This window comes from Aquabacterium sp., from assembly GCF_029946005.1.
GTDB lineage: Bacteria > Pseudomonadota > Gammaproteobacteria > Burkholderiales > Burkholderiaceae_C > Aquabacterium.
Map to the genome: position 1 here is coordinate 55628 of NZ_JAQSDR010000012.1, position 57262 is coordinate 112889.

The following is a 57262-nucleotide window of genomic DNA, read 5'->3' on the forward strand; positions in this document are numbered from 1 at the left end:
AATCGACGCGATACAGGCCAGTGCGATCAAACGGTACTTACTCACCATATCTATCCTAAATTGCGTATTCATGTGCTCTGCGACAATGTCGAACTCATTAACCAAAATGTGAGTCAAGCTTAATTGGCAGAGCCAAATGAAGGCTATGAAGCATTGCACACTATGGAGAGGGGATACAGAGCGTTACAGCACTGGCATCTGGGCATATCTGCAGATTCTAAAGAATTGGAATCCACAGGTCTGTAGCGGTATCCACTAGCATTTCTTCGCGTTCCCCCTTGAGTGAGGGGGGCGCAGGCCCGTCAAACGCTACTTGTGTTACTTATAGATACACTTTCCCTGGGTTTGGTCAAGCGGTGTCCCCACTGATTGGCTGGAGCTTCGATCAGTCGGTAACTGGCCTCAGCGATCGCCAAGCAAAGTACGCTTCCGGCAAGCATGTAGTAGCCTACATGAAATCCATAGATTGCATGACTGTTGCTGGTGCCAATAATGACAGCCATTGCGATGGGGTGAAAAAGGTATATCGAATAACTTATTTTCCCCATCCAAATTAAGACGCGTGGTGGGCGCTGTAGATAGAAAAGACCCAGGCCGAAAATTAGCAGGCCTAGCAAATGTGATGAACCAAACCGAATAGGTGAATCGGTCAACCTGTGTCCGCTGGCTAGATATACCACCACCACCACCACGGGAACGCCAAAATTTAATACCGTGCCAATGACGGCAAAAAAATTGATCCGTTGGTCTTTCCAAGATGCATCAAAGGCTGTTCTGTAAACAGCGCCTAAAAACATGATGCCTAGCAAAAAAGGTGCGTAAGCTATTTCCTTGAGTGGCGTTAACTCATGGTGTCTGCTGAAGTAAATCTGAGATATGCCAAAAATCAGCAGTGAACCCAGGGAGGCCAGTAAAAGAGCACCTGGACGATGCAATACTTTGGCAACAAATAAAACTGCACAGCTAATATAAAAAATCAGTTCTATTTGTAAAGTCCAATAAAGGCCAAGTATGTGTTTTTCTCCCCAAATGCTTTGAAGCATTGTGGTGTTCGCCGCCACAGTGCTTAGGCTGTAAGTTTGATCGAGCATCCAATGGTGAACCACAATGGCGACCAGGATGGATACCCAATAAGCTGGATAAAGGCGGAATAAGCGCTTGATTGCAAAACCTCTGATCGGGTCCGTTTGTCCCAGCTTGAGGCTGCTTGGAATGATGAAGCCACTTATCAGGAAAAAACAGACGACACCAACTCTCCCGAAGTCAACCAACCAAGGGATGTCGTAGAAGCCCGTGCCATTTGCAGCAACACCTGGAATCCGCAAGAAAGATTCCGAAAAATGTTGCCAAACCACCAGAATCGCAGCTATCGCACGAAGAGCATCGAGTGGGGAAAACCTATTTTGCATTGAGATGACTGCTGGATACGGTAGGTTTAGTGCTTGTGTTCTCAATCTGGAGTGGCATGAGCCTCTTCCGGCTGAGAAAGCAAGCCCCATGCAAGCCCCATGGCGATGGGAGAGAAGGCATCGTCAGCGATGTTAGTCACGATGCCGTAGCCAAGGCCCATGACGGCCACGGTAAAGGCGGAATTAGAGACACCGCGCCGATTTTGGGCGTGTTTAAAGACCCGTATATAAAAAAACACAAACAAGGTCGTACCAATGAGGCCGAAATTCCCCATCAAAAATAGGTGCAAATTATCGACCACTGTGTAGTTGTTGGTTCTTCCCGAAAAAAGTGAAGGCAAACCAACGCCACCCAAGCCCTCGCCGATCAGCCAGTTATACCAGTGCTTGAAATTGTTCAAGGTGGCCGGCCATGTATTGGCGATGCGGTCGGCGAAAGATGAGAGTAAGTAAGGGCTGGATCTGAAGAAGCCGAAGCCTGGGTTAACCACCCAGGAAATCAAGGGGGCAAGAAGACCAACCAAAAAGAAAGTCGTGGCCAAGGATTTACCGGCCAAGGATCTGAGGCTGGATCCTATAGGCAACAGAGAAATGCTGGCCACACCGGTATAAGCCAAGACTAAACCTTTGCTGGTGGTGAGGTAAATGCCTGCGGCCCCGATGAACATCACGCACAAACGAAGCCAATAATTCTTCATGGTGATGAGCATTGCCACACCCGTGAGTCCCAGAATGCCTGCGGCCACGGGCGATGCACGCGTCAGTCCGGCCAAGCGACGCTCTCCGCCAGCGACCCACCAGACGCGGCTCATGTCAGTTGCACCGAAAGCACTTTCAAAAGAAGCGCCTTCCCAGGGGTATATGTAAAACTTGTTGACTAGCACCCCCGCAGCGGTAATAAAAAACAGAGAAACCGTGGCGTATTTGAAATGTTTTGGATAGGCTAAAATGGATGTGTAGGCGCTGAGTCCAAACAAGAATGTTGCAAATATCTTGATGGCGAATAAACCAGAAAAGAATGCATTGCCTAAGAAAATAGTGGCAAACAACGTGGTGATCATTAAATAAATCAACAGTTGTAGCTGTGTCTTTTGGCGTTCGAAATTTGTCCGTTTGAGCAACAGGCCGGTGAGAATGATTGAGGCGGATATCAGATCACGGGCGTACAGCAGGGTTGCTATTTTTAAATACGACAGCACGAACCGCACGGGGCCTTCAAACGCGACCGTAGTGATGTAAATAGCCAAACCCAAAAATATGAGTTTGTCGAGTTGACTGGGACTTGCGGCTGCCTTTGAGTTGGGAGGAAAGGCAGTGTAAGAAGTCCGTATCGGGATGGCGCTAGACATGGCATGCCTCCTTGAACAGCGATTCGTGCTCGCGCAGCATCGCTGAAAAATCCACGAAACGAGCCACCGAGGCCCGCGCTCTGGTGTGCATCTGTGAAATGATTTCGGGGTGGCGGGCCGCGTTCACAATGGCGGCCTTCAAGGCACCGGGCGCGTCGGGATCGAACAGTACGCCATTGACGCCGTCCTGAACGATTTCGGGAATGCCGCCACGCCGGGCGCCAATCACCGGCACGCCTTGGCTGATGGATTCATACACCACGCCTGGCAGGGGGTCGTTCCATTGCGAGGGCGCAATGCACACATCAATTTGCTGAAAGAAAGCCATGGCATCGGCCTTGCCCAAGAACTTCACCACGTTGGGTGGGGCCAGGGCCTTGAGCTGGGCTTCATAGCCGGGCTCGCCAGTGCCGGCCACCAACAGGGTGATGCCGGGCACCTCTTGGGCCGCCAGCACAAAGGCCTCGATCAAGGGCTGGATGCCTTTGACCTCGGTCAGTGCCCCGATGAAGCCAAACACCACAGGCCGCTGCTGGCTCGTCAGTGGTGCGCGGGGCGCGGGTTCTGGCAGATCGCGGGCGTTGTAGATCACGCGCTTGATGGGCGTGTTCTTGAAAATGCCTGCCGCCAGGTGCGTGTTCAGGATGGATTGGCTGACCGACAGCACGGCCGATACCTTGTCGGACAAGGCGGCATGCGGCCGCCTGAAAATCTGGCAGGTGCTGCAGGCCTGCTCGCAAATGCGCCCGTTCTTGTACATGGTGACGCTGGGGCAGATCAGGTAGTAGTCGTGCATCACATGCACGATGGGGATGCCCAGGCGCTGGGCCTGCTGCCACACCGCCACCGACAGGCCCGACAGGTTGTTGGACACCACCACATCGGGCTTGACCTGCTGCATCACTTCGCGGATGGGGCGGGCCATGAACAGGTTGTTGCTGTCAATGCCATGCCAGAGCATGCGCTTCCAGGTGGGGCGCGCCTCTTTGGGGAAGCTCCAGTACACATTGCGCTGCTTGAGCCGGTGCACCTCGATGCCATTGACGTTGTCACGCGCATCGGCATCGGCCGAGACGAGCGCCGACACCCGATGCCCGCGCGCGGCCATGCCTTCGGCCATGGCCCGCAACATGACCTCGGCCCCGCCACCCACGTGCGGGTGGTAGGAGGTGTTGGTGTACAGGATGTTCAAGCGAACTGTCGTTTCCACTGGTTGATTTGCTCAAACGGCATCTTGATGGACACGGGCTGGGGGTTGTTGATCCATTGCTCAATGCCGGCGATGTCGGCGCGGGGCAGGGTTTGCAGGCCGGTGTCGCGTCCGATCTCGGCGGCGCGGTTGTCCACCTCCAGGATCAGGGTGCGGCGGCCATGCTGCAGGGCCCGGATGCCGCCGTGCAGGCGGTTGCCCACGTAGTCGCAATCGGTGGTGGCCAAGAAATCATTGAAGGCGGCCAGCGTGGGCGCGATCACCTTGACCTTGTCGCCCACCTGCGATTTGGCGTACTCCAGGTCTTCAAACATTTGCGACCAGAAGTACACCTGCTCGTAGTTCTTGAGCACGGTGTCCATCCACTGGCGGTCAACCTCGATGTTCTTGAGGTATTCGGTCACCGTCATGACGGCGATCTTGGCCTTGTGCGTGGGCAGCTTGCTGCAGTGCTCGGGCGTCAGGCTCCACATGGTGGGGCAGCCGGTGTAGACCACGTTCTTGATGCCGATGGCGTGCAGGTGCTTCTCGGTGTAGCGATCGCGCACCGAGTGCAGGTGCTTTTTGGACAGCATGGAGCGCAGGATGAAGGCGGTGGCAAAGTCAGGCACCGATTGGTATTTGTGCCAGCCCACGCCGCACAGCACGGCATTCTTGACCTTGAAAACGTCTTGCAGGCGCAGCTTCCACTGGCGGTACCAGAGCCAGTGGCTGGTCAGCATGTTGGTGCCGCCCACGAACGAGAGGGGGCTTTTGGCGATCTGCTCCAGGCCGCCCTTGCCGGGGCAATCGTGCGTGGGCACGTGCAGCAGGTAGTCGTCCGGAAAGATCTCGTACAGGGCGGAGTTGACCGCATCCATGATGATGAAGTCGCCCAGGTTGTCGGTGACCTGGCTGGGGTCGAATACGACGATTTTCCGCATTTGCTTCTTTCTTGATCCGAGGGTCTATCGAGTTTTCTGGTGAACAATGGCCGCCATGCTCAAGGCCAGGAAGCATTGGCAGGCATAGGCCGAGATGACGGCGCCCATCCACGAGTAGTGCTGAATCAGCACAAAATTCAGCAGCACTGCCAGCACCGCCGCAAAGATCTGCACCATGCTCCTGGCCCGCTGATGGTTGGCAGCGGCCAGGGCATCAGACATGGCGCTTTGCATGAACAGGGGTATGGGCAAAAAGGCCAGAGCGCGCATGATGTCAACGGACAAAGCGTATTTCGGGCCAATGACCAGGGGTAGCAGCGGTGCCAGGGCATAAATCATAATGCCCACGGCCGTTCCGTAGAGGACGCCCACCACCATGGCACGTCTGGCAATGCGTGCTGTTTCTGCAAGACCATGCGTGCCGCCGGCCCGGTACATCTTGGCTTGCAAGGCCAGCAGGCCTGCGGTCAGTGGCGTGGTGGCCATGTAGACCAGCCTGAAGGCGGCCGTGTAGGCGCCGTTGATGCTCATGGGTTCGAAGCGCGGCAGGATGGCTTTGTCGATGTCGATGTAGACCCCGCGTGCGGCAAATCCCATCGAAAAGAACACGCCCTGCTTGATGTCAGTGCGCATTTTCGGGAAGTCGATGCTCATGCCCTTGGTGGTCTTGAGTGTGTAGCTCATGATCAGCACGGTGGCCAACCCACCACCCACGATGTGAGCCAGTGCCCAGTCACGGGCGGTTTGCAGGCCCAGCTGCATCAATACCAAGGCGCCCACAAACCGCAAGCTGCTTTGCAGCACCAGGAACTTGCTGGCCACGGCGTGGCGGTCCAGCCCGAAGAACACGTGCTGCGAGATGTCGACCGCTTTGGTGAAGACGAGTTCAGAGATGCAGAACAGGAAGGCGATCAGCAGAAAGCCAGGGTCATCATCCCAGATGTAGAAGCCGGCCAGCACCAGGGCCGTGAGCACGGACCCTGACAGCAGGCCCGCAGTCAGCGAGTTGCCATACAACCGAGCGATGGCCTGTTCGCCCCGGGCCAGCTGCATCACCATCATGTTGGCGGTGCCCAGCCCGGAAAAGGGCAGCAAGGCCGCCGTGATGGCCAGGATACCGGCCACCTTGCCAAATTCATGGGGGCCCAGGGTGCGTGCCACCACCAGCAGTTGAAACCCCTGCACGGCGGCCACGCCTAACTGACCCAGGATCAGCGGTAATACATTAGTTTTGAAAAATGCCAACCGCTGGTTCACACACAGGCCATTTCAGCGAACCAACAGGGTGCGTGCTTCAGCGGGGGAGGCGCTGACCATGGCTGCGGCAAACTTTTCCTGCCGTTGAAACAATTCATCGACATTGGTGCCGGGGACTACGCGTTGCGACACCCGCACCAGCACCCCATCGGTGATGCGCCCTGCCATGCCTTCCTTGAGGATGTGCAGGCGGGTTTCCCAGGCGTTGCCGCTGTAGGTGCCGCCCAGGCGAATCCAGTAGCTGACGGCTTCCAGGTTGCCGTTGCGGTCTTTGGCCATCAGCCGCTTGCCGGTGACCGGGTGGCCATCCGGGGTGCTCAGCGGGAAGGTGACGTCGGTGAGGGATTCCACCGTGAAACCTTGGGCGGGGTAGCAAAGCTCCGGCCGATGGATCTTGACTTCCTGGCGTTGGCGTTTGCCCCAGGCGAGCGCCACCTGGATCATGTGGCCGGTGTCATCGACGTAGCTGCGCATGACACTTTGATCGTAGGGCTGGTCGTAGGTGGTCTCGCCGGTGCTCAAGGACACTTGCACCCGGGGGTTGGGCAGCTCGCGCCATGGGCCGATCTGACGAGGCACTGAGCTCTCCAGGATGGATGCATTTTGGATTTCGTGCACGGTGGGGGTGGCCACCATGGCCAGGACCGCGGAGGCCCCCAAAATGACCGAGACGATGACGCTTCGCACGAGGGTGGATGACGACGATTTCATGACGTTTCAGCCTTGCCTTTACTCAGGCGTTGAACTCGTTGAGGATGACCCCAGCGAAGTCTTGTCCGCGTTTGCCGAGCGTTGCGACCAATTGCTTCATGGCCGGGACTGCGGTTTGGCCCTTGCGACCAAGGGCGACCGATGCACCGCATTTGGCCGCCACCACCCGTGCATCAGCGCCATGGCTGAAGGCAGGTGTGTCGACCAGCACATAGTCAAACTTGCTGACCAATTCATTGAGCAGGAGGTCGAACACGGGGCGCTGGATCAACTCAAGGGGGTTGGGAGGGACCACGCCCACTGGCAGCAAGAACAGGCTGGGCAATGCGTCAATTGGACGGATGACATTGGTTTCGTTGCGGCCGGAAAGAATGCCGCTCAGGCCCGTCTTGGGGTTCTCGATGCCAAAGATTTCGTGCAGGCGGGGTGTGCGCATGTCGGCGTCTACCAGCAAGGTGCGGCCGCCCAGTTGGCTGAAGGCTACGGCCAGATTGGCCGCGAAGAAGGACTTGCCATCTCCAACGTTGGGGCTGCAGATGGCCAGGGCCTTGCGAGGATCCTGGTCCGCGAACAGGTTGCTGATCAACTGGCTGCGCACGTCGCGGAAGAACTCTGAGGCGGCATCAAACGGCTTGGTGGCCACCACCAGTTCGGCGCAGACGGCGGTACCGCCTTCGGCCTGATAGGGGTAATGAAACTGTTGCGACAGGGCCCACAGCACGTCTTCGCGCTTGATGAAGCCCAGGGCCACGGCGGCCTCGCCAAATTTGAGGCCGGTTTTTTGCTGATGCGCCAGGATCTGAGAGACTTGGCTTGCTGACAAATTATTGGCCTCGGCGATGATGTCGCCGATGGATTTGTCGCCAGTACCTGATGTTTGAAAGTCGGTCATGCTGAATGTCTGGTGAGTTCAGGAAGATTGTCCGGGCGCGGACAATTCAGGCAAACCGCGTTGGGTGCCTAGGCGTGGAGAAGACCCCAATGGCAATTTGCGGCCCCGCTTGGCCTCTGATACGGCGGGCATCGAGCCTAACAATGAGGCGCCCAAGGTCTCTGTGACGTCCTCTTCCAGCCGAAGTTTGCGGTTCATGAGTTCTCGGAGGATGGCGGCCCCAATGCCGAGCAAGGTGCCCAGGATGACCGACACGATGGTGTTCAGGATCAGGCGTGGTGACGATGCCTTGGCGGGCGGGGTGGCCATCTTCAGCAACGAGACGTTGGTTTGGTTGGTGTTGCTTTCAAGGGTGGTTTGGGCCAGCCGCCCTTGCAGCGCGTCATAAGAGCGCTGGGCATTTTCAACGTCCCGCTGCAGGACGGCGGCATCGTCACGTTGCTTTTTGAGAGTCATCAGCTTTTCACGCTGGGCTTCCAGGGTGGTGCGGAACTGGCGCTCGCGCTGCAGATTGACGTTGCTGGAAATGCCCATGCTGGCCCGGGCCGCGCGGGTTTCCGACTCAAGCTTGACTTGCAGCTCGCTGATGTTGGCCTGCAGTTCCAGAACCTGGGGGTGGGCCGGACCAAACTTGGCGTTGAGTTCTTTCAGGCGAGCCTGTTGGCGTGACATGTCGGCGCGGAGGCCGGCCACCACGGGACTGCCCAGTACTTCGGGGCTGTTCGCGCCAGATTGCGCATTGCGGCTTTGTGCATCGGCAGTTTGGGATTGCATGGCGACCAATTGGGCGGACAACTCGCCGAGCCTGGCGGTTTCGACGTCCAGTCGTTCATCGGTGGCCAGAATGCCTTTGCTGCGTTGATATTCGGACAGCCGGGTTTGGGCTTCTTCCAACTGTTGGCGGGCTTGCTTGATCTGCTCGTCAAACATCTTGGAGAATTGCCGGGCGGGTTCGATGCGCATGTCCAGACTGGTCTGGATATAGGCCCGAATATAGGCATTGGCCATGGCCGACGCAAATGAGGGGTCCACGGCAGTGTATGAAATACTGATGATGCTGGATTCTTTGCCGGGCGAAACGTCCAGATTCTTTTGCAGGATGTCGGAGAGCCAGGATTGGAAAGACCCTTGGCCTTGGGTGTCGTCCATCCACTGCTGACGCAGGTCGGAGTTTTCGGCCAGCTTGAGTGACTCGATGACTTTCTGCGAGACGCGTTCGCTCTGGAGCACGTCAATCTGGGTGGCGACATACCCGGGCAGCAGGGCATTCTGCATCGCCATGCCACTGATGGGGTCTGAGGCACGGAAGTCGATCAGGACGACCCCGCTGGCGGTGTATTTTTTGGGCAGCAGCAAACTGAGCGCAATCGCCAAGGACACGGTGGCCACCAAGATGGTGACCAGAATGATCCATCTGGCTTTGAGTATGGAAATAAACTGATTGAAGCTCATGATTTTTGATTTGTGCTGATCGATTTAAGCGACCGAAGCTTCGTTCTTCGGCGGTTTTGGCTCAGTGATGAAAAGACCTAAAATGGAATCCGTACCGATGGTGAGTAAGGTCGCTACCATGAACAGCACAATACCTGCAAAGTCGTGAACAAAACCCTGCCCGACGGCATCGCCAAAATAGTAAGTGACCAAGACCAGTGTCACCACTCGGATGACGTTTGACGCAAAAGAGATTGGCAAAATCAACACGGCCAACAAACTGTTGCGCAGTTGATTGGTGTGTTGGGCAACACTCATGTAAAAAACGCCAATCGCTTCAAGTGCAAAAATGGAGTTTAGCCCGGCGCAGGCGTCGGCGACCAGCAATTGGTAGGGCCCGATGGTAAGAACCACGCCAGACCGCCCGATGGGATAGCCTGCCCAATACAGGACGTGCTCGGCAGTGTAGGACACGGCTTGTTTCAGTGGCGCTGTGACTTGGTCAACCACCGAGCCGGGCACCGGAATCATGAAGATGATGAAAAACAGCGGGAACCACATGACCCGCAGGCCAGCCCAGCCCCGGTACAGCAGGAATATCCCGGCCAGAACCAGCAGTTGGGAGCCGACATCAATGAACAGGATGTCTTGCGAATGGCCCAAGATGTACAGCAACAGGCCGACGGTCAAGGTGAACGCACCGGCCATGTTCGCCGGTGCGCTGCTCAAGGCCACGAATTTTGGCCACCGCTGCCAGATGAGCCAAAGCATGAGCGCCAGAATCACCGGGCCGTGCCCTTGCCCCACGACGTTCCAGATGGTCTTGTCCAGAATCACGTAGGTAGGAACGTACAGCGCCAGGAGACCTGCCAGCACAAGCCCCAGTTCAAACATGTTGAAGCTGGGCGCGTTTGCACTGGAGAGGCTGGAGGGTACGGTTGGGGTCACGGTGGCCTGTGTCATGCAAGAATAATTCCAAGTGTATAGGGCCGACTGTTGCTGTTCACGCGGCGGTGCGTTTGAGATAGTCCTGATAGGCCAGTGCAATGCCTGTCTGCAGGGTGGTCTTGGCCTGCCACCCCAGACCGGACAAGCGAGAAACATCCATCAGCTTGCGTGGGGTTCCGTCAGGCTTGGTGGTGTCAAAGCTCAGATTGCCTTCAAATCCAACGACCCTGACGACGGTTTGTGCCAGTTCGCGGATAGTGATGTCTTCACCAGTTCCAATGTTGAGCAGAGGGCCGTCGTAGCCTTGTTCCATGAGGTAAACGCAGGCGTCGGCCAAGTCATCGGCGTACAAGAACTCTCGCATTGGCGAGCCCGTGCCCCAAACGACCAGCGATTGGTCGCCCCGCAGTTTGGCCTCGTGGGCTTTGCGGATCAGTGCAGGGAGAACGTGGCTGTTGTTCAGGTCGTAATTGTCGTTGGGCCCGTAAAGATTGGTAGGCATGACGCTGATGTATTGCCGCTGGTACTGGTCGTTGTAGGCATCGCACAACTTGATGCCGGCGATTTTTGCAATGGCGTAGGGCTCGTTGGTGGGCTCAAGCTCACCCGTGAGCAGGGCAGTTTCCTGGAGGGGCTGTGGCGCCAGCTTTGGGTAGATGCAGCTGGAACCCAGGAACATGAGGCGCTGCACCCCCGCGACGTGGGCGGCGTGGATGAGGTTGGCCTCAATCATCAGATTTTGGTAGAGAAAGTCGGCCCGGTAGGTGTTGTTCGCCTGGATGCCACCTACTTTGGCTGCCGCGATGAATGTGTAGCTGGGCTGCTCGGCGTGCATGAAGGCTTGGACCGCACGTTGGTCGAGCAGGTCCAGTTCATGGCGTTGGCGTGTGACGATCTGGGTGTAGCCGGAGGATTGCAGGCGGCGCACGATGGCCGATCCCACCATGCCGCGATGACCAGCGACGAAGATTTTTGCAGCTTTGTTCATATGAATGCGTTGAGTCAGGGGCAGATCCCTGCAGTTAGGCAAAGGTTCAATGCAATCTGTCACTAAACGTGCCCAACCGGGTGGTGGGGTCTGTGTTAACCGAGAGTTTAATCAGGCAAAAAAAAGCCCCGCCTTTGAAGGTGGGGCTGTTGTTGGCGGGCCTCGCGGGTGGATTGGCTAGCCTTTTTGCTGTTTGGGATCTCGCCCAAACACTGCACGGGCTGCGAGCTTGGCCATGAAAACGCTGTTGGTTTCAAGGTAACGGCGTGCGAGGCGGCGGGGTTCGCAGACGAAGCGGTACAGCCATTCCAGGCCACGTTGCTGCATCCAGGCGGGGGCGCGGCGGAGCGTGCCAGCATGGTAGTCAAAAGCGGCGCCAACACCCACCATGACCGCCTTGACGGCGCCACGGTGCTCGGACATCCAGATTTCTTGTTTGGGGCAACCCAGGCCCACAAATACGACATGGGCGCCTGAAGCATTGATTTTTTGGGTGTATTCGGCGTCTTCCTGCTCGGTCAACTTGCGGAAGGGGGGCGAAACCATGCCAGCGATCTTCAACTTGGGGAACTTGGCCATCATCCGGCCGCGCAACTTGGCCAGGGTGTCGTCCACGCTGCCGTAGAAAAACACGGATTGGCCGCTGCGCTCGGCTTCTGCCAGGTAGCGCAGCATCAAGTCAGGGCCGCTGATGCGTTGTTGCTCGGTAAACCCTTCTTTGCGCATCATCCAGGCGATGGGGGCGCCATCGGGCAAGGCCATGTCCGCCTGGTTGATCACGTTGGCGAATTGCGCGCTTTGGCTCCCGGTCACCACGGAGTGCACATTGCACAAGGTGACATAGCGAGACTGATGCTCCGCTGCCCAGTCGGCGATGCGGCTGATGGCGTCATCCCAGGAAGTGGCGTCAATGAACGTGTCAAGGACGTACGCGCCGCTACGGATGATCTTCTTCTTCGCTTTTGGTTTCAAGCCGCCCAACACCTGTTCCCGCTCCAAGAACGACAGAGATGGGTAACCGAAATTTGGATCTGGATGTCTCATAGGACGCCCACCAGGGGTTGTTGTTGATGCCCGCAACTTCTTGGGCACATGGGATGAATTTTAAAGGAGGGGTCATGCGCGCTACTTCAGGGTTAGCGCGTGGTCTGGCAAAAAGCCGAGTCGGAAAGCGCTGGCATTTATCACGAAGTGGTTGAATGGAGTGCTTTTAATCCGGGAAGTTCCGGGGGTGGGGTCTGGGCGACAATGCGGCGGGGTTGACCCGGGCGGCAGGATGGTCGTGGATGAGAGTCTTGATGGTGCACAACGCCTACCAACAGCGGGGTGGCGAGGACAGTGTGGTTGAGTCGGAAGTGGCGCTCTTGCGCCAACATGGGCATGAAGTGCATGTCTATGAGCGTCACAACGACGAGGTCGGGCAAACGCCGAAATGGCAGTTGGCGGCGGGAACGGTATGGTCGTCGCGGACGGTGCGAGACGTCCAGGCCCTGATTGCGGGGTTCAAGCCTGACGTCATGCATGTGCACAACACCATGCCTTTGGTGTCGCCGTCGGTTTACTGGGCGGCCCAGAAGTTGGGCGTTCCTGTGGTGCAAACCTTGCACAATTTCCGACTTTTGTGCCCGCAGGCCATGTTCGTGCGGGAAGGGCGTGTGTGCGAGGACTGCCTGGGCAAGGTGCCCTGGCGAGGGGTGCTTCACAAGTGCTACCGGGGGTCGCGAATTCAGTCTGCAGTGATGGCGGGCATGTTGACCACGCACCGTGTTCTGGGGACTTTTGCGACCAAGGTGGACAAGTTCATTGCGCTGAACGAGTTTTGCCGCGCCAAGATGATTGAAGGTGGGCTGGATGGCGATCGCATCAGCGTCAAGCCCAATTTCGTGGATTGGCAGCCCGCGCCTCGGTGGGATCAGCGGGTTGGGGGTTTGTACCTTGGCCGCCTGACGCCTGAAAAGGGCATGGATGTTTTGTTGCGGGCTTTGGTGCGCCAGCCTGGTCTGCGGGTCAGGGTGGTGGGTGGCGGGCCCATGGCGGAGGTTGTGACGGGGGCTTCAGGGGTTGATTACCTGGGGTTTTTGCCTTTGACCGAGATTTGGGGTCATTTGTCCACGGCCAGTTACATGGTGGTGCCCAGTGTCTGGTATGAGGGTTTCCCCCGAACCATCGTGGAGGCTTTTGCCAGCGGTGTGCCGGTGATTGCCAGCCGCCTGGGCTCGCTGGCCGAGGTGGTGACCGATGGGAAAACCGGCTTGTTGTTCAACCCGGGTGACGATGAGGATCTGGCGGCCAAGTTGGCTTGGGCGGAATCACACCCACAGGCAATGATTCGAATGGGGCAGGCGGCACGCGAGGAGTACGAAGCGCGCTATACCCCGGAGCGCAATTGTGCTGAATTGATTGAAATTTATCGGTCGGCCATGGCTCAATCAGGGTAATCCGAGCGAACTTTTTGCGCGGATCGGTAACAATCACCGGTGCCGACCCCGGGTGGTTGGCTTCATTGCTTTTTTGTCTGTGGTCTATGGCTCAATCAGCACCAACTTCCGGGGCGTTTCCCAGCGCTCAATCGCCTGTCAAGTTTCCGGTGTGGTCGCTGGTCGTTTTTTGCCTGGCATTCGGGGTCATGTACGTTCCTACGTTCGCGACCCTGGCCAACACCACTTGGGCCACGGACGAGCAAGGACACGGTCCTTTGATCCTGGCGGCCTGTGCCTGGCTGCTTTGGGGAATGCGCAACGATTTGTTTGGCCGGCCCGCCAAGCCGGCGCTGGTGCCTGGCTTTTTGCTGTTGTCGCTTGGGCTGGCGATGTACGTTGTGGGGCGTTCGCAGCGGGTCATCGAGTTTGAAGCAAGTTCCCTGATCCTGATCCTGGTGGCCTGCCTGCTTTTGATTCAGGGTGTGGCGGCCGTTCGCCGGGCTTGGTTCCCGTTGCTGTTCCTGCTGTTCATGGTGCCTTTGCCGGGCGCGTTTGTGCAGGCCTTGACGTTGCCGCTGAAAAGCGTGGTGTCCATGGTGGCCGAGCAGGTGCTGTATTGGGCGGGTTATCCCATCGGTCGCAATGGCGTGACCTTGACGATCGGGCCTTATCAATTGCTGGTGGCCGACGCGTGCTCGGGGTTGAACTCGCTGTTCACGCTCGAAGCCTTGGGCTTGCTGTACATGAACATCATGAACTACAAGTCCAAGGCCCGGAACGTGATCCTGGCCGTGGGCATCATCCCCATTTCCTTCATCGCCAATGTGACGCGCGTGATCATCCTGGTGTTGATCACCTACTACCTGGGCGACGAGGTGGGCCAAGGTTTTGCGCACGAGTTCGCGGGCTTGGTGTTGTTCAGCGTGGCATTGGTGCTGACCTATGGGTTGGATCGTTTGCTCGCGGCTCGGTTTGACGACATGGGAGGTGCGCGCGATGGCCGCTGATGTGATGACAACCCCTGCGAGCGTGTCTAGACGCTTGCCTTTGGCGATTTTTCTGGCAGCCGGCCTGATGTTGGGCGGGGCAGCCGCTTCGGTCTGGCTGAAGCCCACCAAGATGATGGCCGATGGAAAGCCGCCCGTCGTGCTGCACACCGTGGTGCCCGAAAGCTTTGGTGATTGGCGCGTCGATCCAAGCATTATCCCGGTGCTGCCCGATCCCACCGTGCAAAACAAGCTGGATGCGCTTTATTCCGAGACGCTCAATCGCACTTACATCAATCCGAGCGGCCAGCGGATCATGTTGTCGATTGCCTATGGGCGAAATCAGAACTCGGAATCCACGGCGGCCCACCGTCCCGAGTTTTGCTACGTGTCGCAAGGTTTCACAATCAAGGGTTTTGGCAAGGAGCATGTGGCATTGCCTGCTCATTCCTTGAATGTGGTGCGGCTGGAGGCTCAGGCTGATCGCCGCATTGAGCCCATCACCTATTGGGTGACGCTCAACGAGGAGGCCTCAACGCCTGGCCTCGATCGTAAGTTGCAGCAATTGCGTTATGGCCTGCAGGGGTTCATTGTCGATGGGATGCTGATGCGCATCTCGTCGCTGACCGATCTGGCCGCTTCGTCGGGTGGCAAGCCTGACTACCGGCTGCATGACCAGTTCATCGCGGATCTGGAAAAGGCCATGACCCCCGGCTTCAGGCCTCGTTTCTTTGGTTCTTGATGGTGTCTGACATGACAAAAAAAATAGCGTTGATCACTGGGGTGACAGGGCAAGATGGTTCGTATCTGGCCGAGTTCCTGCTCAAAAAAGGCTACGAGGTGCATGGCATCAAACGCCGCTCCAGCCTGTTCAACACCGACCGGATCGACCACCTGTACCAGGATCCGCACGTTGACAACCGCAACTTCATCCTGCACTACGGCGATCTGACCGACTCGACCAGCCTGGTCCGCATCATGCAAAAGGTGCAGCCGGACGAGGTTTACAACCTGGCCGCGCAGTCGCACGTGGCCGTGAGCTTTGAAGAGCCCGAGTACACGGCCAACGCCGATGGCATTGGCGCCTTGCGCTTGCTGGAGGCCATTCGCATCCTGGGCCTGGAGAAGAAAACACGCTTTTACCAGGCATCAACCTCCGAGCTTTATGGCCTGGTGCAAGAGATCCCCCAGAAGGAAACCACGCCCTTCTACCCGCGCAGCCCTTACGCGGTGGCCAAGCTGTACGCCTACTGGATCACGGTGAACTACCGCGAGGCCTATGGCATGTACGCCTGCAATGGCGTGCTGTTCAACCACGAAAGCCCGGTGCGCGGCGAGACCTTCGTGACGCGCAAGATCACGCGCGCCATCAGCCGCATCGCGCTGGGCCTGCAAGAGTGCCTGTTCCTGGGCAACATGAGCGCGCTGCGCGACTGGGGCCACGCGCGCGACTATGTCGAGATGCAGTGGTTGATGCTGCAACAAGACGTGGCCGAGGACTTCGTCATCGCCACCGGCGTGCAGTACAGCGTGCGCCAGTTCGTGGAGTTTTCTGCGAAAGAGCTGGGTGTGACGCTGGCTTTCGAAGGTGAAGGCGAACAAGAGGTGGGCAAAGTGGTGGCCGTGGAGCCGGTCAATGGTGAGCTGCTGGCCCGGTGCAAGGTGGGTGATGTGGTGGTGCGGGTTGATCCGCGCTATTACCGTCCGACTGAGGTGGAAACCTTGTTGGGTGATCCGACCAAGGCCAAGACCAAGTTGGGCTGGACGCCGGTCATCACGCTGCAGCAGCTGGTGGCCGAAATGGTCTTGAGTGACTACACGGCTGCCAAGCGCGACAGTTTGGTCAAGCAGGCCGGTTACCAGGCCTATGACTATCACGAATGATTGGGAGCCCGAAGCGTTCGGATGGTGGGGGCCGCATGTCTGAGGGGGCGGATCAGCGCAAGTTGCCGTTCCAGGGGGTTTCGCATTCGTTGGTTGACCAGGCCTTGCTGAGCATCAGCAATTTTCTGATTGGTCTGGCATTCATCAAGTTCGCGACGAAGCATGACTATTACGCCTACAGCCAACTGATTGGTTATGTGGCACTGACCCTGGCCATTCAGGCGGCGTTGGTCAACACCACCGCATTGACGCTGTTGCCTCAAAAACGTGGGCGGGAACGTGCTGAAGCCACCCATGTTTTCTTTGGCTTGCAGTTGTTTCTCAGTTCGACCCTGGCGATGGTCGGTGGCCTCTTCCTGTGGTTGACGCCTGCGGCGATTTCCATGGATGTCATAGAAATGCCCTTGGCGTTGGCCATGGTCTTGATGGTGTTGTCATCTTGGTTGCGGGAGTTTCTGCGCAATGTGCAGTTCATCAACATGAGGGCCGACATGTGCTTGCAGCAGGACATGGCCTATGTTTTCTTGCTGGCCATTGCCATTGGCACCCTCGTGGTTTCCCAGAATGTTCAAGCCGATGAAATGCTTTTGCTCATTGGGACAGCCGGCATCCTCAGTGCTTTGCCCTGGCTTCATCGGGCGTCGATCAAGCCTGTATTCAATTGGGTTCAGTGGTCTCGGCTGTGGTCAGAAATCTGGCCTTTGGCACGGTGGTCCTTGCCGGCAGGATTGGTGTCCTGGGCTTCCGGCAACGGTTACCTTTTGATTGGTGCGGCCGTCCTGGGGCCCGAGACCACGGCTGAAATCGTGGCGGCCAAATTGTTCATGGCGCCTTTGGGCACCATATTTTTGTCATGGGGCAATATCTTCAGGCCAAAGGTGAGCCACTGGATTTCCGTTGGGGCCAGGTCCGAAGTGGCTCGTTTAACCCAACTTTCAATTCTGGGCGTGGCAGGCGTGGTGTTGATTTATTTTCTGGCCATGGTGTTCGCGTATCCATTCCTGGATGCTCACCTGTTGGGTGACAAATACAAAGGTTTGCAGTTTGACATCGCATGGTGGGGCGTGTTTTTTGTGGCCAGCGGCGTGTCTTCAATCTGCAATGGCGTGCTGTTCGCTGGCGGGCATTTCAGGCAATCCTTTTATGCGGCGGCCGTGAGTTGTGTTTTGAGCATCCCCGCCATGTATTTTTCTGGCCAGGTGTTCTCCAAGGACGGCCTCATGTTTGGTGCTGTGCTGGGTGAGGCAGCTTATGCCCTTGTTCTATTTTTGGGTGTGAGGCGCATGATGCGTGGCGTGGCGGTGGGAAGAAACCTGGAGGTGCTGAAATGACGACACGTTCACCCTGGATGATGCCGAAGTTTTATGCGGCACCGATCTTTGTTGCCATGTGCTTGAAGTCGGGGGTTGATGCGTTCTTCGAGGTCAACGCAGTCAAGTACCTGTATTTGTTCCTTCTTGTGTTTGGGGTTTTCTTCCTTCGGACCGGAAAAGGGTTTGCGGGGATCAAGTCAAAAGCTTCTGGCGACTTGCAGTCTGTTCTGTGGGGACATGTGATCATTTACTTCACCTTTCTGGTGATGCTGATGATTTTTCAGAATGGGTCTCCGCAGCTGATATTCAAGATCGTCAGTCCATTCATATTTTTTGGTTTGGTGGTGGCCGCAGCAGACGAGAGCCTTCCATTTGCCATCGCGATTGGCGCGACCTTGAATATTTTAGCCAATGCGGCTTTGCTACCCTTTGACTACGGCTGGATCTATTGGGGTGGGCCACGCACTTTCAAGGGCTTTTATCTTTTCAAGACGGACTTGTCTTACAGCGTGACCACGTCATTGCTGATTTTTGCAGCATGGAACCGCTTCAGGTTGAACCCCGCCTACGTGGTTTTGGCATTGGTGGTGGTGGTGGAGGTGGTGCTGGCCAATTCACGGATGAATTACCTGACATTGGCCATCGTGCTGGCTTTTGTGGCTTTCAAGAATGGCACCAGACCACTCACTTTGTTGGCGTATGGCGCATTCCTCATCATTTTGGGATCGGCGGCCCTTTTGCTCTACGACTCTAACAAGCTGCTGGGCTTCGATACCAGCAACATGGAGAGTTTTACCCAAGGGCGTGACAAGGTGTTCGCGTTGCTGCTCAAGTATGGCCTCGGGACTTACACCGCCTTGGAATGGTTGTTTGGACGTGGCTTGTATGCCGACATGATGATCTTCATGGAAAACGTGGGCAGCGGGGCCGTTTTTGGTGCGCACAATGAGTACTTGTATCTGCTCATTACGCAGGGCATCACGGGTTTGGCCTTGAATGTGACGGCATGGGTGCTTCTCTACAAAATTTCCAAGACGGCGGGGCCCAGGCCCTGGGCTTCCGGATTGGCCGGGGTGGCATTTTTGATTTACATGGTGCAAGGCGCCACGACCACGATGTCGGTTTTTGCACTTAAAACCTGGCCGTTGGCCACAGTGCTGGCGCTCATATTCTTGTCAGACGATCGGAATCAGGAATCAAAGCCTGCTCCGGTCAAGATTTCCTAAGGAATGGTGGAGTTGGGTGTGAATGCTTCACCGGTGATCATTGCGTCCCTCATGCGGCTGGAAGGCACGACGGGGCTTCAAACCCACATGAGGGAGTTTGAATCCTTTCTGAAGGATCGGCGGCTGCCTTATGAGGTGGCCACCCCGTTTTACTCGTCGGGCGCTCCCGCACTGCATGTTTTCGTGGCATTGCGTTGGGTGTTGGAGGTGATTTGCAAGCCTGCGGCGGTCTGGTTATACCGGGCAGGGCACGCTTTTTTGTTGCGCTTGCGCTTGGCCCGTTTGATGGCGAAATACCCGCGTTGCGTGGTGTATGCGCAGTGCCCTCTGTCGGCGTCAGTCGCCTTGCGGTGCGTCAGGTCGCCTGAGCAGTTGGTCAGCCTGGTGGTTCATTTCAACCTGTCTCAGGCCGACGAGTGGATCGACAAAGGCGTGATCGCCGCCGATGGGCCGATGGCCCGCAGCATTCGGCGCCTGGATCAGGCCGTTCTGCCGCGTTTGCACAGCCTGGTGTATGTGTCCAGATTCATGCAAGAGGAGCTACCGCTGCGCGTGTCCGGCTTGCAATCGGTTCGGTCGGCCGTGATTCCCAATTTCGTGAAAGCGTTGCCCTCGGATAACGTGATGCCCGCCTTGCGTGGGCGCGACTTGGTGTCGATCGGAACGCTGGAGCATCGCAAGAATCAGCAGTTTCTGTTGCGCGTGGTCGCGTTGGCCAAGTCGAGTGGTCGTGTCGTGACCTTGACGCTGGTTGGTGACGGACCCGATCGCAAAACCCTGGAAGCGTTGGCGGCTGAGTTGGGCATTGCGGAGCAGGTGTTTTTTGCCGGCTTTTGCGCAGGTGCCCGGGCCTACATCCCCGGGCACAAGTTGTACGTGCATGCGGCCATCATGGAGAACCAGGGCTTGGCACTGATCGAGGCCTTGTCCGCCGGTGTTCCCATCCTGGCAGGAGGGGTCGGAGGCATCGTCGAGGTGTTCGACGAGGGCGTTGAGGGGCGGTTCTGGCCGCTCGATGACGCCGCGCGCGCGCGTGACGTGCTCCTTGACGTGCTGGAGAGGCCGGGGGCGCTGGAGCAGATGGGCCAAGCGGCAACGCGGCGTTTCCAGGCGCGCTTCGAGGCCAGCGTGGTCGGCCAGAAGTTGTACGACTTCTTGCTCGGCAAATCCTAGCAGGGGCCTTGAGCTTGTCGAAGTTGAAAAGAAGCAGCGACCTGTTTCAGCGCGGGCTTGTTTTCATCAACAGCCCGATGGCCATGGGCATCGTGGCGCAAGCATCGAGCAGCGGCGTTTCTTTTTTGCTGAATCTGGTGCTGGTGGCCACCTTGAGCCCGGACAGGTTTGGTGAGTATTCGGCCGCCATCACGGTGGTGTATTTTTTGTCGGGCTTGGGCGCTGCCTTGTGGACCACGCAAGTCACGGTGTTTGACGAAGCCACTGACGAGGTGGGGCGGCGAGTCCATTTCAAGGGTCATTTGCCCCCGTTCAAATGGATGACCGTTCTGACCGTGATGGCCTTGTTGTGGCTGGGCTTGAGCCATGCGCCGACCGGTGGCGCCAAGGTGATTTCCGCGCCGGTGGTGCTGTCCATCCTATTGTGCGCCTACGGTTTTTTCTTAAAGGAATATCTGGTTCGGTTTACCTACAATTCAAGCAGTTTGACCAACACGGCTGTTGCGCAGGTTTTGTTTGCGGTGACGTCGTTGACATGTTTTTTCTTGGTCAAGATTTTGAAAGTGGATCAGATCTTTGAGGGTGTTTTCATTTCTTTGGCGGCTGGTAATTTCGCAGCTTTTTTGTACATCTATGTCAGATTTGATTTCTTTAAAACAGAGGCCACGCCTGGCCTAAGTTTTGAAAAATACCTTCGCCCTGGTATGTATGGTGCGTTTTCACATGTGCTTTCATGCCTCCGAAATTATGGGTATGTTTACATATCCCCCATGTTCATCGGGATGAGGGGCTTGGCCGAGATCAACGCGGCAAGAATCACTACTTCGATTTCCAGTATCACCACACCGCCATTGACGCAAATCCATCAGGCCAAAATGATTCGCAAGGAGCCGGATGGTGCCATTCAGCGCAGTCGGCGGCAGATTTTGTTGGTCACAGTGCTTTCGTCATTGCCGATCGCGGCGGCGTACCCATACTTGAGCCAGACGGTTCTCAGCAAGTATGATGATTTGTTCTTGCTGGTGATGCTGTGGTGTGTTCAGGCCCTGGCAGCAGCTTATCGATCCACGCTCGAAGTCGAAATTCTGGTCCAGCACATGTTTCGTGTTCTCAGCATCACCAATGCCATTGCCCTGGTTTGCACGGTGGTGCTGGTGGTGGTGTTGAGCTATATGTTTGGCGCCACCGGGGCATTGATCGCTCTGATCGCGGCCGAGGTGATTGCATCGATCGCCTTCAAAGTATTGCAAAAGTTTTATTGAAATAAAAAATCATGTCCAGATTTCAGAACCCTGCCTCGCGGCGGATATGTTTTGTGGCCCCTTATCTAGGAGGCAATGGCAAGGCGCTGTATTGGGGGGCTCTTTTTGAGGGGCTGGTTGCCGGGGGCATGGCCGTGGAGGTATTGACGGGCCCACGATTTGACCGTGGCGAATGCCCCAGCATTGTTCAGAATGACACCGTGTCGTTTCGCCGCATCCTGGGGGTCACCATCCCATCGCCTTATGTTGTGGTGTCACTTCTGAAACTAAAATGTGACGCCATGCTGATTCTGGAATTCAGCATTTTGGCTTTGGTGGCCACGGTGTTGGCCCGGTTAAAAGGGCAGACGCGGTCTATTCTTCTGGTTGAGAATGCTCCTCAATTCACTTCTGCGAAAAGAGGTGGTGTTTTTAAATGGTTGAGGAAAATACAGTGCCGCTTGTGCACCGGGATCCTCACCAACAATGCCAAGGGATTTGAATATCTGGTGAGTGAACTGGGAGTCGATCCTTCCAAGATCACGGCGGCGGTCTACCTGACCTCGTCTCTCGCGGGAGCGGCGTTGCCTTTGAAACCAGACGTCCGGGGACGCACCATCAAATTTGCCTGCATTGGCCGACTCATCCCCGAGAAGGGTTTCATGGAGTTGGTGGACGAAGTGGCCTTGCTGAGCGAAAGCGAAAAGGAGCGGTTGGAAATCGACGTGTTTGGTGCCGGTCCGCTGATGAGCGTGTTGCAGAACAAGATCAATGGCGAGCGGTTGTCCGATGTCATCCGGTTGAACGGGAACATTCCGTATGCCGAGCTCGGAACTCGTTTGGGACAGGCTGATGCCTTCATCATGCCGACCTTGGGCGACTATCGATCGCTGGCCTCTTTTGAGGCCCTGTCCCTTGGGCTACCGCTCTTGATATCCGTTCATGACGGCGCCCACAGTGAGGTGTTGGGCGATGGCGGAAGTGGGGTGCTGATTGATCCCCTGTTGAGGGGCAGCATGGCCGGAGCGATTCAAGACATCTTAAAGCACCCTGAAAAGCTGGAGGTGATGAGGCGCAACGCCCTGAACAGGGCTCAGGCCTTCACGGTGGAGAAGGCGGTGTCCAACATCGCGATGGCCGTGGAAAAGGCCACGCTCAGGGGGCAGGGCTCAGCGCGCTGATGCTTGTCAGTATTCGTTGACGATGGCACCCACGAGTCTGGCGGAGCTCATTTTCACGGTGCGCACCAACTCTTGAAGCGCGGGAATCCGGCTTTGATTCTGGCGCGCCACGACGAGCGCCGCACCACACTTGGCGGCGATCACGGGGCCGTCAGTGCCTAGGCTCATGGCCGGGGTGTCCACGATGATGCGGTCGAACTTGGTCTTGAGCTCGCGCAGCAGCAGGCCCAGAGCGGGGCGCTCCAGGAGTTCAAGCGGGTTGGGCGGTGTGGGGCCGACCGGCAGCACAAACAGGTTGGGCAATTCCTTGACCGACTGGATGACCTTGGAGGCTGCGCGGCCCGACAGAATGGAGGACAGGCCCCCACTGCGGCTGGGCAGATTGAACAACTCGTGGATGCGCGGGTTGCGCATGTCCGCGTCGATCAGCAGCGTGCGGCCCGGAAGTTGAGAGAAGGCCACGGCCAGATTGGCGGCGAAATAGGTTTTGCCATCGCCACTGTCGGGGCTGAGGATGGCCAGCGCGGGGCGTGGGCCCTCGTCACTGTAGACCTTCATGATCAGGTGGCTGCGGATGGTGCGGAAGGCTTCGGCTTGAACGGTGAAGGGGCTGGCGCCCACGACCAATTCTGGATTCAGGCTGTTTTTGCCTTCAGAAGCGTACGGGTAGTGGAACTGCTGGGCCAGCGCCCAAAGTACATCGTCGGCATTGGCCAGACCCAGAGCCACGGCGGCTTCACCGAAGCGAACGCCATTGTCCTTTTGGTAGACCAGGATCTGTTCGATCTGTTCGGTGGACAGCTTGTTGGCTTCACTGATGATTTCGCCAATGGAGCGTTCACTGGACAATTGCTGCGTTTCCTGGAAGTCCGACGAAGCGTTGTCCTGCACGGAGCTGAAGCGTGATGCGTGGAAATTCGTGTTCATGTTCGTTCAGCCTTGAGCAGGTTCAATGTTGCTGTTGCTCAACGAGGGCGGTTGGGCTGCTCCCGGCGGTTTGCGGTTCAAGCTGAGGGCCATTTTGTTCTTGGCTTGCGAAGACGGTGACGGCAGCACGCCGACCACGGTCAACTCCAGGGCCTGTGCAATGTCCAGAGCGCCGCGCACACGACGATCGAACAACTCGACAGTCATGGCGGTCATCAAAGCCAGCAAGGTGCCCAGCACGACTGCAACCAGGACGTTCAGCACAACCCGGGGCGATGTGGCCGTGGTGGGTTCGGTGGCAGTGCTGAGCAGATAGATGCCCGATTGGCTGGCATTGCTTTCCAGGCTGGTTTGGCTGAGGCGAGCCTGGATGGAGTCGTAGATGCGCTGTGCGCTTTCGACCTCACGTTCCAGCACCTGGAGTTCGTAACGGGCATCTTTGAGCTTGAGCACGCGCTGGCGCTGATCGTCAAAGGCGGCGACCGCTTGGGCTTCTCGGCTGCTGGCCATTGAGCTATTTATGCGAGTGCTGCCAGTCACGCGCGCTGTTTCAGCGCGCAGGCGGCTGCGCAATGTGTTGATGCTGGCGCGTGCTTCCTGAACGGTGGGATGAGCATCCCCATATCTTTCTGACAGCTCTTGCAGTCGGCCTTCCTGGCGAACGAGGTCAGACTTCATGGTTGAAATCACAGTGTTGTTGAGCACGTCCTGCATCTGATCTGGATTGCTGTTGGCTTGGCTGCTTCTTGTGCCTGTTTCGGCCTTCAGGGCACGCAAGCCGGTGACTTGTGCCGCAAGATCCGTCAGGCGAGCGGTTTCAACGTCCAAGCGTTCTTCGGTGGCCACGATGCCTTTTTCTCTTTGGGCGCTGGCCAATCGGCTTTGGGCTTTTTCCAGCTTCTCGCGTGCCAGTCGCGCGCGCTCTTCAAAGAATTCGGCATATTGACGGGCCGGGTCCACGCGGATCTGCACGGTGGAGTCGATGTAGGCCTTGGCGAAGGAGTTGGCCAAGGCGGCGGAGAAACCAGGCTCGGCACCTTCGTAAATGATTTCGATGACGTTGGATTCGCGCGATGGCTTGACTTCCAGGCCGCGGCCGATGACGGTGGCCAGCCAGGCGGTGTAGTCACCCTTGCTGTCGGTTTCTTTTTCCCAACGTTGGCGCATCACGGGGTTGTCGGTGAGCTTGAGGGTGCGCACCACTCGCTGCGCCACACTGGGGCTTTTGATGATGTCGACCTGGGTGGCCAGATAGCCACTGGCCATCATCATGCCGCCGCCGCCCAAGGCGGATACCGGATCTGGCCTAACGTCGGCCATGACGGTGGCGCTGGCGGTGTAGGTTTTTGGCAGGATCAGACTGATGACCAAGGTCGCAATGACAGAAAATGTTAAAACCGCCAATGCCAAAATCCAGCGGGCTCGGATAATTCTTAGAAATTGATTGAACGTCATGCAGCGTACTCCTGGGCCATCCCCGGATTGTATTGAGTGATGGCTGCGCTCTGCTGTCAAAAAAGACGGGGAAAACCATTTGGCTTTCCCCGTAGCTTGCAGCCAGATGCAAAATCCTTGGCTTTTTCAGCAAGAAAAATTATTTCAGGCCGGAAAGCCCCTTGTTGAGCGCTGCTGCGTCAATGCCATTGGCCGATGAGGCCGTGCTGGCGGCGGCTGCGGGGGCCGGTGCCGATGCGGCGGCAGCTGCACCAGAAGCGGCGCCAGCAGGTTTCTCTGCAAATTTGCCCAGATATTCAATCTTGGCCGCAGTGCGCAAATTCTTGGTCTCTTTTTGAATGAACTCTTGCTTGCGCGATTCGGTCAGGAAACGCTCAATCATGGGTTTGGCCTGGTCCAGGCTGAGGGGCTGAGGTTTGCTGGCCGCGACCAGCACGACTTTGAGCCCGCCATTCATGCCCTGGTACATGCCTTTGCCATCCACCAGTTTGGCGAATTGATCCACCAGATTCAGAGGCAAGGCTTCGGCTGGCTGAGTGACCTGGTTCACGGCAAACTTCAAGCCGCTGTTCTTGAGGACTTCGACGAAGGCTTGTGAGCTGTCGGTGACCTGCAGTTTGGGCGTGATTTCGTTGATTTGCGCGGTATCGCCCTGGATGGTGAAGTCTTGCAGCATGTAAATGCGGCGTTGCCCGAACAAGGCGGGGTGCTCGTCAAAGTACTTCTTGATGTCTTCGGCCGGGGGCGCGCCCACGCTGGCCTGGGCTGCCTTTTCAAGGTAGGCGCGGGCCAGCAGGTTGCGGCGGGTGGCGTCCAGCATCTGGATGATCTGAGGGTCGCGGTCCAGCTTTTGCTCGGTGGCTTTTTGCAGGGCCAGTTCCTGGTCGATCAGGCTTTCCAGGATCTGGCGGCTGGCGGGTTCGGCTTGCTCGGGCTTGAGGCCTTGCTGGCGCTCCAGCACCATGTTGATCTGGTGAACGGTGACTTCTTCGCCGTTGATGCGGGCGGCTGTCTGGGTGGCCTTGGCCCCCTCCTTGCTGTCCTTGCCGCAGCCAGCTACCAAGAGGGCGGTGGCCACCACGATGGGGACCAGGGCTGCACGTTGCAGGGCGCGATGACGAGCGAAGGTAGGCTGGTTGGTGTGCATAGGGCTGAAACGAAAAGTTAATGATTGGTGTGAAGACTCGATCGTGCAGAGAGACCCGCCGCAGAAGCGGTAAGTTCCCTGGGGACTTCCCTGAAGTCAAAATTCAGCCAATGAGTGTACGTTCCCTGAGCAAGTGCTCATGGGCGGGATTTCGAGCAGGCGTGACCTCTGGGTAACGACAGTGTCAGGGTGATACCGATGCCCACCAGGGTGCCGGCCCAATGCGACAGCGGTGCGGCGTTCATGCCCAGACCCGGGCGGGGCAGCAGGACCTGCCAGTTGGGGTTCTCCAGCCAGCATTTGGCCAACATGCCCAAGAGCAGGGCCCACCCGTAGAGGGTGGGCCACTTGGCTGCGCGATCATCTTTGGCTTGAAGGATGAGGCTGGTCGCGGTGGTGCTCAGCCCGGCGTGCAAGATGCCTGACAGGCCGTAGTAGGTGTCCAGCCGAGGGTCGAGCAGGAGAAGCAGGTGCGTGATGGGCCAGGCCAGCAGCCACGCCAGGGCGGCGCGGGGGGGCAGTTTGAGGATCCAGCCCAGGCTCAGGATCAGGGCCAGGCCGCCGAGATTGGCCACCAGGTGGCGGGTGTTGGCGTGCAGCCAGGCGCAGGTCCACAGGTTCAAAGGGCTTTGTTGCAGCCCGGCGCTGGGGTGCAGGGCCCAGGTGTCGGGTGGCCAGTGCCCGGGCAGCAGGCCCCACAGAGTGGGCAGGCCCAGCGCCAAGGCGACGCCGGTCCAGGCCAAAGGCCCGAGAGGGCGGGGCGTCACGCTGAAGTATGGGTGCTGGGGCCCATGAACACGGCACCCCACAGGCGCAGGACCGCATCGCGGTGGGGTTTGATCGCATCTTTGGCCTCGTCGGCCAGTTGCAGGGCCGATTCATCCAGGCGCGCCCTGTGCTGTACGCGGCGCAACTCGCGGTAGGCCTGGCCCGCTTCGTGGCCAATGCCCGCAGGCAGCAGTCCGACTTGTTCTGCCCGAAGCAGCAAGGCGATGTTGCCGACGTTGTCTTGCAGGCCTGGGTGGGCGTGGCTGTGCGCCAGCACGAGGTATTGCACGGCGAATTCGACGTCGATCATGCCGCCCGCGCTGTGTTTGACGTCGAATTGGTCGGGCGGGCAGGTGTGGGCGGAGCGCAGGCGTTCGCGCATGGCCAGCACCTCGTCACTGAGGGCCTGGGTGTCGCGCACCGTGGAGAGGATGGCCCGGCGGGTGGTCTCGAATTGGGTGGCCAGGGCCGGGTCGCCAGCGCACCAGCGTGCGCGGCTGAGGGCCTGGTGTTCCCAGGTCCAGGCGGTGTTGCTGCCGCGCTGGCGCTGGTAGTCGTCAAATGAGTGGAAAGAGGTGACGAGCAGGCCTGCGTTGCCATTGGGACGCAGCGCGGTGTCGATGTCGAACAACTCGCCGGCCGAGGTGCGCAGGGTCAGCCAGTTGATGACCTTGCGGGCAAAGACCAGGTAGGCGTCAATGGGGTCGGGGGCATCGGGACCGTCGTCGGCCGAGGAGCGGTCTTGGGTGTCGTCGAACAGGAAGACGACGTCCAGGTCACTGCCGTAGCCCAACTCCTTGCCGCCCAGTTTGCCGTAGGCGATGACGGCGAAATGCGGTTCGCGGCCAACGGCGTAGCGGGCTTGTTTGGGTGGGCGTTGCTGCAGGTGGCCCCAGGCCCATTTCAGGGTGATGTCCAGGGTGGCATCGGCCAGGGCGGAGAGGTCGTCAGCGACTTGCTCAACCGTCAGCAGTTTTTCAACATCGCGCACCAGGGTTCGGAAGATTTCGGCGTGGTGGGCGCGGCGCAGGGTGTCGAGCAGGGCTTCTTCGTCGGCTTGGCCGGCGCGCTCCCAGCCGCGGTGGCGGTCTTGCAGGTCTTGCTGGTAGGCGACCGGGTCGAAGCGGCCTTCCATCAGGCGTGGGTCGGCGAGCTCGTCGATCACGCCAGGGTGGAGCATGAGGTAGCGCGTTGACCATTTGGCCAGGCCCAGCAGGCGCAGCAGGCGCTTGAGGACTTCGGGGCGCTCAGCCAGCAGCGACAGGTAGCTGTCGCGGCGCAGCAGTGGGTTCAGCCAGTCGATGAAGCGCAGCACGGCGTCCTGGCCCAGGCAGTCTTGCGGGGTGGCGTCTGAGCAGTCTTCGCTGGTGTAGGCCAGCAGGGTGGCCCGGCCAATGAGTTTGGCCAGCCTGAGCTTGGCGGTGTCGCTGAGCAGGTTGACGCGTGGTTGCGCGGCGAAGGTGCGCACGTGCGAGGCGATGGGCTCGGGCAGTTTGGCGATGAACTCGTCGCTGTCGACTGGAAGGGGCGGGCCGCCGCAGGATCGGCAGCCTGCGGGTTTGTTGCTGGGCGCATTGCCTTCGTGCAGCAAGGCGTCGAACTCGGTGGCCACCAGTTCACGCACGTTGCACAGGATGTCGAGCAACTGGCAGGTGCCACTGTTGCAATCGGGTTTGTCTTCGCTGGGCTTGCCCAGACCGAGGCTGGCGGCGATCCAGGCCAGGTCGGCATCGTCGGTGGGCAGCAGGTGTGTTTGCTGGTCGTCCAGGTACTGGATGCGGTGCTCGACCTGGCGCAGGAAGGTGTAGGCTTGCGCGAGCTTGTCGGCGGTGGCGTCGGAGATCAGGCCTCGTGCTGCCAGGCGCTTGAGGGCCTTGAGGGTGGAGCGGGTGCGGATCTCGGGGAACTGGCCGCCGCGCACCACTTGCAGCAGTTGCACGGTGAACTCGATTTCGCGGATGCCGCCGCGCGAGAGCTTGACGTCGTTGGCACGTTCGGGGCGGCCAGCGGCGCGGCGGTTGGCCTCATCCCGGATTTTGCGATGCAGTTGGCGCAGGCCTTCAAAGATGCCGTAGTCAAGGTAACGGCGGAAGACGAAAGGGATGACCACGTCGCGCAGGGCCAGTGCGCGGGCGTGGCGGCTGCCTTGGGGCATGGCGGCGCGGGGCGCGACGACGCGGCTTTTGAGCCAGGCAAAGCGCTCCCATTCGCGGCCTTGCACCAGGAAATATTCTTCGAGCATGGCCAGACTGACCACGGGGGGCCCGGAGTTGCCGTTGGGGCGCAGGGCCAAGTCAACACGGAAGACGAAGCCGTCTTCGGTGGTGTCGCCGATCAGACTGAAGAGTCGCTTGGCGACGTTCGAGAAGTATTCGTGGGCGCTGATCTGGCCTTTGCGGCCACCTCGGTCGTCGTCGATGCCGGTGGTGTGGCCGTCGTCTTCGTAAACGTAGACGAGGTCGATGTCGGACGACACATTCAACTCGCGTCCCCCCAGCTTGCCCATGCCGACGACCCACAAGTCGATGCGCTGGCCTTGCTCGTTCAGGGGGGCGCCATGGATGGCGTCGAATTCGGCCTGAGCACAAATCAGGGCGCGCTCCAGGGTGGCTTGTGCCAGCTCGGTCATGGCGGTGGTCACGTCGGCCAGCGGGCAAGATTGCTCCACATCGAGGCAGGCCAGGCGTTCCAGCACAAGTTGGCGGGCCACGCGCAAGGCAGACGGAAGCGCACGTCCCCCAGCCAGCAACTGATCGACCAGCGCGTCGATGGTGTTTTCGGTGGGGGTGCCGGGCGCTTGCTGGGCAAACTCCTCGCGTTCGGGGGTGTAGCGGCGACGGATGCGCTGCACGAACCGCGTGTGGTCCGCATGGGCCCTTGAGGGAGCCGGGTTGTGGGGGTTAAAGAATGTGAAGCCCATGAGCCTAGGTGAGGGTCTGTGCTAGGGTGATCGGTTGTCGGGCCCTGCAACTGGTTCCGGGATGGTAGGGCAGTTGCGTTTCACAAAATGGCGAATTTGGCCCACCTGGACGACAGTTTTGTTTCATGCCCACGATTTCTTCTGATTCTTCTGGCCATGCCAAGGTGAGCAAGGCGCGCTCACTGCTCCGAGTGGGGCGGTGGTGCTTGCTGACGCTGGCGGTGCTGCTGTTCATGGCCGCGATTGCCTGGTGGGCTTTGTTATTCCAAATTCTGCCCCGAATCGGTTCGTGGCGTGAGGCGCTGGCCCAACAAGCCACAAAGGCACTGGGGGTGCCGGTGCGCATTGGCGCTTTGTCGGGGCTGGCCGAGGGCTGGTCACCGGTGCTGTCACTGAAGGACGTGGCCTTGCTGGACGAGCGCGGTAGCGTCGCCTTGCGCCTGCCGGAAGTGACCGCACGGATTTCACCCAGCACCCTTTGGCCCACGGTGTTGTGGCGCCAGGAGGTCCGGCTGGACAGGCTGGTGCTGGTCCGTCCGGAGTTGCAGGTGCGCCGTGATCTGGCCGGTGATCTGCATGTGGCGGGTTTGAAGCTGGCGTCCAAGGCGATGCCCGCGGGCAATGGCCAAGTGCTGGATTGGGTGCTGTCTCAGCGCTTGATCCGCATCGAGCAGGGCGCTGTGCGCTGGACCGATGAGTTGCGCCAGGCGCCAACCTTGCTGCTGCAGAAGGTGGACCTGGATTTGAGCAGCCACCCCGGGCTGGGCACGCAGGTGCACCATTTGTCCTTGTTGGCCACGCCCTTGCCGGAGTTCGGTCAGCGCTTTGAGGTCAAGGCCCGAATGACGCAGCCTTTGTGGACTTTGTCCGCGCAAGAGGCCGCCTCGACCAAGGCGCTGGAGTTGCCCTGGTGGCGGCGTTGGCTGGGCGACGCGCCCAAGGCCACTGATTTGAGCACTTGGTCTGGCAAGTTGTCGGTGAACCTGCCGCATGCGGATGTGCAGTCCTTGCGCAAGCACGTGGACCTGCCCGTGGACGTAGAGGGCGGCCGTGGCCGCATGGCGGCGGAGCTGGTCCTCAAGCAAGGGCGGCCAAGCAGTCTGGCGCTTGATCTGAATGTGCAGGATGTGAGCATCCGCCTGGAAAAAGGTTTGCAGCCCTTGGCATTTCGGGCCCTGAGCGGTCGCATCATGGCCCGTAATGAGCGCACCGAATCCCACGTGGCGCTGAAAAAACTGGCCTTCACCACCACCGAAGGGCTGGTGTGGCCAGCCAGCTCGGCCCAACTGGCATGGCGGCACGCGCCGCTGCAAGGGCAGATCAACGCCAATGTTTGGCGCCAGACCGTGGGCGGCCAGGTAGACGCCGACCGGCTGGACCTGGGCGTGCTGGCCCGACTGGCCGATCGTTTGCCGATCTCGACGGCCATGCGGCGGACCCTGGCGGACCTGGCCCCCGAGGGCGTGGGGCGGCAATTGACCTGGCGTTGGCAAGGACCGGCCGATGACCCGCGTGAATACAGCGCGCGCGCTCAGATCAAGGGATTTGGGTGGGCGGCCTCGGCCAAACAGGGGCGGCCCGGTCTGGCCGAGGCCGACATTGACCTGAAAGCCGACGAGCATGGCGGCCAGGCCTCCGTGGCCATCCAGAAAGGCTGGGTCGAACTGCCGGGTGCTTTCGACGAGCCCCGCATTCCCTTGAGCGCGATGGCGGCCCGTGTGAACTGGCGCATCAAACCGGCCGACCAAGCGGCCTTGCCGCCTCAGTTGCAGGTGGAGGTCAAAAAAGCGACGTTTGCCAACGACGACGCCGAAGGCGAACTGCAAGCCACCTGGCAGACGGGCCCTGGCACCGGCACGGGGACGCAGGCCCGTTTTCCGGGCCACCTTGACCTGGAGGGCAAGCTGGCCTGGGGCCAAGCCAACCGGGTCTGGCGCTACCTGCCCTCGGTCATCCCCTTCCATGCCCGCGACTATGTGCGCATGGCCGTGCGCGAGGGGCGTGGCGAGAAAGTCACCTTCGAGGTCAAAGGGGCCCTGGCCGGATTTCCTTTCAAGGATGACCAGGGTGGGCGCTTCCGCGTGCATGTGCCCACCAAAAACGTGACCCTGGACTACGTGCCCGCGGCCCTGCTGGAGGCGGGTGGCGTGCCCACCCAGACCCGCTGGCCTGCGTTCACCGGGCTGGACGGCGATCTGATTTTCGAGGGCCTGCGTTTGCGCATTCAGGGCGCCAAGGCCCAGTTGGGTGGATTGGGCACGGGCAGTTTTTTGCTGCGTGATGTCGAAGGGCGAATCGAGAACCTGGCGTCCGACGACCCCCATCTGGAAATTCGTGGCCAGGGGCAAGGCCCCTTGAACGATCTGCTGCGCTACATGGCCGTGTCCCCTGTGGGTGTTTGGACGGGCAAGCTCTTGCACAAAGCCGAGGGCACCGGCACCGGCAGTTTGCAACTGGCCTTGGACATCCCGTTGAACCACACAGCCAACACCGGTTTGCGTGGCCGTGTCCGCCTGGTCGAGCAGGACCAGGCCGCGTTGCGCCTGCACCCCAGCGTCCCGTTGTTGCAAAAGGTGAGGGGGCAGGTTGATTTCACCCAGAAGACTTTGAAGGTCTCGGCCGTGGCCAATGTGTGGGGGCAGGATGTGACCGTGGAAGGCCAGCAAGACGCCAGCGGGGCCCCCAAGTTCGTGGCCCAGGGGCTGATCACCGCGGAAGGTTTGCGCACGGCCAGCGAATGGCCTGCGCTGGCCCAACTGGCCCAGCGCATGACGGGCCAGGCGGCGGTGACCGTCACCGTGGCCCTGCCCAAGGTTGCGGTGGATCAGGCCTCCACGGCGGCGCAGCCAGAACTGCACGTCGTGTCCACCTTGCAAGGCTTGGCAGTGGACCTGCCCGCGCCTTTGAACAAAAGCGCCGAGAGCATCTGGCCCTTGACGATGATCCACCGAAGCGATGACCCCAGCGGACTCAGCGACGCCTTGCTGGTGGAGTTGGGCGCGGCCCAGTCGGCCAACGCCGCGGGTTCGCCCTGGCTGCGGGCAGACTTCCGCCGCGATGTGAAGGGCGACCAGGCCAAAGTCACCCGCGGGGCCTTGAGTTTGGTTCAATCCACGGCGGGCGGTGGCGCCATCGCCGTTCCGGCCTTGCCCCCCAAAGGCGTGGTGGCCCAGGTCACCGTGCCGACCCTGGACCTGGACGCCTGGCAAGGCCTGGCCCGCGTGGTGCGCTCACCCTCCAGCGACAGCGTGGGCCCGGGTGAGGACTATCTGCCCGACACCTTGAGCTTGCGCGCCGGTGTGCTGAACTACCAGCAGCGCAATCTGCGCAATGTGGACGTCACCTTGGCCCATCCCAACCCGGGCGTCTGGCGTGCGCAAATCGAGTCCGACCAACTGGCGGGCCAGATCGAGATGCGGCCTGAGACTTCGCCCCTGGCCAGCGGGCCGACCGGCAACCGCATCGTGGCCCGCCTGTCACGCCTATCGGTACCGGCCGCCGAGGCCGAAGCCTTCGAGGACCAGGCTGCGCTGCAGTTGCTGACTCCGGAGACCGTGACCGTGCCGGCGCTGGACATCGTCATCGACGAGCTGGATTGGCGGGGCCTGCCCTTGGGCAAGATGGAGGTGGAGGCCCTCAACCGCCTGGTGCCTGCGGAGGGGGGCGGTGTGCAGCCAGAATGGCGCTTGAACAAATTGCGCATGACCAACCCCGAAGCCCAACTCAATGCCAGCGGCAACTGGATGGCGGTGGGCCTGGTGCCCGGCGCCAAACCCCAGCAGAAAGCGGCGTTCAACTTCACGCTGGAACTGAACAACAGCGGCAGCCTGCTGGGCCGCCTCGGTTTGCCCCAGACCTTGAAGGGTGGCAAGGGCAGGCTCACCGGCCAGATTGCCTGGATGGGCTCGCCGCTGGAGCCCAACCCCGCGACCATGACGGGTGAGTTGTCCGTGGACATCAAGGAAGGGCAGTTCCTCAAGGTCGATCCCGGCATGGCCAAGTTGCTGGGCGTGCTCAGCCTTCAATCACTGCCCAGGCGCCTGGTGCTGGACTTCCGCGATGTGTTTCAACAAGGCTTTGCCTTTGATGCCATCGATGGCGACGTCTCCATCAAGCAAGGGGTGGCCGACACCCGCAACCTGCGCATGCGCGGTGTGCAGGCCGTGGTGATGATGGAAGGCCAGGCTGACCTGGCGCGCGAAACCCAGAACCTGCACGTGTTCGTGGTGCCCGAAGTGAACGCCGGCACGGCCTCGCTGGCTTACGCGGTCATCAATCCAGCGGTGGGCCTGGGCACGTTCATCGCGCAGGTGTTGTTGCGCAAGCAGGTGGCAGAGGCCAGCACCCGGCAGTTCAGCATCACCGGCTCCTGGGCTGATCCGCAGGTCGAGCGCGTGCAGCGATCGCTGCTGGCGCCCGTGCCTGCCGCCTCTCAACCCGCCAAGCCACCCGCCGGGCTCAAAGGGACGAAAAAACCTTCTTGAGCAGGGCGCTGCCCGTGCCCACGGGATCATTGCGGATGCGGCGTTCTTCTTCGCCGATCACGAAGTACAAGCCGTCCAGCGCCTTGTTGGTGACGTGCTGCTGCACGGTGGCCGCCTGGCTGCCCTTGATCAAGCCCATGCTGCTGGCCTTGCCAGCCAGTTCGTTGTAGCGCTGGGCCAGCGACAGCTTTTCAACCGCCTTGTTGACCAGAGGCGAGAACTGAACCCCCAAGGGCGCGCGTGTTTTGGCGGCGAAGAAATCCGTCACCGCGTGTTCACCACCCGACAGAATCTGCCGCGCGTCTTGCACCGACATGCCCTTGATGGCATTGCGCAGCAACGGCAGCGCCAGGCTCACCGCGTTCTCGGCCGCGTGGTTCATGGCGTTGACCAGGTCGTCCAACTGGCGGCCACGGCCGACCGCGCGCAGCAAGGGCGCGGCTTTTTCCAGCACATCGGGCAAAGGGATGCGGATCTTGTCATTGCCCATGAAGCCATTGACCTGGCCCAATTGCTTGACGGCGATGTCTGCGCCGCGTTCAAGCGCCGCACGCACGGCGCCGGTGGCATCTGCCTGGCTGAAGGTGGCAGCCCGCGCACTGGACGACGCCAACAAGGACAATGCCATGCTGCCTGCCAAAGCCTGGCAAGCAGACGACAATATGATCTGACGACGGTTCATTAGGTGATCCACTGATACAGCTCCACTGACCCAACGGCCATGAATTCCAACAGACGACATCTTGCCTTGATCGCCGTGGCCGTGCCACTGTTTCTGTCCGGATGTTTTTGGGACACCCAGGCGTCTCTGCCTGATTTGCCCTATACCCGGATCGATGGCAGCCAGCACCGCACTTCTGATCTGAAGGGGCAAGTCACCCTGATCAACTTTTGGGCCACCAGTTGCACCACTTGCATCAAAGAGATGCCCCAGCTGATCGCCACCCAGAACAAGTTCAAGGCGCAAGGCTTGCAGACCCTGGCAGTGGCCATGGAATACGACCCGCCCGCCTACGTGATGCAATTCGCGCAGAGTCGGCAACTGCCCTTCCAGGTGGTCATGGACCACACGGGCGATCTGGCCAAGGCCTTTGGCCCGGTGCAGTTGACGCCCACGACTTTCGTGGTCAACAAGAAGGGCGAGATCGTCAAGCGCTACATCGGCGAGCCTGATTTTGACGCGCTGCACACGCTGCTGGGCCAACTGCTGGCCGAGCCCGCCTGAGCTTCACTCAATCACATGATGCGCGTGAGTTCGTAGACCAGGGCTGAGGGCAGCGATGTGGCCACAGCCGCCTGGCCCACACGCGCCATGCCGGTCGGGCTGATGCTGGAAATTTCGAAGGTGTGGCCTTCTTCCAGCAGCTCGATGAACACGAACTCGGGCACTTCCTGGCGGATGCTGCCCACCATTTGCATGAACCTCGGCGTCTTCAGGCTGGACTCGAACACGATGCCGTGAGGCAGCCCTTCGTTGCAAAATTCGATTGCATCGCTCACTGAGTTCACGAAGTCGATCACCAAGCCCATGGACTTCATGGACTCGCGCACCAAGCCGCGCACATCGCGGCGCGCTACCACCACCAGCACGTGGCAACCGGCCAGAGGCTTGGAGTTGATCGAATCGGCAAAACCGGCCTCTGGGGCCTCGGTGCTGGCGCCTGCCGCCAGGCCGTTGGCCGTGCGTGGAAACTCCAGCGTCCAGCGCGCTTGCGAGGGCTCGATCTGGCGTTGCGGCACCAGGCCGAGTGTGCGGGCCGTTTGCGTCAGCAGGTGCCAGCTCATGCAGTCAAGGGCCGGGTTGTGGGTGCCGTTCTGATCCGGGGGCAGGTCCGGTGATCGGTGCTGGAACTGGCAGATCAGCGAGGCGGTGTCAGAAGAGGGGCCCATGTTGACTCGGACATCGACCAGGCCCTGGGCGCAACTCAACCACCAATCGACCAAGGCGTTCAGCAGGCCATGCAGCATGGACGGGTCCACCTGCACCTCCACCTCGTGCAGTGATTGAACAATGTGGATGCCGCGCGCCTGCAGCTCACGGGCTCGGTGGGCCAGCACGCTTTGCACGGTGTTGGTCAGGTGGATGCGTTCATGAGACAAGCGCACACGGCCGGAGGCGAGCCGTGAAATCTGCTGGCACCAGATGCCGACCTGGCGGGCGCGATCAACCTCCTCCAGCAAGGTGCGCAAGCCAGCGCGGTCGATGCGGCCCGTGGTGGTCAGCGTGGCCACGCGTTCCAGCGCTGTGGTCAGGGGTTCGGCCAACTCCCGGCCGGCCTGGGCCAGCAACTCTTGCCAGCGCACCAGCTCGCATTCATCCGCGCCGAGCGGGAACTCAATCGGGTTGACCCCAGGCTGGGCCGACGCCAATTTGGCCGAGGAGGGGGAGGGCAAATTCATGGCACATCTCGGTTCGTTCGACCTCAGTTTCGGCGGGTCGATCAGGCCTGTCCATCCCACGCATGGGTGAAATCATGGTCCTTTGTCCATAATTGGCGCCATGAAACAAAGCTGGTGTGACAAGGGCGCTTGGGCGCTGTCGGTCGTGGTTTGCCTGGCCATGGTGGCGTGCAGCCCGGTTTTGGATTGGCGCACCGTCCGGCCCGAACATGCTCCGGCACTGCAGGCGGTGTTCCCCTGCAAACCGAACCAGGTCGACCGTTCATTGACCTTGCCTGCCTTACCTGGCCCGCCCGTGGCCATGCACTTGGTGTCGTGCAAAGTGGGCGAGTCCATTTGGGCACTCAGCTACTTTGACGCGCAAGACATCACCCGGGTGCCGCTGGCCCTGGCGGCGGACAGCCGCGCCCTGCGCGACAACTTGGAAGCGGTCAGCCGCCTGGGGACACCGTCCGCCGTGGCCACGGTATCAGCGGTGGACCTGGGGCCTGCCCAGGTCATCGGCATGACCCCCCACCCCTTGTCGCGGCATTGGCGCCTGATGGGGCGGCGCCCGGCGGGCAACGGGCAAAGCGTGCCCGTTGAAGTGCACGCGTGGCATTTTTCCCACGGTTTGATGGTTTACCAGGCCAGCCTGTGGCGCCCCGTGCCGCCTGCAAATGCCAAGGATTCCACCGACGCGGTAGAGACATTCATCCAGGGCTTCAAATTTTTGGATTGAGCAGCCCATAATCATTGATATGCCCGGCTTGTTTCTCATTGCGCACGCCCCTCTGGCTTCAGCCCTGAAGCTGGCGGCGCAGCATTGTTTTCCGGAAGCGGCCCAGGCCCTGCAGATCCTGGACGTACCAGCCAACCTGCCCCCCGACGAGATCGAAGCACAGTGCCGGATCATCCTGGAAATGCTGCAAAAGGCTGATCCCCGGGGCGAAGCGTTGATCCTGGCCGATGTGTTCGGGGCCACGCCCTGCAACATCGTGCAGCGCCTGTCCGATGGGGTGCGCGTCAAGGTCATCACCGGCGTGAACGTCCCCATGCTCTGGCGTGCGCTCAACTATTCCAATGAGTCCCTGGACACCCTGATTACCCGCGCGGTGGCTGGTGGCACCCAGGGCGTCATGCAAATCGCGACCAACAAGCCTCAAAACCAGGCCAGTCAGCCCACCAATGATCAAGACCACCGTCAACATCAGCAATAAGCTGGGACTTCACGCACGCGCCTCGGCCAAGTTCACCAAACTGGCCAGCAGTTTTCCATGTGATGTCTTCATGAGCCGCAATGACCGGCGTGTGAACGCCAAAAGCATCATGGGCGTGATGATGCTGGCCGCTGGCCTGGGGGCTGCGGTGGAACTGGAGTGCGATGGCGCCCGCGAAGAAGACGCCATGAAAGCGCTGGTGGCGCTGATCAACGACAAGTTCGGCGAAGGCGAATAAACCCCTCTTCAGGGTCGATCCCCATTGGATTGAGCGATCTGGCGTGCAAAACCACCGCACTCCAGGTGATCCCTGTCGTGCCATTGCGACAACCTGCGCACACATTTGGGGTCAAGCAAGGCACAGTTAGGTCGATATTGCACAGATACGTTTGCAACCTGCATTTTTTTAACAAACCCGTTGAACGAATTCAATTCATTAGGAGCTGTCTGCATGAACACCTTTCGCCGTGATGCTTCGTCGGCCTGCGCGCTGACCCTCAAGACCGTGGCCCTGGCAGCGGCCCTCAGCGCGTCGTCGGTGGCCCTGGCGGCCGAGAACGGCAACCAACGGTATTCGCCGGGTGTGGGCGGCAGCGACATGACCTCGCCTTTGGTGCCCGGCTGGTACGGGCAGGTGGCGATGGTGGCGTACCACGCCAACAAGATCAAAGGCAATGATGGCAAGCAGTTGGCTAAGACTGGGAATGTTTCGTCGGCGCAGGTTGGCGCGGCGGCCGGTGCTGCCTTCTTGGCGGCCAATCCGGGTAACGTGGCGGGCGCCGCTGCGACCGCTGCGGGAGTCTCGGCCGCATTCCCAGCAGGTATTGACTACAACTCCAAGGTTGGTATCAAGGCGGATACCTATGCCATTCTTCCACGTATTACCTATCTGAGCAGTGAACAGGTGTTGGGTGGCAATGTCGGATTCACGGCCATGTTGCCCTTGGTCAGAAGGAAAGTTCAGCTGGCCGGAGAGGCTCCAACGCTGACGCCGATCGGTCCTACTCCGCTGAGTGCTGTACCAGGGCTCGCGGCAGGTCTTAGCTCGCGCATCACGGGTGGCATTGCCACTGATTCCGCCGCCTACGGCATCGGCGACCTTGAAGTCTCGCCCATCTGGCACATGGAAATTGGTGATCACCAGCACGTGTCGATTGCCCCCACCATCGTGCTGCCCACAGGCGACTACGACGCAACCCAACGTGCCAATTCAGGCTTTGGCAACTTTTTCACCTTCCGCCCCTCGGTGCAGTACGCCTTCGTGGGCGATGGCTGGGACGTGGGCGCTCGCCTGGTGTTGTCCTTCAACACGCGCAACAAGGAAAATGGCTACCGCACGGGCAACATCCTGAACATCGACTACCAGGCCATGAAGTTCGTGTCTGAGGACATTCGCGTGGGTCTGCAAGGCTATGTGGTGGAACAGTTCACCAAAGACTCGCAGGATTTGACGGGCTACTCGCCTGCTCAACAAACCGCGCTGGCCACCTCGTCTGACCTCAGCACCGGCAACAAGATGCGCGCCTACGCCGCTGGCCCTGCCGTGGCCTGGTTGGCCAATGGCGGCGAGTTCCTGCTGGAAGGTAAATTCTTGAAGGAGTTTGGTGCGAAAAATCGCACTGAAGGCCAAGCCTTCTGGTTGACGCTGTCCAAGCCGCTGTAATCTCCCCTGATTGATGGAATCCCCGGTCCGCGTGGTCGGTGGAGCCCGCGCTGCGGGCGAGTTGATGGCTGTGCCGTAGGAGTGGTCACATCATGCAAGATGACCTTGTCGCTTTGTCCCCGTTTGAAAACCACCGACGCCAGTTGATGGCCAGTGCCATGGCGGCCGCGCTCGTGCCGTGGGCCCAGCCAGCGCACGCAGCGTCTGCCGAGCTGGAAGGGGTCGAACTGGAAGAAACCATCACCGCTTATGGGCAAAAGCTGGTGCTCAATGGCGCGGCGGTTCGCAAGCGAGGCTACTTCAAGGCGGACGTGACCGCGCTTTACCTGCCAGAAAAACGCACCACGCCCGATGCGATCTTCAAGCTGAACGGCATCCGCCGCATCCAGCTCAATCTCTTGCGCGAGTTCACCTCGTCCACCATTTCCCGCATCTTCATCGCCGATTTCAAGCAGAACTCCACCGATGCAGAGTTCAAGCAGCTGATCAACGAGATCAGCCAAGTGGGCGCCGCCTACAGCGCGGTCAAACGAGTGAGCAAGGGCGATGTGGTCAACCTGGACTGGCTGCCAGGCAAAGGTTGGATGTGCGCCATCAATGGCAAACAGTTGATGATCGACCCTGGGGTTGCCGGGGGATCCAGCAGCCACGCGATCAACAACGAGTTGGCCTACCAGATCTACCTGCGCATGTACATCGGGCCGGCCGCCCCTGAAGAGTTGCGCAATGGCCTGCTGGGCCTGACCCGTTTGCCCCGGTCTACCGGTGGTGGCAGGGACAGCAAGGACAAAGACGGCGACGCCTGAAGAGCCTCAGTCGCGCGGGTAGTGCGATGCCAAGGCGGGTGGCATGGGGGAGTCCATCAAGCCGGCCATCAAGCGCAGGGCGTTGGCGGTGTCGTTGGACATCAGGCCCCCCGTGCTGTGGTTCAACGCTTCTTCGACCCAGGCCCGCAGCAACACGGGCCTGATCATCCACGACAACTCCTGAACACCTGCCAGGGCGTGCATCAGGGCGTCAGCGTCAGGAATCTTGCCATCCGGTTTCAAATCCTGCAGCTGGTTGCAGCGTGCGACCACGCGCGCGTACCAGGCTCGGCTGGTGGCGGCCAGCAGGCCCTGCACTTCGGCCTCGGGCACAAATCGGGCCAGATACGCCGACAGCGCGATCACGTGGGCCAGCTCGTCTTCCTGCAGATCGAACAGCTCGCGTCCTTGCCCGGTGACCGGGCGCATGAAGGGCCGACTGTTCTTCTTGTCGCTCATCTGATGGCGCAGTGCCAGCCACCACAGGCGATCACGAGGGCTGACGCGGCCATCGGCTTTCAGCAGATCACGGGCGGCTTCGACGAGGGCGCGGCGATCACTGATCGGATCATTGGCGATGCTTTTGGACAGACGCTCGAATTCCGGAACCAGGCGCTCGGGGCGCAGGCCCTGCACATCGTCCAGGATCTGCTGGGCGTGCGTGAGGCCCTCGGCCAGGTTCAGCCACAGCTTGTGTTCGTCGCGGTTGCCGGCCGACATCATCAGTGCCAGCACGGCCATGCGCTTTTCGCGGGGGCCAGCCAGGCGGCGCAGTCGGCCCACGGCATCGGCGTCTTCGGGCGGTGTCGGTTTGCCGGGCGACTGGGTGGCGCCCTCGGTGAGTGACGCAGCCGACAGCATCGCGCCTGGGACGATGGTTGGCGGGCGGCGAGGCTCGGCCTTCTCCAGCCTGAGCAAAGGCGCCGGCATGGGGGCCAACACGGCGCCGCAGATGCGGCGGATGCGTTCAGGCAAACGCGGGTGCGTGGCCATGCAGCGCGACAGCCTGGATTGGTGCAGCAGCAAGGAGGCCACCATGTCTGCCTGAGGGTGGCGCATCTGGCCTCCCAGCATCTGCTGGTCAAACCAGATCTTGCGCAGCACATTGCCCAGACCATCCCGCGTGCGGGTGAACTGGATGGCGTTGGCATCGGCCAGGAACTCGCGTTGGCGTGCCACGGCGGCCTGCAATAGGCGACCAGCGCCCCAGCCGAGCCAGCCGACCGCGGTGAATACCAGCCCCACCACCCAGCGCACCGGGTTGATGTGGTCTTGGTCATCCCGGCTCATCAGGGTCTGGCCATAGCCGTGCACCAGCGACAGGCCCCACACCAAGGCCAGCAGGCGCATGGCCATGGGCAAGTCTTCTTCTTTCAGGTGGCCGAACTCGTGCGCCACGAGGCCTTGCAATTCAGCGCGGGTGAGGCGGTCCAGCGCGCCACGGGTCACGCACAGGGCGTAGTCCTCGGGTGACCAACCGGCCACGAAGGCGTTGATGGCGTCTTCGCGCGTGAGCACGTAGACGTGTGGCACGGTCTGGCCAGAGGCCATGGCCATTTCATCGACCACGTTGAGCAGGCGGCGTTCCAATGGGTCGTCCGGATCCTTGACGAGGCGGCCGTGCATCCAGTGGGCGACGCGCTCGCCGCCGCCTTCGCGCAGGCGCTGGGTTTCGATCAGGCAGCCCCCCAGCACAAACAGCAGGATGACGCCCGAGTTGGTTTCGAAGAACAAGGCGGGGTAGCCATGGCTGAACGGCATCAGCAGTTTGTAGGCCAATGCCAGCAGCACGTTGACGGCCACCACCAGGCCCGCCAACAGCACAGCAAACCAGGCGAACAGTTTGAAGGTTTGCGCCTGGGCCTGTTCCTGATGCTGTCGAAATTTCATGGTGAACGGCGAGACTGCCCGTTGACTTGGTTGTTCAGAAAGCCACTTTCACGCCAGCACGTTCAGCATCGCTGGACGTGGACTGCAGCATGGTGGCCTCTTTGAAGCCAAAGACGCCAGCCACCAGGTTGGCCGGGAATTGCTGGGCCGCGTTGTTGTAATCCAGCGTGGCATCGTTGAACAATTGGCGCGAGAAGGCCACTTTGTTCTCGGTGTGTGTCAGCTCCTCACTGAGGTCGCGCAGGGACTCGTCGGCCTTGAGTTCCGGGTAGGCCTCCACGATGGCTTGGAAACGCCCCATGGCGCTGCTGAGCACGCCTTCGGCCAGGTTCAGACTTTTGATGGGGCCAGCCTGGTTGGGTTGGTTGCGGACCAGGTCGGTGGCCGCCACCACTTGCGCACGGGCGGCGGTCACGCGCTCCAGGGTCTCGCGTTCGTGTTCCAGGTATTTGCGTGCCACCTCGACCAGGTTGGGGATGAGGTCATGGCGGCGTTTGAGTTGCACGTCAATCTGTGCAAAGGCATTGGTGATTTCGTTGCGCAGCTTGATCAGTCGGTTGTAGGCGCCGACGCCCCAAAAGACGATCAAGGCGACCACCGCGAGGGTGATGATTTGGGTGATGTTCATTCAATCAATCCTAGCAGTCGTCCATTGCTCAAAGCCTTCGCGACGCAATTGGCAGGCGGGACATTGGCCGCAGCCGTAACCCCAGGCGTGGCGGTGGGTGCGGTCGCCCAGATAGCAGGTGTGCGTGTGCTCCACGATGATGTCGTTCAGTGCCGGGCCGCCCAACTGGTCGGTGAGGGCCCAGGTTTGCGCCTTAGTGAGCCACATCAACGGCGTTTCCACCGTCATGGGCGCGGCCAGGCCGAGGCTGAGCGCCACCTGCAGGGCCTTGAGGGTGTTGTCGCGGCAATCGGGGTAGCCGGAGTAGTCGGTCTCGCACATGCCGCCCACCAGCACGTTCAGGCCGCGTCGGTAGGCCACCGAGGCCGCGAAGGTCAGGAACAACAGGTTGCGGCCCGGCACGAACGTGTTGGGCAGGCCGTTGGACTGCATCTCGATGGCGCGGTCTTCGGTCAGGGCGGTGTCTGAGATCTGACCCAACAATGCCAAATCAAGGGCGTGGTCTTGGCCCAGCCGCGTGGCCCAGTCTGGAAACGCCTGGGCCACAGCTTGGCGCACCGGTTCGCGGCAGTCCATTTCGACGCGATGGCGCTGGCCGTAGTCAAAGCCGATGGTCTCGACCCGGCTGAAGCGGCTCAGGGCCCAAGCCAGGCAGGCGGTGGAATCCTGCCCGCCAGAAAAGACGACCAGGGCGGCGCGTGGATCGGCAAAGGCGGAAAGGGGGGCGGCGGGCATGGCGAACAAATCGATGTCGTAACAGCTCAGCATAGCGGATCAAATCCCCGGACTTCAGGGGTGGGCGTGGCTGGTGGTTGGCAGGGGCCGCAAAGCTGGGCGACAATAGAGGGTTTTCGAGAGCCCTTGCAGGAACCTGGTCATGGCCGCCTTCAATACAGAAACTGTTACCCACGTCCACCACTGGAACGACACGCTGTTCACCTTCAGAACCACGCGTGATCCGGCCTTGCGCTTTGCCAGCGGCCATTTTGTGATGATCGGCCTCGAAGTCAACGGCAAGCCCTTGATGCGTGCCTACAGCGTGGCCAGCGCCAACTACGAAGAGCACCTTGAGTTCCTGAGCATCAAGGTGCAGGACGGCCCATTGACCTCGCGGCTGCAGCACTTGAAGGTGGGCGACAAGCTGCTGGTCAGCCGCAAGGCCGTGGGCACCTTGGTGGTCGACGACCTCAAGCCCGCGATGAACCTGTACCTGTTCGGCACGGGCACCGGCCTGGCGCCCTTCATGAGCATCATCCAAGACCCTTACACCTACGAGAAATTCGACAAGGTGGTGCTGGTTCACGGTGTGCGCTACAAGAGCGAGTTGGCGTACCACGACTTCATCAAGGACGACCTGCCCGACCACGAGTTGCTGGGCGACCTGGTCCGCGACAAGTTGATCTATTACCCCTTGGTGACGCGCGAAGAGTTCCGCAACCAGGGGCGCCTGACCGACCTGATCGAGAACGGCAAGATGGCTGCCGACATCGGCCTGCCTCCGCTGAACTCGGCCACCGACCGCGCCATGATGTGCGGCAGCCCTTCCATGCTGACCGACCTGTGCAAGATCCTCGATGCGCGCGGTTTCCATATTTCGCCTTCGCAAGGCGAGCCGGGCGACTACGTGATCGAACGCGCTTTCGTCGAAAAGTAAGCCCTGGCCAGCACATGAGAGTCATCCCATCAAGCCCTACTGCACAACGAGGCAGCCTGCGCTGGCTGGCCTCCTGGGCCACGCCCGTGGCCGCTTTGGTGGCCTACCTGGCGTTCTGGCCTGTTCCGGCGGATCCCGTGCTGTGGTCGGCCCCCAAGGATCTGGGTTATGTGGGTGCCCATGCCGTTAACCAGAAGCTGGCAGGCCTGCAGCAGATCACCCTGGGCGCGGGCCAAGTCGGGCCCGAGCACATCACGGCCCATCAAGGCTGGCTGTACACCGGCCTGCTCAATGGCGATGTGCTGAAGTTCAGCCCGGATGGCCAAAAGCGCGAGGTGCTCGCCAACACGGGCGGTCGCCCCTTGGGCATCGACCTGGACGCACAAGGTCGTGTGTTGGTGGCCGATGGCGTCAAAGGCCTGCTGCGCATTGAAGGCAGCGGCGCGAGCGCCAAGGTCCAGACCTTGCTCACCACCATTGATGACCCGGTGGCGGGCGATTCGATTCGCTATGCCGATGCGGTCAAGGTGGGTGCGGATGGCACGCTTTGGCTGACCGATGCCAGCCGCCGTTTTGGCGTGGTCGAGTGGAAAAGTACCCTGGAAGCCAGCGTGCTGGACATCCTGGAGCACAGCTGTACCGGTCGCCTCATCGCGGCCGACCCGGTGTCCTTGAAGTCGCGCGTGGCCTTGGCGGGCTTGTGCTTTCCCAATGGCGTGGCGTTTTCAAAAGATGGCAAGACGATGTACTTGTCGGAGACCGGCACTTACCGCATCCTCAAGATCGACTTGGCCAAGCTGTCCTTGACCCGCGCCACCCAAGGGATGATGAACACGCCCACGCTGGCCAACGCCCTCAGCCAGGGGGCGGCCACCGTGCTGGTGGACAACCTGCCCGGCTTCCCGGACAACCTGGAGGCGGGCGAGCAGGGCCGCCTTTGGGTGGGTTTGACCAAGCCGCGCAGCCCGGTCATCGATTTTGCGGCCGAGTACCCCGCCATCCGCAAACTGACCTTGCGCCTGCCCCGCTTTCTGTGGCCGGTGCCCAAGGCCTATGGCCATGTCGTGGCCTTGGACGAGTCCGGCAAGATCGTGGATGACCTGCAGGACCCCAGCGGCGCCTACCCCGAAACCACGGCCGCGACCGAGTTGGGCGGCAAGCTGTTCATCCAGAGCCTGAATGCCAAAGCCATTGGCTGGATGAACTACAGCGGCCCGAAGTAAGTCCCTGTATGCGGCGCCATGGCCGCGTTTTCAGTGTCCGTTGATCAGTCGGCGCATGGGTGTTTCATACCAGCGGAACACCGCAGAAGAAAAAGCGAACACCGCCACAAAGGCGCTGGCAAAACCCAGCCAGAAGTTGTCCGTGCGGCCCTCCACGGCATGCTGAATGGTGAACATGATCATGCCGTGGAAGAGGTACATGCCATAGGACACCTGGCCCATGTGCACCAGCACCCGGTGGTTGAGCACAGCGGCCAACCAGCCCGTGGTTCGGCTGGCCGCGAGCACCGTGAGGATCATCAGAAGACCGATCAGTATGGGCTCGACCATGTAGCCCACGCAGTACTTGAACACCGCGCTTTGACCATCCATCACCGTTGACGCGTAGATCAGCAACACCAGCACCGGTCCGATCAGGGGCAACTGCATGATCACCGCCAGACGCTCCCGCCACTTGCTGTCCCGAAACAGCGCGGCGATCAGGCAGCCCACGGCCAGTTCGTCGGCCCTGGTGTCCAGCGCCCTGTAGATGTAGTCCACGGATGCCTGGACTTGCAGGGTCAGGAACAGGCGCCAGCACCACACCGCCACGATGATCATCACCAGCGCGCGAACCATGCTCAGGCGGCGACGCACCAGAAACGCCGCCAGCAGGGGCCAGAGCATGTAGAACTGCTCTTCCACGGCCAGGGACCAGCAATGCGCCACGATGTTGGTTTGGGCCCCAGTGAATGCCTGGTAGTAGTTGGTGACGTAGAGCATGGAGGCCGTCACGGCAGCCCAGGGAATCGGCTTGCCACGCACCCACAGAATCCCAATGGCCACCACCAGATACAGGTAAAAGGCCGGCATCAACCTAGCGAGGCGGCGCCGGTAGAACGCCCGAAAGTCAACGCGGCCGTGGGTGTCAAGCTCATCGAACAGCAGGCGCGTGATCAGAAAGCCCGACAGGACGAAAAAGACCTTGACCCCCAAGCCGCTCACCACCCCCAGCAAGTCAGCCAGGCTGGCCACACTTTCCGCTGAATGACCGAGCAACACCAGGGCCACGGCCAAGGCGCGCAGAAAGTCCAATCCCGCGATGCGAGGGGCCATCAAGGCGGAGGCCAATGCGTCGGCATCCACAGCGCGGGACGGGGAGCCGAGCACGGTCGAACCCGCAGCGGGTGGTAGGGGTGACATATCGGGGGCCTGAAAAGTGGTTGATGCAGCGCGCGACCGATTCTAGTCAAAGCCAGGTATTGCCCCAGGCGTCCCAAGCCGTCTTGAGGATCAAGGCGCCAACCACCACCAGGAACACCACGCGCACAAAGCCCGTGCCGTGGCGCAGCGCCAGGCGGGTGCCCACGCTGCTGCCCGCCACATTGGCCACCGCCATCGGCAAAGCCAGCGCCCAGTCCACATGGCCGTGCGGGATGAACCAGGCCAGTGCCGCCACATTGGTGGCGAAGTTCAGGCGCTTGGCCCCCGCACTGGCGTGCAGAAAATCCCACCCCAGGCCGCGCACCAGCGCGAAGACGAAGAAGCTGCCCGTGCCGGGGCCAAACAGGCCGTCGTAAAACCCAACCGTGGCCCCCAGCAAGGTGGCCAGCAGGTGCTCGGTCTGGTGGGACCAGTGCGGTGTGTGGTGGCGGCCCAGGTCCTTGCGCCACAGCGTGTAAACCCAGACCCCTGACAGCACCACGGGCAGCGCAACCCGGAATTGCGAAGCCGGGACCCTTGTGGCCAACCAGGCCCCTGTGATCGCACCCATCAAGGCCGCCACGATGGCGCCCAGTAACCGCGACGATGGCAAGCGAACCTGTTTGGAAAACTGCCAGGCCGCCCAGCCCGTGCCCCAGACCGACGCGGCCTTGTTGGTGCCCAGCAGGGTGGCGGGCAAGGCTTGCGGGAACAAGCCGAACAGCGAGGGCACCATGATCAAGCCACCACCGCCCACGATGGCGTCTACCAGCCCGGCGGCGCCTGATGCCAGCAGCATCAGGCCGACATTGGCGGGCGTCAGGTCAAGCATTCAACGGTGAGCTTGGATCAAACGCGGATTTCGCCCTGGCCCAGCACCACGTATTTCAGCGAGGTCAGCCCTTCCAGCCCGACCGGCCCACGCGCGTGGAACTTGTCGGTGCTGATGCCGATTTCAGCGCCCAATCCGTACTCGAAGCCATCGGCGAAACGGGTCGATGCATTGATCATCACGCTGGCCGAATCGACCTCGCGGAGGAAGCGCATGCTGTTGGGCTGGTTGGTGGTGAGGATCGAATCGGTGTGGTGCGAGCCGTAGTGGTTGATGTGGGTGATGGCCTCGTCCAGCGAATCAACCACCTTCACCGCGATGACCGGCGCCAGGTACTCTTCAAACCAATCCTGCTCCGTGGCCTCGACCACCTTGGCGCCCGGCACATCGGCCAGGATGGCCTTGGCACGCGGGTCGGCTCGCATTTCAACCCCCTTGGTCGCGAACACGGCGCCGATGCGCGGCAAGAAGGCGGCGGCCTGCTTCACGTGCACCAGCAGCGATTCGGTGGCGTTGCACGGGCTGTATTTCTGCGTCTTGGCGTTGTCGGTCACCTTCACGGCCAGGTCCAGATCCACTTCAAAGTCGACGTAGGTGTGGCAGTTGCCATCCAGGTGCTTGATGACCGGCACCTTGGCCTCGGCACTGATGCGTTCGATCAGGCCTTTGCCGCCGCGCGGAATGATCACGTCCACGTACTGCGGCATGGTGATCATCTGGCCCACGGCGGCGCGGTCGGTGGTTTGCACCAGTTGTACGCCGGTGGCGGGCAAACCCACCTCGGTCAACGCGGCCTGCACCAGCTTCCACAGCGCCAGGTTGGAGTGGATGGCCTCGGAGCCGCCGCGCAGCACGCAGGCGTTGCCGCTCTTGATGGCCAGCGAGGCGGCCTCGATCGTCACATTGGGGCGGCTCTCGAAAATCATGCCGAACACGCCGATGGGCACGCGCATCTGGCCCACGGTGATGCCGGTGGGGCGACGGCGCAGGTTGGTCATCTCGCCCACCGGGTCGGGCAGGGCGGCGACCTGCTCGCAGCTTTGCGCCATGGTCTCGATGACTTTGTCGGTCAGGCGCAGGCGGTCAACCATGGGCTCGCTCAGGCCGTTGGATTGGGCCTTGCTCACATCTTGCACGTTGTCGGCCTTGAGGGCGGCGGCCTGCTCGCGGATCAGGCGGCCGAGCGCCAGCAGGGCGTTGTTGCGGGCGGCGGTGGAGGCGGCGGCCATCAGGGTGGCGGCGGCTCGGGCGGCCTGGCCCACGGCGCTCATGTACTGATCGACGGGTTGGTCGGCGGAAGGGGAAATGGTCTGCGCGGTGTTCATAAGGCAAGATTGTCGCAAACCCCGGCCATTCATGCACCACCAAGTCATCCATATTCACGCAGAGGCACCACCTAAACCCGCTTTGGGCGCGCCTTGCAATGGCTGTGGCGTGTGTTGCCTGGTCGAGCCCTGCCCGGTGGGCATGCTGATCAGTCGGCGCCGAAAAGGGGCGTGCGACGTGCTGGTGTGGTCGGATGAAGCCTCGGCTTACCGCTGCGGTTTGCTGGTGGCGCCTGAGCGGTTCACGGCCGGGCGTTGGATGAGTTGGGGGCCTTTGCGAGGCCTTTGGCTGCGCTGGGCGCGCCGGGTGATCGCCGCTGGCCGTGGCTGCGATGCTGACTTCTTGCCGGATGAACCCTGAAGTACCCCCTTAAGGGGGTTTTTTTGCGCCTTTGGAAGGACAATCATCCTTCATACGATGAGGTCGTCCCGCTGCACGAGGGCGGCCCGCCAAATCAGAGGAGAACCCCATGCGCAAAAAGTTGCTGCAAAACACCTTGTTTGCCGCCATGGCCGCGTGGGCCATTTACGGATTGCACACAGCGGCTGAAACCGCAGTGGTCGATGCCCGATGGGCGTCCACCATGGTGGCCTTCCAGCAGTGACCTGAATCAGCGCAGGCCGAACATCATCGTTCTGGCCAGCCGGTGTTTGAGGGGCCCCAGCGCTTGCATGGCGCCCAGCCCCAGTCCGCGCGCCGTCGCCAGGATGGGCGCGGGCCAGGTGAAGCTGCGGGCCAAGAAATCCGTCCCGGCAATCAAAGCCCAGCGATCAGGTTGGCGGCGGCGCTGGAAATGCCGCAATGCGGCGGCCACGTCGACCTGAGCGCCCACGCTGGCGCCTTTGATGGCCGACAGCAATTCGTGCACATCGCGCAGCCCCAGGTTCAGGCCTTGCCCGGCCACGGGGTGCAGCGTTTGCGCCGCGTTGCCAATCCGCACCACCGCGCCATCGTTCACCAGACTTCGGTGGGCGTTGAGCCCCAGCGGGAAGGACTTCAAAGCCGACACCTGGTGGATCTGGCCCACCCGTTCGTGAAAGATCGTGTTCAGCACCACCAGGCGCTGGGCATCGCTCAGGTCACGCACCGGGTCGTCGTCTCGCTGCACACACCACACCAGGGCGGCGCGGCGGCCACTGGGGCCCCCGGGCACCACGCTGCCATTGCCCAAGGGCAGCAGGGCGGCCGGGCCGGACGGGGTGAAACGCTCGTAGGCCACGCCCGCTTCGCTGTCTTCGCTCAGCAAAACCTGGCCGACCCAGGCGGTCTGCGCATAGTCACGGCTAACGCCCTGCGGCCATTGCAAAGTGGGCTGGTCGGCGAACACACCGCCTTCGGCCACCACGGCCAGGTCGAAGGGCTCGGCGATCTCGGCATCGACTTCGACGCCACCCGACACGGGTTTGAGGCCTTTCACCGGCGTGCCAAAACGCATCAGCAGGCGATGGGGTTCGCGTGCGGTGGCCTGGGCCCAGGCGGCTTGCATGGGCGCCACCAGGGTGCCATAGCTGACCACGGCGCCCAGTTGGGCCACACCCTGCTCGGCCGCACTGATGCTCACAAAGGGCTGCTCGCGGCCCGGCCACAGCACGGTGGGCTGCTGCTGAGACACGTGCACGGCCAGGATGGGCGCCACCTGTTGGCGCGCCTGGATGGCGGTCCACACGCCCATGCGTTCCAGCTCCTGAACACTGCCCAGCGACAAGGCCAGGGTGCGCGGGTCGCCGGACACGTCCTTGTCGGCGGGGCGCGCATCGAACACGGTGATGCGGGCCTGGGGCAGGGCCTGGGCGGCTTGCAGCGCCAAGGCCAGGCCAGCCGGGCCGGCGCCGATGATGGCCATCGACAAGCCAGCTTGGGCCAGTGGCGGGGGTGTCACAGCGGTGTCTTCAACGGTGTTCATCGTGGGGCTCCTGAATGGGCATTGTCGCGCTGTTGCAGCCCCGGCGAAGGGGGTTCCTATAATCACCGCTTACAGCACTCCAACCTTGTCCAGCGTGTCAGCCACTTCCACCCCCACCGTGAACTACCGCAGCCTCATGGCCCCTGAGATGGCCGAGGTGGATCAGGTCATCCACCAGAGGTTGTCGTCCAAGGTGGCGCTGGTTAATCAGATCTCCAACTACATCGTGAACGCGGGTGGCAAACGCATACGCCCGATGCTGTTGCTGCTGATCGCGCGGGCGCTGGGCAATGACTCGTCGCAACGGCATGAACTGGCGGCGGTGGTGGAGTTCATCCACACGGCCACGCTGTTGCACGACGACGTGGTGGATGAGTCAAACCTGCGGCGCGGCCGCCAGACGGCCAACGCCATGTTCGGCAATGCGGCCAGCGTGCTGGTGGGCGATTTTCTGTACTCGCGCGCCTTCCAGATGATGGTCACGACCAATCGCCTGCGCGTGATGGACGTGTTGGCCGAGGCCACCAATGTGATCGCCGAGGGGGAGGTGCTGCAGTTGATGAACATGCACGACCCCGACATCTCGGTGGACGACTACCTGAAAGTGATCGAATACAAGACGGCCAAGCTGTTCGAGGCCAGTGCCCGCCTGGGCGCGGTGATCGTGGATGCCTCGCCAGAAGTTGAAGAGGCGTGTGCGTCGTATGGGCGCACCTTGGGCACGGCGTTTCAGCTGATTGATGACTTGCTGGACTACGAAGGCAGCACGGCCGAGCTGGGCAAGAACATTGGCGACGACCTGCGCGAAGGCAAGCCCACTTTGCCCTTGCTGGTGGCCATGCAGCGGGGCACACCCGAGCAACGCGAGATGATCCGCAACGCCATCATCCATGGCGAAGTGGAGCGCATGGCGCAGATCGTGGACATCGTGAAAACGACCGGCGCGCTGCAGGCCACGCGCGAGGCGGCCGAAGAGCAGGCGCGGCTGGCCGAGGGCTGTTTGGTGGCCTTGCCCGCCTCGGTTTACAAGGATGCGTTGTTGCAATTGTCTGCAGATTCGGTGCACCGGTCGTCTTGATCGGCGCCGCTTTCGGGCAGTCAAATCGGGGTGTAGCTTAGTCAGGTAAAGCGCTACGTTCGGGACGTAGAGACCGGAGGTTCGAATCCTCTCACCCCGACCAGGTTGTTCCTTGCAACTCAAAGATTCACGAGCCCCTGAAGACGGGTTTTTCGGCATTCTGAGCGCGTTGGTTAATTTCCAGAATCGACTCAAAAAATGAGTCGAATGGATCGCTTAATCACCTCAACTCGGACCGATGACGTCGGATGTGACCTGCATCTGGCCGACACCACCTCGTGGCCTCGATCCTCCACGCATAGCACCTGCGTGGTGATCGCATGGCAAGCGCGGCATCAAAAGTGCCTGTGGTGCGCTAACGGCAGGCCGTTTTGCTCGACGTAAGCGTTCGAGCTTTCAAATGCTTCGCGGTTGGCCGCCAGCCAAAGTTCTCACCCGCCTCTGCGGCCGGTGAATCACTGATCCGCAAGGCCTTGGCCTGCAAGGCGGCATTGAACGTCACGTTGATGGCGTTGCGCTGCATTCCAAGATCCCCTCACTTGAGCGTTACCCTCAGAGATTCAGACGAACACTCCATACAATAACGCACACTATTAAATCAGGGTGCTTGTATGCGTCATCGCGCAGAGATAGACGGCCTGCGGGCAATTGCCGTTCTGCCAGTCATTTTCTTCCACGCTGGTTTCAGCGCTTTCCATGGCGGTTTCATCGGCGTGGATGTGTTCTTCGTCATCAGCGGCTTCCTGATCACGAGCTTGATCCAGGAGGATCGGCAACGAGGGCGCTTCAGCATCGCCGATTTCTACGAGCGTCGGGCGCGGCGCATCCTGCCGGCGCTGTGTTTTGTGCTGCTGTGCAGTTTGGCCGCAGCCTGGTGGCTGATGAACTCCAGCGATTTCATCAAGTTTGGCCAGAGCCTGGCGGCCGTGGCGGTGTTCTCGTCGGGCTTGCTGTACGTCTTCACGGCGGGCTACTTTGACACCACCTCCGAGCTCAACCCATTGCTGCACACCTGGAGCCTGGGGGTTGAAGAGCAGTTCTACCTGTTCTTCCCGCTCATCCTGATCCTGCTCTCCAAATTGGGCGGCTGGGCCTTGCGCATCGGCCTGCTCGCCTTGGCCATTGGCAGCCTCTGGCTGGCCCATTGGGGCACCACCCATTTTCCCACCACCACCTTCTACGCCATGCCCACCCGGGCCTGGGAGATGCTGATCGGTGCGCTGTTGGCCTTGAATCAGGCCCGCCTCAGCCAATGGCCACAAGTGGTGTGCCAGGCCCTGTCGCTGCTGGGCATGGGCCTGATGCTGGCGGCGGCCATCCTGTATGACAAGGGGACACCTTTCCCCAGTGTCTATGCGCTACTGCCCACGCTGGGCGCGGCCCTGGTCATCGGCTTTGGCCATGCCAACACCTGGGTCGGCAGGCTGTTGTCAACGCGCGTGCTGGTGGGGGTGGGCCTGATCAGCTACAGCGCCTACCTCTGGCACCAACCCTTGTTCGCCTTCACCCGGCTCACCCATGGTGGCGAGCCCAGCCCTGCGGTCATGTTCAGCTTGGCCCTTTTGAGCCTGGTGCTGGCCTACGCCACCTGGCGCTGGATTGAAACACCCATGCGTTCGCGCCAGTTGATGAGCCGCAGGCAGGTCTTCGCCTTGAGTGGCGCCTTCACGGTGGGCTTCATCGCCATTGGCATGGCCGGCCATTTCCACGTGCTGCCCACCCGCTGGGAGGTGCAAAACCCCCAACTGGTCAACTACTCACCCGTCACAGATCCGCAACCCCGCAGCAGTTGTCGGCACCTGCTGGGCGACCTGGGCCTGGGTGATTGCTTGCAGATGGGCAATGGCCGCCGCACCATGGTGGTCTGGGGCGATTCGCACGCCAAGGCGCTGCAGGCGGGCACGCCCAACCTGCCCGACACCCGCATCCTGGTGATCACGCACTCTGGCTGTCCACCGTTGCCTGGCCTGCGCCGCATCGACAAGACCGACGGCGCCCATGTGTGCGACAAGTTTGACGTGCTGGATCGCTTTGAGCGTTTGATCGAATCCCTGAAGCCGGACACCGTGGTGCTCGCAAGCCGCTGGACGCTGTACCTGCGTGGCTGGGTGTACGAGGGGCGCACCATGCCTGAACACTTCATGCTCAGCGATGGGCAGGACGACAAGGTGCTCGCCTCCTTGCCCTACCGTGAAGAGATCTACCGGCAGCGCCTGCAGGGCCTCGTCGACCGATTGGCCGCGCGCACCCAGGTGCGGATCCTGACCCAGCCGATGGACCTGGCTCAGCGTGACTTCCGGGCCGTGGAGTCAGGCAACCTGCAGTTCACCCGCGCCGAAGTGGACGCCTGGCATGAGCCCGAGCGGGCCTTGCTGGGCCAACTCAAGTTGCCTGCGAATGCGCATGTTCTTGATCTGAAACGGCTGTTTTGCAACGACCAGGCCTGTGCCACCCGCTTGGGAGGCACCTTGCTGTACCGGGACGACAACCATTTGTCAGCCCTGGGCGCCAGCCAGGTGTGGAAGGCTTTGCGTGAGCAAGAGACTCAGTTGGCGGGCTTGATGAAGACGGAGTTGCCCATCAGCAGACGGTGAGGCACCACGCCGCTCACGACATGATGACCTGCAGGCTGCGCTCATAAAGCGCCGTCAGGCCTTCAAACACCTCCAGCAGCACTTCGCTGGCCCGGCTGATGGCCAGGCGGCTTTCCGACTTGTCCAGAAAGCGCAGGCCTGAGAGCAGCCGGGTCCACTCCTCGCGCGCAGCCTTGAGGGCATCGCGGATTTCGGGGCTGGAAAGCGGAGCCAGCTCCAGTTCCAGCAAAGCGGCTTCGAATTCGGATTTCAGCTGTGCGAAACCCTCCCGGCGGGCGCTGTCGTCCAGCATCTCGGCCAGCAAGGCGTCTTTGGCCAGGCGCTGCGCCAGCATGCGTTGGCGGCCGCACAGGTTGACGACGTTCAAGGCGCGCCGGCCCGAGGCGGTTTCCAGTTCACTGACCAGCGCCTCGGCCTGCATGAGCAGGGCATCGGCCTTGTCGTCGGCCTGTTTCAGCACGGCCGCCGATTTGCGTTGCGCCAGGGTGGCTTGCAAGACCGACCATGCGGCTTGCGCTCTGGCCACGGCTTCGGGCAAGGCCTCGCCCTGAGCACCCAGTTGCGGCAGGGCCGATAAAAAATCCAGGTTGGCTTGGGCGCGTTGCTCGGAGTCCTCCTGCAGTTTGCGGGCGCGGTGCGCGTCCACCCCGGCCAGGCGCTGTGCCGCCAGTTTGACCAGGCGCTGCGACAGCATGCGCAACTGGCCCGCGCGGTTCAGGGCCTCGGCCCAGGCCGCGGCTTCAATCACCGAGCGGGACACCTCGCCAATCTTCAACTTGGCGTGCATGGCGGCGCCACGCAGCAGCTTGAAGGCCTCGTCTTCATCCAGCCCACGGGCCTGCGCCAGCACGCCTTTGGCGCGGTCCACATACTTGCGGTCGCTCAGTTGGCCTTGCACCTGACCCAAGGCCTGTGCCAGGGCGGCATGGCGTTGCCAGCGCAGGCCATCCAGGGCCAGGCCGGTGGCCAAGGCCGCCGCGGACAGGCCGGTGTCGGGCCACCAGCCGCTCAGGCCCAGGTCCAGCAGTTGGGTCAACTCGTCCTGGCTGGGGTTGGCGCCGACCCAGCTCACCGCGCAGGGGGGCGAGCCGTTCCAGGCGCCGATCGCTTCGACCACCACCGAGGCAACGCCCAAAAGCACGACCTGATTCGGTGCGTGTGCCTTGAATTGGTGCATCAATTGGCGGCAATCACCGCCGTCCACGACCGTCCAGGCGGGCCCGAGTGAGCCTTGTCGAAGCAGGGCCTGGGTCGGTGTCGGGGCGGCGCCTGGCGATGACATCACCAGCAAGGTGATGCTCATGGGCGGCGCTTTCGCAGTGAAAACCACATGGTTGGTGTTCCGTGAAGGATCTGAAAAGTCTGACATTCTGGGGTGCCGTGGCACCTTGGCGCGCATATTGCATGGATTTGGTCGTGGTGCAACGAAGCACCGCGCCAAAGCTTGAAATCTGCCCCAGCGGCAACCTCCTCAAGCATCCATCGCCCGGGCCAAATCTGGTCAGCGGGCTATTCCATTTTCTCCTGCCTTTCCAGGTGCACTTCAAAGCGTCTGGTGAGGCGTCGTTCGCTCATTTTTCACCGCACATTGCCATGTCCAATTTCAGAACATTTTTAAGAAGCGGCCACAGCCCGACCTTGTTCGCGGCCTTCCTGTACTTCTCGTTCTCGTGTTGCATCTGGGTGCTCAACGGAGCCATGGCGCCGTTCATCAGCGAGACCTTCAACCTGACGCCGGCCCAGAAGGGGCTGATGCTGTCGATCCCCATCCTCGCAGGGGCGCTCATGCGTTTCCCTCTGGGCATCCTGTCGCAGTACATCGGGCGCAAGAACGCCACGCTGGTCGAGATGGGCATGATTGCCTTGGCCATGCTGTACGGCGTGTTCATGGTGCACGAGTTCTCCGACCTGTTGAAGATGGGCGTGCTGCTGGGCATCGCCGGTGCGAGCTTTGGCGTGGCCTTGTCGCTGGGTTCGGGCTGGTTCCCGCCCCAGCACAAGGGCCTGGCCATGGGCCTGGTCGGTGCGGGCAATGTGGGCACGGCGGTGTCGGTGCTGGTGGCGCCTCCCCTGGCGCAATGGCTGGGTTGGCAGGCCGTGTATGGCGTGGCTGCGGTCGCCATCTTGCTGCCCATGATCGTGATGGTGCTGTTCGCGAAAGAGCCGCCCGATGTGGACAAGCACGCGACCTTTCGCGAACACATCGCCTGCCTGTTTGAAAAAGATGGCTGGGTCTTCAGCCTGATTTATGGCGTGACCTTTGGCGGGTTCATCGGCCTGATCACCTTCCTGCCCACGTATTACTACGACCAGTTCGGCGTCAGCAAGGTGCAAGCGGGCCAGTTGACGATGCTGGCGGCCTTCATGGGGGCTTTCGTGCGCGTTCTGGGTGGTTGGATCTCGGACCACTGGGGTGGCTTGAACACCTTGACCATCGTGCTGGCGGTCGTGGCCGTGACCTTGACCTTGGTGGGCCTGTCCTCTGAGTCCTTGATCCTCACCACGCTGTTGATGATCACGTGCTTCGCGGCGTTGGGCGCGGGCAATGGCGCCTTGTTCCAACTGGTGCCTTTGCGCTGGCCTTTGAGCACGGCCGTGGCCGGTTCGATGATCGGTGAGATTGGTGCCTTGGGCGGTGGTC

51 protein-coding genes and 1 tRNA gene (2 of these 52 cut by a window edge) are annotated in these 57262 nt (G+C 60.8%); 24 read left to right on the forward strand and 28 right to left on the reverse strand.

Annotation, left to right across the window (positions count from 1 at the left end; translation table 11 throughout):
* From PSV38_RS08475 to PSV38_RS08530, 12 genes are all read right to left on the reverse strand, one after another.
* Window positions 1-117 carry the beginning of a cellulase family glycosylhydrolase gene (locus PSV38_RS08475; protein WP_300546545.1) on the reverse strand. The gene continues 1980 nt to the left of window position 1, outside the view, so 117 of the gene's 2097 nt are visible here — the first part of the coding sequence; it begins with the start codon at window positions 115-117; its stop codon lies beyond the left edge, outside the window.
* 185 nt (window positions 118-302) lie between these two features.
* Window positions 303-1409: an acyltransferase gene (locus tag PSV38_RS08480; RefSeq protein ID WP_300546547.1), complete on the reverse strand. Its 1107-nt coding sequence runs from the start codon at window positions 1407-1409 to the stop codon at window positions 303-305.
* A 41-nt stretch (window positions 1410-1450) separates the two neighbouring features.
* Window positions 1451-2758, reverse strand: coding sequence for a hypothetical protein (locus PSV38_RS08485; protein WP_300546549.1), 1308 nt, complete (start codon window positions 2756-2758; stop codon window positions 1451-1453).
* Window positions 2751-3968 (reverse strand): glycosyltransferase family 4 protein, encoded by a 1218-nt coding sequence (locus PSV38_RS08490; protein WP_300546551.1) that lies wholly within the window; start codon window positions 3966-3968, stop codon window positions 2751-2753. Before PSV38_RS08490 ends, PSV38_RS08485 begins: the two co-directional genes overlap by 8 nt.
* The gene (locus tag PSV38_RS08495) at window positions 3947-4891 is read right to left on the reverse strand and encodes a polysaccharide pyruvyl transferase family protein (protein ID WP_300546553.1); all 945 of its coding nucleotides are present in this window, start codon (window positions 4889-4891) and stop codon (window positions 3947-3949) included. Before PSV38_RS08495 ends, PSV38_RS08490 begins: the two co-directional genes overlap by 22 nt.
* 24 nt (window positions 4892-4915) lie before the next feature.
* A complete protein-coding gene (locus PSV38_RS08500; RefSeq protein ID WP_300546555.1) occupies window positions 4916-6148 on the reverse strand; it encodes an oligosaccharide flippase family protein in 1233 nt (410 codons plus the stop codon).
* A gap of 12 nt (window positions 6149-6160) precedes the next feature.
* On the reverse strand, window positions 6161-6859 hold the full coding sequence (locus PSV38_RS08505) for an exosortase C-terminal domain/associated protein EpsI (RefSeq protein ID WP_300546557.1): 699 nt from the start codon (window positions 6857-6859) through the stop codon (window positions 6161-6163).
* Between the two features lie 22 nt (window positions 6860-6881).
* Complete coding sequence (locus tag PSV38_RS08510) at window positions 6882-7751, reverse strand: polysaccharide biosynthesis tyrosine autokinase (protein ID WP_300546558.1); 870 nt, start codon at window positions 7749-7751, stop codon at window positions 6882-6884.
* 18 nt (window positions 7752-7769) lie between these two features.
* Window positions 7770-9203, reverse strand: a complete 1434-nt coding sequence (epsF, locus tag PSV38_RS08515; RefSeq protein WP_300546560.1) for a chain length determinant protein EpsF — start codon at window positions 9201-9203, stop codon at window positions 7770-7772.
* Between the two features lie 24 nt (window positions 9204-9227).
* Window positions 9228-10145, reverse strand: coding sequence for an exosortase B (gene xrtB, locus PSV38_RS08520; RefSeq protein WP_300546562.1), 918 nt, complete (start codon window positions 10143-10145; stop codon window positions 9228-9230).
* Window positions 10146-10185: 40 nt separating this feature from the next.
* Entirely contained in the window at window positions 10186-11118 is a 933-nt protein-coding gene (locus PSV38_RS08525) for a GDP-L-fucose synthase (RefSeq protein ID WP_300546564.1), read from the reverse strand.
* A gap of 177 nt (window positions 11119-11295) precedes the next feature.
* On the reverse strand, window positions 11296-12090 hold the full coding sequence (locus PSV38_RS08530) for a WecB/TagA/CpsF family glycosyltransferase (protein ID WP_300546566.1): 795 nt from the start codon (window positions 12088-12090) through the stop codon (window positions 11296-11298).
* A gap of 314 nt (window positions 12091-12404) precedes the next feature.
* Between PSV38_RS08530 and PSV38_RS08535 the strand changes: the two genes are divergently transcribed.
* The 9 genes from PSV38_RS08535 to PSV38_RS08575 all read left to right on the forward strand — a co-directional run bounded on the left by PSV38_RS08535 (window position 12405) and on the right by PSV38_RS08575 (window position 22542).
* Window positions 12405-13556, forward strand: a complete 1152-nt coding sequence (locus tag PSV38_RS08535; RefSeq protein ID WP_300546568.1) for a glycosyltransferase family 4 protein — start codon at window positions 12405-12407, stop codon at window positions 13554-13556.
* Window positions 13557-13642: 86 nt separating this feature from the next.
* Window positions 13643-14545 carry an exosortase B gene (gene xrtB / locus PSV38_RS08540; protein ID WP_300546570.1) on the forward strand — a complete coding sequence of 301 codons (903 nt, stop codon included), beginning with the start codon at window positions 13643-13645 and terminating at the stop codon, window positions 14543-14545.
* Window positions 14546-14567: 22 nt separating this feature from the next.
* Window positions 14568-15266, forward strand: a complete 699-nt coding sequence (epsI, locus tag PSV38_RS08545) for an exosortase-associated protein EpsI, B-type (RefSeq protein ID WP_300546572.1) — start codon at window positions 14568-14570, stop codon at window positions 15264-15266.
* Between the two features lie 11 nt (window positions 15267-15277).
* Window positions 15278-16408, forward strand: a complete 1131-nt coding sequence (gene gmd, locus PSV38_RS08550; protein WP_300546575.1) for a GDP-mannose 4,6-dehydratase — start codon at window positions 15278-15280, stop codon at window positions 16406-16408.
* Between the two features lie 35 nt (window positions 16409-16443).
* On the forward strand, window positions 16444-17739 hold the full coding sequence (locus PSV38_RS08555) for a hypothetical protein (RefSeq protein ID WP_300546577.1): 1296 nt from the start codon (window positions 16444-16446) through the stop codon (window positions 17737-17739).
* Window positions 17736-18947 (forward strand): hypothetical protein, encoded by a 1212-nt coding sequence (locus PSV38_RS08560; RefSeq protein WP_300546579.1) that lies wholly within the window; start codon window positions 17736-17738, stop codon window positions 18945-18947. Before PSV38_RS08555 ends, PSV38_RS08560 begins: the two co-directional genes overlap by 4 nt.
* Window positions 18948-18965: 18 nt before the next feature.
* Entirely contained in the window at window positions 18966-20120 is a 1155-nt protein-coding gene (locus tag PSV38_RS08565) for a glycosyltransferase (RefSeq protein WP_300546580.1), read from the forward strand.
* Between the two features lie 14 nt (window positions 20121-20134).
* A complete protein-coding gene (locus PSV38_RS08570; RefSeq protein WP_300546582.1) occupies window positions 20135-21382 on the forward strand; it encodes a hypothetical protein in 1248 nt (415 codons plus the stop codon).
* 11 nt (window positions 21383-21393) lie between these two features.
* Entirely contained in the window at window positions 21394-22542 is a 1149-nt protein-coding gene (locus tag PSV38_RS08575) for a glycosyltransferase family 4 protein (protein WP_300546583.1), read from the forward strand.
* Between the two features lie 6 nt (window positions 22543-22548).
* On the opposite strand, the gene PSV38_RS08580 is transcribed toward PSV38_RS08575, so the two are convergent.
* The 5 genes from PSV38_RS08580 to glnE form a co-directional block, all read right to left on the reverse strand.
* On the reverse strand, window positions 22549-23469 hold the full coding sequence (locus PSV38_RS08580) for a polysaccharide biosynthesis tyrosine autokinase (protein WP_300546585.1): 921 nt from the start codon (window positions 23467-23469) through the stop codon (window positions 22549-22551).
* A gap of 6 nt (window positions 23470-23475) precedes the next feature.
* Window positions 23476-24924: a chain length determinant protein EpsF gene (gene epsF / locus PSV38_RS08585; protein WP_300546586.1), complete on the reverse strand. Its 1449-nt coding sequence runs from the start codon at window positions 24922-24924 to the stop codon at window positions 23476-23478.
* Between the two features lie 139 nt (window positions 24925-25063).
* Window positions 25064-26071: an EpsD family peptidyl-prolyl cis-trans isomerase gene (locus tag PSV38_RS08590; protein WP_300546588.1), complete on the reverse strand. Its 1008-nt coding sequence runs from the start codon at window positions 26069-26071 to the stop codon at window positions 25064-25066.
* 137 nt (window positions 26072-26208) lie between these two features.
* Window positions 26209-26838 (reverse strand): hypothetical protein, encoded by a 630-nt coding sequence (locus PSV38_RS08595; protein WP_300546590.1) that lies wholly within the window; start codon window positions 26836-26838, stop codon window positions 26209-26211.
* On the reverse strand, window positions 26835-29759 hold the full coding sequence (glnE, locus tag PSV38_RS08600) for a bifunctional [glutamate--ammonia ligase]-adenylyl-L-tyrosine phosphorylase/[glutamate--ammonia-ligase] adenylyltransferase (protein WP_300546591.1): 2925 nt from the start codon (window positions 29757-29759) through the stop codon (window positions 26835-26837). The genes PSV38_RS08595 and glnE overlap by 4 nt, the downstream gene beginning before the upstream one ends.
* A 125-nt stretch (window positions 29760-29884) precedes the next feature.
* Here glnE and PSV38_RS08605 point away from each other — a divergent pair, with 125 nt between their 5' ends.
* Window positions 29885-34243: a YhdP family protein gene (locus PSV38_RS08605; RefSeq protein ID WP_300546593.1), complete on the forward strand. Its 4359-nt coding sequence runs from the start codon at window positions 29885-29887 to the stop codon at window positions 34241-34243.
* On the opposite strand, the gene PSV38_RS08610 is transcribed toward PSV38_RS08605, so the two are convergent.
* Window positions 34218-34871 carry a DUF4197 domain-containing protein gene (locus tag PSV38_RS08610; RefSeq protein ID WP_300546595.1) on the reverse strand — a complete coding sequence of 218 codons (654 nt, stop codon included), beginning with the start codon at window positions 34869-34871 and terminating at the stop codon, window positions 34218-34220. The two genes, PSV38_RS08605 and PSV38_RS08610, sit on opposite strands and share 26 nt — an antisense overlap.
* 93 nt (window positions 34872-34964) lie before the next feature.
* Between PSV38_RS08610 and PSV38_RS08615 the strand changes: the two genes are divergently transcribed.
* Complete coding sequence (locus PSV38_RS08615; protein ID WP_300546597.1) at window positions 34965-35468, forward strand: TlpA disulfide reductase family protein; 504 nt, start codon at window positions 34965-34967, stop codon at window positions 35466-35468.
* A gap of 11 nt (window positions 35469-35479) precedes the next feature.
* On the opposite strand, the gene PSV38_RS08620 is transcribed toward PSV38_RS08615, so the two are convergent.
* Window positions 35480-36643 (reverse strand): hypothetical protein, encoded by a 1164-nt coding sequence (locus PSV38_RS08620; protein ID WP_300546598.1) that lies wholly within the window; start codon window positions 36641-36643, stop codon window positions 35480-35482.
* Window positions 36644-36743: 100 nt separating this feature from the next.
* Here PSV38_RS08620 and PSV38_RS08625 point away from each other — a divergent pair, with 100 nt between their 5' ends.
* The 5 genes from PSV38_RS08625 (at window position 36744) to PSV38_RS08645 (ending at window position 40311) form a co-directional block, all read left to right on the forward strand.
* The gene (locus PSV38_RS08625) at window positions 36744-37364 is read left to right on the forward strand and encodes a hypothetical protein (RefSeq protein WP_300546600.1); all 621 of its coding nucleotides are present in this window, start codon (window positions 36744-36746) and stop codon (window positions 37362-37364) included.
* 19 nt (window positions 37365-37383) lie between these two features.
* The gene (locus PSV38_RS08630) at window positions 37384-37842 is read left to right on the forward strand and encodes a PTS fructose transporter subunit IIA (protein WP_300546601.1); all 459 of its coding nucleotides are present in this window, start codon (window positions 37384-37386) and stop codon (window positions 37840-37842) included.
* Window positions 37811-38080, forward strand: coding sequence for an HPr family phosphocarrier protein (locus tag PSV38_RS08635; RefSeq protein WP_230180636.1), 270 nt, complete (start codon window positions 37811-37813; stop codon window positions 38078-38080). Before PSV38_RS08630 ends, PSV38_RS08635 begins: the two co-directional genes overlap by 32 nt.
* 213 nt (window positions 38081-38293) lie before the next feature.
* Window positions 38294-39505, forward strand: a complete 1212-nt coding sequence (locus PSV38_RS08640; protein ID WP_300546604.1) for a transporter — start codon at window positions 38294-38296, stop codon at window positions 39503-39505.
* Window positions 39506-39597: 92 nt separating this feature from the next.
* The gene (locus tag PSV38_RS08645) at window positions 39598-40311 is read left to right on the forward strand and encodes a chalcone isomerase family protein (RefSeq protein WP_300546606.1); all 714 of its coding nucleotides are present in this window, start codon (window positions 39598-39600) and stop codon (window positions 40309-40311) included.
* Between the two features lie 6 nt (window positions 40312-40317).
* On the opposite strand, the gene PSV38_RS08650 is transcribed toward PSV38_RS08645, so the two are convergent.
* The 3 genes from PSV38_RS08650 to queC are packed head-to-tail and all read right to left on the reverse strand — an operon-like array spanning window position 40318 to window position 43564.
* The gene (locus PSV38_RS08650) at window positions 40318-42201 is read right to left on the reverse strand and encodes a M48 family metalloprotease (protein ID WP_300546608.1); all 1884 of its coding nucleotides are present in this window, start codon (window positions 42199-42201) and stop codon (window positions 40318-40320) included.
* A 34-nt stretch (window positions 42202-42235) separates the two neighbouring features.
* Window positions 42236-42829, reverse strand: a complete 594-nt coding sequence (locus PSV38_RS08655; protein ID WP_300546610.1) for a LemA family protein — start codon at window positions 42827-42829, stop codon at window positions 42236-42238.
* Entirely contained in the window at window positions 42830-43564 is a 735-nt protein-coding gene (gene queC, locus PSV38_RS08660; protein ID WP_300546930.1) for a 7-cyano-7-deazaguanine synthase QueC, read from the reverse strand.
* Between the two features lie 142 nt (window positions 43565-43706).
* Between queC and PSV38_RS08665 the strand changes: the two genes are divergently transcribed.
* Both PSV38_RS08665 and PSV38_RS08670 read left to right on the forward strand, forming a co-directional pair.
* The gene (locus PSV38_RS08665; RefSeq protein ID WP_300546611.1) at window positions 43707-44483 is read left to right on the forward strand and encodes a ferredoxin--NADP reductase; all 777 of its coding nucleotides are present in this window, start codon (window positions 43707-43709) and stop codon (window positions 44481-44483) included.
* A 14-nt stretch (window positions 44484-44497) separates the two neighbouring features.
* A complete protein-coding gene (locus tag PSV38_RS08670; RefSeq protein WP_300546612.1) occupies window positions 44498-45706 on the forward strand; it encodes an SMP-30/gluconolactonase/LRE family protein in 1209 nt (402 codons plus the stop codon).
* A gap of 30 nt (window positions 45707-45736) precedes the next feature.
* Here the strand turns inward: PSV38_RS08670 and PSV38_RS08675 are convergent, their stop codons facing one another.
* Genes PSV38_RS08675 through PSV38_RS08685 form a run of 3 tightly spaced genes read right to left on the reverse strand, consistent with a single transcriptional unit; the run spans window position 45737 to window position 49045 of the window.
* Entirely contained in the window at window positions 45737-46888 is a 1152-nt protein-coding gene (locus PSV38_RS08675; RefSeq protein WP_300546614.1) for an acyltransferase, read from the reverse strand.
* A gap of 46 nt (window positions 46889-46934) precedes the next feature.
* Entirely contained in the window at window positions 46935-47720 is a 786-nt protein-coding gene (locus tag PSV38_RS08680; RefSeq protein WP_300546616.1) for a TSUP family transporter, read from the reverse strand.
* Between the two features lie 17 nt (window positions 47721-47737).
* Window positions 47738-49045, reverse strand: a complete 1308-nt coding sequence (locus PSV38_RS08685) for a glutamate-5-semialdehyde dehydrogenase (RefSeq protein WP_300546618.1) — start codon at window positions 49043-49045, stop codon at window positions 47738-47740.
* 31 nt (window positions 49046-49076) lie between these two features.
* Between PSV38_RS08685 and PSV38_RS08690 the strand changes: the two genes are divergently transcribed.
* Together PSV38_RS08690 and PSV38_RS08695 are read left to right on the forward strand one after the other, a co-directional pair.
* Window positions 49077-49406 carry a hypothetical protein gene (locus PSV38_RS08690; RefSeq protein ID WP_300546619.1) on the forward strand — a complete coding sequence of 110 codons (330 nt, stop codon included), beginning with the start codon at window positions 49077-49079 and terminating at the stop codon, window positions 49404-49406.
* A gap of 109 nt (window positions 49407-49515) precedes the next feature.
* Window positions 49516-49650, forward strand: coding sequence for a hypothetical protein (locus tag PSV38_RS08695; RefSeq protein WP_300546621.1), 135 nt, complete (start codon window positions 49516-49518; stop codon window positions 49648-49650).
* A gap of 6 nt (window positions 49651-49656) precedes the next feature.
* Here the strand turns inward: PSV38_RS08695 and PSV38_RS08700 are convergent, their stop codons facing one another.
* On the reverse strand, window positions 49657-50949 hold the full coding sequence (locus PSV38_RS08700; RefSeq protein WP_300546622.1) for an FAD-dependent monooxygenase: 1293 nt from the start codon (window positions 50947-50949) through the stop codon (window positions 49657-49659).
* A 136-nt stretch (window positions 50950-51085) separates the two neighbouring features.
* Between PSV38_RS08700 and ispB the strand changes: the two genes are divergently transcribed.
* Window positions 51086-52027, forward strand: coding sequence for an octaprenyl diphosphate synthase (ispB, locus tag PSV38_RS08705; protein WP_300546932.1), 942 nt, complete (start codon window positions 51086-51088; stop codon window positions 52025-52027).
* Window positions 52028-52053: 26 nt separating this feature from the next.
* Window positions 52054-52130: transfer RNA gene (locus tag PSV38_RS08710), tRNA-Pro, on the forward strand.
* A gap of 232 nt (window positions 52131-52362) precedes the next feature.
* Here PSV38_RS08710 and PSV38_RS20445 read toward each other — a convergent pair.
* Window positions 52363-52449 (reverse strand): type II toxin-antitoxin system CcdA family antitoxin, encoded by an 87-nt coding sequence (locus tag PSV38_RS20445; protein ID WP_366526651.1) that lies wholly within the window; start codon window positions 52447-52449, stop codon window positions 52363-52365.
* 189 nt (window positions 52450-52638) lie between these two features.
* Between PSV38_RS20445 and PSV38_RS08715 the strand changes: the two genes are divergently transcribed.
* Window positions 52639-54621: an acyltransferase family protein gene (locus PSV38_RS08715; RefSeq protein ID WP_300546624.1), complete on the forward strand. Its 1983-nt coding sequence runs from the start codon at window positions 52639-52641 to the stop codon at window positions 54619-54621.
* Between the two features lie 13 nt (window positions 54622-54634).
* On the opposite strand, the gene PSV38_RS08720 is transcribed toward PSV38_RS08715, so the two are convergent.
* Window positions 54635-55924, reverse strand: coding sequence for an ANTAR domain-containing protein (locus PSV38_RS08720; RefSeq protein WP_300546625.1), 1290 nt, complete (start codon window positions 55922-55924; stop codon window positions 54635-54637).
* A 290-nt stretch (window positions 55925-56214) separates the two neighbouring features.
* Between PSV38_RS08720 and PSV38_RS08725 the strand changes: the two genes are divergently transcribed.
* Window positions 56215-57262, forward strand: partial view of an MFS transporter gene (locus tag PSV38_RS08725; protein ID WP_300546626.1) — the 5' portion only. It continues 224 nt past the right edge of the window; the window shows 1048 of its 1272 coding nt (coding positions 1-1048); the start codon lies at window positions 56215-56217; its stop codon lies off the right edge, out of view.

Coding starts and splice junctions, on each gene's coding strand:
- epsF (WP_300546586.1), bottom strand. CDS start 24,924: ATGACGTTCAATCAATTTCTAAGAATTATCCGAGCCCGCTGGATTTTG.
- PSV38_RS08555 (WP_300546577.1), top strand. CDS start 16,444: ATGTCTGAGGGGGCGGATCAGCGCAAGTTGCCGTTCCAGGGGGTTTCG.
- PSV38_RS08510 (WP_300546558.1), bottom strand. CDS start 7,751: ATGACCGACTTTCAAACATCAGGTACTGGCGACAAATCCATCGGCGAC.
- PSV38_RS08625 (WP_300546600.1), top strand. CDS start 36,744: ATGAAACAAAGCTGGTGTGACAAGGGCGCTTGGGCGCTGTCGGTCGTG.
- PSV38_RS08670 (WP_300546612.1), top strand. CDS start 44,498: ATGAGAGTCATCCCATCAAGCCCTACTGCACAACGAGGCAGCCTGCGC.
- PSV38_RS08650 (WP_300546608.1), bottom strand. CDS start 42,201: ATGAAATTTCGACAGCATCAGGAACAGGCCCAGGCGCAAACCTTCAAA.
- ispB (WP_300546932.1), top strand. CDS start 51,086: ATGGCCCCTGAGATGGCCGAGGTGGATCAGGTCATCCACCAGAGGTTG.
- PSV38_RS08560 (WP_300546579.1), top strand. CDS start 17,736: ATGACGACACGTTCACCCTGGATGATGCCGAAGTTTTATGCGGCACCG.
- PSV38_RS08715 (WP_300546624.1), top strand. CDS start 52,639: ATGCGTCATCGCGCAGAGATAGACGGCCTGCGGGCAATTGCCGTTCTG.
- PSV38_RS08480 (WP_300546547.1), bottom strand. CDS start 1,409: ATGCAAAATAGGTTTTCCCCACTCGATGCTCTTCGTGCGATAGCTGCG.
- PSV38_RS08630 (WP_300546601.1), top strand. CDS start 37,384: ATGCCCGGCTTGTTTCTCATTGCGCACGCCCCTCTGGCTTCAGCCCTG.
- PSV38_RS08635 (WP_230180636.1), top strand. CDS start 37,811: ATGATCAAGACCACCGTCAACATCAGCAATAAGCTGGGACTTCACGCA.
- PSV38_RS08680 (WP_300546616.1), bottom strand. CDS start 47,720: ATGCTTGACCTGACGCCCGCCAATGTCGGCCTGATGCTGCTGGCATCA.
- xrtB (WP_300546570.1), top strand. CDS start 13,643: ATGGCTCAATCAGCACCAACTTCCGGGGCGTTTCCCAGCGCTCAATCG.
- PSV38_RS08690 (WP_300546619.1), top strand. CDS start 49,077: ATGCACCACCAAGTCATCCATATTCACGCAGAGGCACCACCTAAACCC.
- PSV38_RS08695 (WP_300546621.1), top strand. CDS start 49,516: ATGCGCAAAAAGTTGCTGCAAAACACCTTGTTTGCCGCCATGGCCGCG.
- PSV38_RS08685 (WP_300546618.1), bottom strand. CDS start 49,045: ATGAACACCGCGCAGACCATTTCCCCTTCCGCCGACCAACCCGTCGAT.
- epsF (WP_300546560.1), bottom strand. CDS start 9,203: ATGAGCTTCAATCAGTTTATTTCCATACTCAAAGCCAGATGGATCATT.
- PSV38_RS08665 (WP_300546611.1), top strand. CDS start 43,707: ATGGCCGCCTTCAATACAGAAACTGTTACCCACGTCCACCACTGGAAC.
- PSV38_RS08655 (WP_300546610.1), bottom strand. CDS start 42,829: ATGAACATCACCCAAATCATCACCCTCGCGGTGGTCGCCTTGATCGTC.
- PSV38_RS08615 (WP_300546597.1), top strand. CDS start 34,965: ATGAATTCCAACAGACGACATCTTGCCTTGATCGCCGTGGCCGTGCCA.
- PSV38_RS08580 (WP_300546585.1), bottom strand. CDS start 23,469: ATGAACACGAATTTCCACGCATCACGCTTCAGCTCCGTGCAGGACAAC.
- glnE (WP_300546591.1), bottom strand. CDS start 29,759: ATGGGCTTCACATTCTTTAACCCCCACAACCCGGCTCCCTCAAGGGCC.
- PSV38_RS08720 (WP_300546625.1), bottom strand. CDS start 55,924: ATGAGCATCACCTTGCTGGTGATGTCATCGCCAGGCGCCGCCCCGACA.
- PSV38_RS08485 (WP_300546549.1), bottom strand. CDS start 2,758: ATGTCTAGCGCCATCCCGATACGGACTTCTTACACTGCCTTTCCTCCC.
- PSV38_RS08535 (WP_300546568.1), top strand. CDS start 12,405: ATGAGAGTCTTGATGGTGCACAACGCCTACCAACAGCGGGGTGGCGAG.
- PSV38_RS08575 (WP_300546583.1), top strand. CDS start 21,394: ATGTCCAGATTTCAGAACCCTGCCTCGCGGCGGATATGTTTTGTGGCC.
- PSV38_RS08700 (WP_300546622.1), bottom strand. CDS start 50,949: ATGAACACCGTTGAAGACACCGCTGTGACACCCCCGCCACTGGCCCAA.
- queC (WP_300546930.1), bottom strand. CDS start 43,564: ATGCCCGCCGCCCCCCTTTCCGCCTTTGCCGATCCACGCGCCGCCCTG.
- gmd (WP_300546575.1), top strand. CDS start 15,278: ATGACAAAAAAAATAGCGTTGATCACTGGGGTGACAGGGCAAGATGGT.
- PSV38_RS08590 (WP_300546588.1), bottom strand. CDS start 26,071: ATGCACACCAACCAGCCTACCTTCGCTCGTCATCGCGCCCTGCAACGT.
- PSV38_RS08675 (WP_300546614.1), bottom strand. CDS start 46,888: ATGTCACCCCTACCACCCGCTGCGGGTTCGACCGTGCTCGGCTCCCCG.
- PSV38_RS08645 (WP_300546606.1), top strand. CDS start 39,598: ATGCAAGATGACCTTGTCGCTTTGTCCCCGTTTGAAAACCACCGACGC.
- PSV38_RS08605 (WP_300546593.1), top strand. CDS start 29,885: ATGCCCACGATTTCTTCTGATTCTTCTGGCCATGCCAAGGTGAGCAAG.
- xrtB (WP_300546562.1), bottom strand. CDS start 10,145: ATGACACAGGCCACCGTGACCCCAACCGTACCCTCCAGCCTCTCCAGT.
- PSV38_RS08495 (WP_300546553.1), bottom strand. CDS start 4,891: ATGCGGAAAATCGTCGTATTCGACCCCAGCCAGGTCACCGACAACCTG.
- PSV38_RS08525 (WP_300546564.1), bottom strand. CDS start 11,118: ATGAACAAAGCTGCAAAAATCTTCGTCGCTGGTCATCGCGGCATGGTG.
- PSV38_RS08640 (WP_300546604.1), top strand. CDS start 38,294: ATGAACACCTTTCGCCGTGATGCTTCGTCGGCCTGCGCGCTGACCCTC.
- PSV38_RS08620 (WP_300546598.1), bottom strand. CDS start 36,643: ATGAATTTGCCCTCCCCCTCCTCGGCCAAATTGGCGTCGGCCCAGCCT.
- PSV38_RS08505 (WP_300546557.1), bottom strand. CDS start 6,859: ATGAAATCGTCGTCATCCACCCTCGTGCGAAGCGTCATCGTCTCGGTC.
- PSV38_RS08610 (WP_300546595.1), bottom strand. CDS start 34,871: ATGGCATTGTCCTTGTTGGCGTCGTCCAGTGCGCGGGCTGCCACCTTC.